This is a genomic window from Glycomyces sp. MUSA5-2, from assembly GCF_037034145.1.
Taxonomy (GTDB): Bacteria; Actinomycetota; Actinomycetes; order Mycobacteriales; family Micromonosporaceae; genus Glycomyces; species Glycomyces artemisiae.
The window spans coordinates 798,482-856,152 of the sequence record NZ_JBAGKG010000001.1 but is presented as its reverse complement, the minus strand read 5'-3'; the positions used below and the strand labels follow the sequence as shown (position 1 = coordinate 856,152).

Sequence of the window (57,671 nt, the reverse complement as noted above, 5' to 3'; positions counted from 1 at the left end):
TCAAGCCCGACCTGGCCGCCCCCGGCGTCGCGGTCCGCTCCGCGATCCCCGGGACCGGCTACGGCCTCAAGAGCGGCACCTCCATGGCCGCACCGCACGTCGTCGGCGCCGTGGCCCTGATCCTCTCGGCCGCACCGGCACTCGACGGCGACTACGAGGGCGTCTACGAGGCCCTCACCGGCACCGCCGTCCCGGTGGACGACGACCAGTGCGGCGGCACCGCCGAGCTGAACAACGTGTGGGGCAACGGGAAGCTCGACGCGCTCGCGGCGGTCCTCGCGTCCCCGATCGGCGACACCGGCTCGGTCTCGGGCACCGTCACCGACCAGGACGGCGCGCCCGTCGCCGACGCCGACCTGGTGTTCACCGGCGACTTCACCCGCCGCGCCACCTCCGGCGAGGACGGGGCGTTCGCGCTCCCCGTCGTCCCCACCGGCACGTACGCGGTCACGGTGAACAAGTTCGGGTACGCCGAGACCACCGGCACCGTCACCGTCGAAGCGGACCAGGCCGCGGTCTTCGACCCCGTCCTCACCGCCGTCGACTCGGCCACCGTGAGCGGCACCGTCGTCGACGGCTCCGGCCACGGCTGGCCCCTCGCGGCCACCGTCTCCACCGAAGGCGGCGAGGTCTCGACCGCGACCGACCCGCTGACCGGCGAGTTCTCGCTGACCCTCCCGGTCGGCGAGTGGGACCTGGTGGTCGAGGCCGACTACCCCGGCTACCAGACCGTCACCACCAGCGTCGTCTCCGCGAACGACCTCGTCATCGAAGTGCCGATCACCGAGGACTGCACCGCGCCCGGCTACGGGTACGAGCCCCTCGGCAACGGCTTCGAGGGCGGCACGGCCCCCGCGGGCTGGACCGTCGTCAACCGCGCCCAGAACCCGTGGACGTTCGACGACCCCGGCGGGCGCGGCAACCGCACCCCCGGCTCCGGCGGGTTCGCCATCGCCGACTCCGACGAGCAGGGCTCGGGCGGGAAGCTCCTCGACTCCGACCTCGTCTCCCCGGTGTTCGACCTGTCCGCCGCCGACGAGCCGGTCCTGTCCTTCGCGACCGACTACTACAAGGGCTCCTACAACACCGTCGCCGAGGTCCTCTTCAGCCCCGACGCCGGCGCCACGTGGGAGACCGTGTGGGCCCCGACCGCGAACGCCCGCAACCAGACCGTGGAGATCGACCTGTCCGAGTGGGCCGACTCCACCGCCGCGCAGGTGAAGTTCCACTACAACGACAACACCACGTGGGCGTGGTGGTGGGAGATCGACGACGTGTTCGTCGGCACCTCCCGCGACTGCACCGCCATCGAGGGCGGCCTGGTGCGCGGCACCGTCACCGACCTGGAGTCCGGCGAACCGTTCGCTGGCGCCACCGTCACCCACACCGCGTCCGGCTACTCGGCCGTCACGGACGAGGACGGCTCCTACTGGACGTTCGCGCCCGGCACGGGCCCGAGCGAGTTCAAGGCCGTCGTCGCCGAGTACGGCTCCTCCACCGAAGACGTCGCGATCGTCCCCGACGCCGTGACGACCGCGGACTTCGCGATCGGCGTGGCGGACATCAGCATCTCGGCGACCTCGGTCAGCACCTACGTCCAGCAGGGCGCGACCTGGTCGACCCGCCTGCGGCTCACCAACACCGGGACCGCCGACGGCGACGTCACGTTCTCGGTCTCGGACGGCGGCTTCGCGATCCTCGGCTACGGCTACCCCGGCGACACCTCGTGGCTCACCACGAGCGTCGACGCGGTCACCGTCCCCGCCGGGGCCACGGTCACCGTCACGGTGAAGACCAGCGCCACCGCGGCGGCGGGCGTCGACCAGCCGGGCACCTACACGGCGACGCTGACGGCGAACTACGTCAGCCCCAACGAGTCGCCCTCAGTGGACGTGTCCATGCTCGTCGTCCCCACGGCCGAGCAGGGCAAGGTCACCGGGACGGTCCTGGCCGCCACCTGCGAGGGCGACACCGTCCCGCTCGGCGACGTCCAGGTCCAGGTCCGCGGCGCCGACGGCGACCGGTTCCACTTCTGGACCGACGACAACGGCGACTACTCCTACTGGTTCCCCGAGGGCGACTTCACCGTGATCGCCTCCAAGGACGGCTACGCCGCCGACTTCGGGAGCCTCGCGCTCCCGGCCGGCGACACCGCCGACCTGAGCTTCACCCTGGAGGAGCTGAACTGCTGAGACCTGAGTGAACACCCGCCCCCTGCCGCACCGCGGCAGGGGGCTTTTCCATGTGCCTAAAACTGATCGAATGCAACCGCAACCGGCCTTCGGGGCGTACGTCCGTTGGGGACCCCAAAGTGGAGCTACCCCTGCCAACATGTCAATAGTCACCAAACCCACTACTCCGGACAGCACACCCAAACGGCCCCGGCGCCGCCGGGCCATCCCCCCAAGGAGAGTTCGTGACAGTTGCACCGCGGCGCACGCGCCGCATCCTCGCCGCCGCCCTCGCGGGCGCGCTGGTCCCCGCCGGTCTCGCGACCGGCGCGGCCGCCCAGGACACCGAAGCGGCCCTGGTCGCCGAGAAGACCGCCCCCGAGATCCTCGCCGAGATCGGCGCCGAAGGGGACGCCGAAGCGTGGCTCCTCTTCACCGGGTCCCCCGACTACGGCGCCGCGTTCGACGCCGCCGCGAAGGAGCAGAAGGGCGCCGCGGCGGTCGCCGCCGCCAAGGCCTACGCCGAGACCAGCCAGCGCGACGCCGTCGACGTGCTCGACGCCGCGGGCGCCGACTACGAGTCCTACTGGGGCGCATCGACGATCAAGGTCCAGGCCGACGAGGACCTCCTCGCCGACCTCGCCGCGCTCGACACCGTCGAAGCGGTCGTCGCCGCACCCGAGTACGACATGATCGAGCCCGTCGCCCCCGACGGCAAGGACGAAGCGGGCGGCGGCTTCCAGACCTGGGACGCCGTGCAGAGCGCGGCCGTGGAATGGGGCGTCGCCGACGTCGGCGCCCCCGAGGTCTGGGACGAGGGCTTCACCGGTGAGGGCATCACCGTCGCCTCCATCGACACCGGCGTCCAGTACGACCACCCCGCGCTCGCCGACTCCTACCGCGGCAACAACGGCGACGGCACTTACACGCACGACTACAACTTCTACGACATCCAGGACGTGTGCGCAGGCGACGCTCCCTGCGACGACGACGGCCACGGCACCCACACCATGGGCACCATGGTCGGCAACGGCGGCATCGGCGTCGCACCCGACGCCGAGTGGATCGCCGTCAACGGCTGCTGCCCGAGCATCGAGACGCTCATCCTCGCCGGGCAGTGGATCGCCGCGCCCACCGATGCGGAGGGCCGCAACCCCGACCCGTTGAAGGCGCCGCACGTCGTCAACAACTCGTGGGGGACCACGATCCCGGGCTACGACCCGATCTACGCCGAGGTCGTGGACCTGTGGCACGCCTCGGGGATCATCCCGGTGTTCGCCGCGGGCAACAACGGGCCCGCGTGCCTGACCATGAGCACCCCCGGCGTGTACGAGAACGTCATCGCCGTCGGCGCCTACGACGAGGACCACGTGGTCGCCGAGTTCTCCTCCCGCGGCCACGGCCTCGGCGGGACGCTCAAGCCCGACGTGTCCGCTCCCGGCGTCGCCGTCCGCTCCTCGCTCCCCGGCGACGAGTACGGGCTCGGCGACGGGACCTCGATGGCCGCACCGCATGTCGCGGGCGCGATCGCGCTCCTCATGTCCGCTTCACCCACATTGGAGGGCGATTACGAGGCGGTCTACGAGACGATCACCGGCACCGCCGTCGACACCCCCGACGACCAGTGCACCGGCGACGACGAGGCCAACAACGTGTACGGGCACGGCCGCATCGACGTCGAGGACGCCGTGGACGAGGCCCCCGCGGGCAAGTTCGGGTCCCTCTCGGGCACGGTGACCGACCAGCACGGCGACCCCGTCGCCGGGGCGCGGCTCGTCTTCGAAGGCGGCGTCGTCCGCGAGGCCACCACGAACGCCGACGGCGAGTACGCGTTCGAGCGCATCCCCGCCGGGCGCTACCGCGTGAGCGCCACGAAGTTCCTGTACGGCGACGCCACCGGCACCGTCCGCGTCAACCGCAACGCGGCCGCCGTGTTCGACACCGAGATGGAGCTCCTGGAGACCCGCACGGTCGCAGGCCAAGTCGTGGACGGCGGCGGCCAGGGCTGGCCGCTCGACGCCACCGTCTCCACCGCCGCAGGGGAGGCCGTCGCCGACACCGACCCGCTGACCGGCGAGTACAGCCTCGTCATCCCCGCCGAAGGGGACTGGCCGCTCACCGTCGAGACCGCCTATCCCGGATACGAAGTGGTGACCGTCGACCCGGACGACGCGGCCCTCATCGAGGTGCCGACTGCCGACGGGTGCCTCGCGCCCGGCTTCGGGTCCACCACCCTGGACGAGCGCTTCGAGACCCTCGCGGCGCCCACCGGCTGGGAGGTCGTCAACAACGGCGACGACGACTTCCCGTGGGTCTTCGACGACCCGTGGGGCTACGGCAACATGACGCCCGGCTCCGGCGGGTACGCCGAGGCCAACTCCGACGCCTCCGACATCGAGGCCCTCACCGACACCGACCTCATCACGGCGCCGTTCGACCTCAGCGCCGCGAGCGAGCCGACGCTGTCGTGGGCGAACTTCTTCGTCGACGGCGGCATCGGCTCCGAGGCCGAAGTGCTCCTCAGCACCGACGGCGGCGCCACCTGGGAGCAGGTCTGGTACACCAACGAGGACCTCGAAGCCACGGTCGAGACCGTCGACCTCACCGAATGGGCCGACCAGACCGCTGTCCAGCTCAAGTTCCACTTCACCGACAACGCGACCTGGGCGTACTGGTGGATGGTCGACAACGTGCGCGTCGGCGGCTGCGAGGCCCTCGACGGTGGGCTCGTCCGCGGCCACGTCACCGACGCCGCCACCGGCGCCCCCATCGAGGGCGCACGCGTCGTCGACCCGGCCTCCGGGTCCGGCGCCGTCACCGACGCCTCGGGCATGTACGTCCTGTTCACCGACCCCGGCGACCGCACCCTGGAGGTGAGCGCCCCCGGCTACGCGGCCGGGACCGCCGCCGCCACCGTGGCCGACGGCGCCGTGACGGGCGCCGACGCCGAACTGGAGGCCGAATCCTGAACTAGCGCATAAGGAAGGGGCTCCCACTGCGACGGGAGCCCCTTCCCCTATGCCAGGAACGGGTAGTCCGTGAGCGCTTCCGGGCCCCGCCCGTACATCGACACGTCCTCGCGCACCGGGTTCAGCGCCGCGCCGACGCGATACCGCTCCACCAGGTCCGGGTTCGCCAGGAACGCCCGCCCGAACGCGATCAGGTCCGCGCCCGCCTCCAGGAGCTCCACGCCCTTCGACAGGCCGCCGTCCGCCGGGATCGGCAGCTCCTCGCCCAGTTCAGGGTTCGCCACCAGCAGGCCCGTCCACTGCTCGCGCAGCCGGCCGAACAGTGCCTCGCCCGGCAGCGCCCGCGCGATGTGGAGGTACGCGAGACCCAAGTGCGACACCGCGTCCAGCAGCGCCGGGAACACCTCGTCGCTGTCCGACACGTCGATCCCGTTCCCCGTGTTCCACGGCGAGATCCGCAGCCCGGTCCGCTCCGCGCCGACCTCCGCGACCACCGCCTCCACGACCTCGACGACGAACCGGATCTTGCCCGCCGCCGAACCGCCGTACCCGTCGGTCCGCAGGTTCGTGCTTGAAGAAAGGAACTGATTGAGCAGGTACCCGTTCGCCGCATGGACCTCCACGCCGTCCGCGCCCGCCCGCAGCGCGTTCCGCGCCGCCGCCACGAACTCGCCGCGCGTCCGCTCCAGGTCCGCCGCCGTCATCTCCACGGGGACCGGCGCCTCCTGATGCCCTGTGGGCGTGTGGATCCCGCCCGGCAGCCGCACCGCCGACGGCGCCTGCGGCAGGTGGCCCCCGGGGTTGTTGTCAGGGTGGCCGATCCGGCCGCCGTGCTCGATCTGGAGGAACAGCCGCCCGCCGCCCGCGTGCACCGCGTCGGCGACGGCCCGCCAGCCCTCGACCTGGTCGTCGCCGTACAGCCCGGCGATCTCGGGGTAGGTGAACCCGAACGGGCTCGGCGTCGACGCCTCGCCGACGATGAGGCCCGCGGTGGCGCGCTGGCCGTAGTACTCGGCCATGAGCGGCAGGGGGACGCCCTCGAAGGTGGCGCGGTTGCGCGTCATCGGGGCCATGACCATGCGGTTGGGGAGCTCCAGCGCCCCGAGCTTCACGGGCTCGAAGAGGCGCCGGGCGGTCGTTTCGTTCGTCATGAGGGTACGGTAGAACCTGACACTGATGTGAGGTTCAAGGGATTGTGAGGCACGCCATGCGAATCGGTGAGCTGGCGAAGCGGACCGGCGTGAGCGTCAGATCCCTGCGCTACTACGAGGAGCGCGAACTGCTCGCCTCCGAGCGCACCCCGGGAGGCCACCGCGAGTACGCGGAGAAGGCCGTCGACCGGGTCATCCGCATCCAGGTGCTGTTCGCGGCCGGGCTCGACTCGGCCACCGTCGCGTCCGTGCTGCCCTGCATCCACGACGAGGACGGAGGCCCGAACGAGATGACCACCGAGAGCCTCGCCCGCGAGCTCATGGCCGAGCGCGACCGCATCGACCGCACGATCGCCGACCTCCACCGCACCCGCGCGATCCTCGACGAGGTGATCGCGACCGCGGCGCTCCCGACGACCGCATAGGGAAGGGCCCCAACGCGATGCGCCGGGGCCCTGCTCCTTCGGACCGCTACCACTCGGCGAACGTGCCGTCCTTCAGGCGCCACACCTGGTTGCGCCAGCGGTGCCCCTGCTCGGCCGCCTTGCGGACCGCCGCCTCGTCGACCTCGATGCCGAGGCCCGGCGTTGTCGGACGTGCGACGTAGCCTTCGTCGAATGCGAACACCGAGGGGTCCACCAGGTAGTCCATGAGGTCGTTGCCCTGGTTGTAGTGGATGCCGAGGCTCTGCTCCTGGATGAGGAAGTTCGGGGTCGCGAAGTCCACCTGGAGGCTCGACGCGAGCGCGATCGGCCCCAGCGGGCAGTGCGGGGCCAGCGCCACCCCGTGCGCCTCCGCCATCGCGGCGATCCGCCGGACCTCCGAGATCCCGCCCGCGTGGGACAGGTCGGGCTGCGCGACCGCGATGCCGGTCGGCAGCACGTCCCTGAAGTCCCAGCGCGAGAACAGCCGCTCGCCCGTCGCGATCGGGATCGACGTCCCCGCGGTGACCATCGCCAGGTCCCGCGAGAACTCCGGGGTGACCGGCTCCTCCACGAACAGCGGCATGACCGGCTCCAGGAGGGGGAGCACCCGCCGGGTCATGGCCGTCGAGAAGCGGCCGTGGAAGTCGATCGCGATGTCGAGGTCGTCGCCGACCGCCGATCGCAGTTCCGTGAACTGCTCCGCGATCCGCTTCACGGCGGCGGGCGACTCGATCGGGCCGAGCTGGGCCGCGGCGTTGCACTTGACCGCGTCGAAGCCGTTCTCCTTGGCGCGCAGGGCGTCCTCGGCGAGCGCCTGGGCGCTGTCGCCGCCGATCCAGGTGTAGACGCGCACCTTGTCGCGGACCGCGCCGCCGAGCAGGTCGTACACGGGCACGCCGAGTGCCTTGCCCTTGACGTCCCACAGGGCCTGGTCGATCCCGGCGACGGCGCTGGAGAGGACCGGCCCGCCGCGGTAGAAGCCGCCCTTGGTCATGACCTGCCAGTGGTCCTCGATGCGCGAGGCGTCGGTGCCGACGAGGCGCTCGGCGAGGGCCTCGACGACGGCGGCGACGGCCTCGGCGCGGCCTTCGACGACGGGCTCGCCCCAGCCGACGACCCCGTCGTCGGTCTCGATGCGCACGAACAGCCACCGGGGCGGCACGAGGAAGGTCTCGATCTTGGCGATGTTCAAGGGAACCTCAATCTCTGGTGGAGAACTCGGGGTGTGCACTGGGGTTCAGCGGTGCCTGACCTGCCAGCCGCCGTCGACGGCCAGTTCCGCGCCGGTGATGTACGCGGCGTCCGCGGAGGCGAGGAACGCGATGGCGGCGGCGACCTCTTCGGGCCGGCCCATGCGGTTCGCGAGGGTGCGGCCCGCCTCGTCGGCGATCGATTCGGGGGACATGCCCGCGAACTGGCGGGTCATGATGGGACCGGGGACGACGGCGTTGACGCGCACCGCGGGCGCGTATTCGACGGCGAGCTGCCGCACCAGCGCCCCGAGCCCGCCCTTCGCGGCCGCGTAGGCGGCGAACCCGGGGTAGGAGGCGTGCGCGTGGACGCTGGAGACGGCCACGACGGAGCCGTCGACGGCCGCAAGGGAGGGCGCGAGCGCCCGCATGCCCAGGTACGCGGCTTTCAAGGTGACGGCCTGGACCAGGTCCCAGTCGTCCTCGGGCAGTTCATGGGGGGCGCCGAAGCGCAGCGCGTACGCGTTCGAGACGAGCACGTCGACGCGTCCCTGCTCGCGCAGGGCGGTCTCGGCGAGGCCCTCCCAGTCCTCGGCCTTTGACACATCGCAGTGGACGAACCGGGCGCCGTCGACTTCCGCGGCGACGTCGGCGGCGGCCGCGTCGTCCACGTCGGCGATGTAGACGACGGCGCCTTCGGAGGCGAAGCGCCGCACGCAGGCCGCGCCGATGCCCATCGCCCCGCCCGTCACGACCACGGTCTTGCCTGCGAACCTGCTCATGCGCTCGCTCCGTCCGTCATCTCCACCAGGGCCGCGGCGAGGCCGGGGCGCTCGCGCAGGATCAGCGCCGCGCCGCCGACGGCTCCGGCCCGCGCGCCCAGGTCGAGGGCCGCGGGCACCACGTCCACGTCGCGCACGAGCGTCAGCGCGTAGCGCCGGATCGCGGTCCGCAGCGGGTCCAGCAGCACTTCACCGGCCCGGGCGAGCTCGCCGCCGACGACGATCCGCTCCGGGTTCAGGAGGTTGCACAGGCTCGCGAGCACGCGCCCGGTCATCTGGCCGACGTCGGCGAGCACGCCCTCGCAGGCACGGTCCCCGGCCGCCGCCGCGGCGAGCACGTCCTCCACGGACGCCTTGGCGCCCAAGTGGGGTCGCAGGGCCGCGAGCACCGCCGGGATGCCCGCGTGGAGCACCAGGCACCCGCGGTTCCCGCACGCGCACGCCGGTCCGTCCACATTGACCGACGTGTGCCCGAGCTCCCCGGCCGCTCCCACGGCGCCGCGGTACAGCCGCCCGTCCAGGATGAGCCCTGCGGCGATGCCGCTGGAGAGGCCCACGTACATGAGGTCGCGCACGCCTTTGCCCGCGCCGCTGTAGGACTCGGCGACGGCTTCGAGCCGCGTGTTGTTCTCGATCGCGACCGGCAGGCCCAGGCGCTGCGCGAACTCGTCCGCGGCGTGCACGTGGGACCACGGCTGGTCGGGCAGCGACGTGGACACGATCCCGGTGGACCGCTCGATGGGGCCCGGAAGCCCGATCCCGGCGCCGACGATGCGGGCCCGGTCGAGCCCGTGCTGCGCGATGAGGCCGTCGAGGAGGTCGGCGGCGACGTCGATGCGCTCGGCCCAGCCGAGGTCGGTGTCCACGGCCTGCCCGGCGCCCGCGATCTCGCGGTGGCCGAGGTCGGAGAGGTGGACCCAGACGTGGTCGAAGGTGAAGTCCATGCCGAGCGCGACGGCGGCGGCGGGGTTGACGACCAGGGCCTCCTTGGCGCGGCCGTCCGTCCCGGGCCCTGCCGCGGCGGACTCGGCGACGAGGCCGCGGGCCATGAGGTCGGCGACGATCGTCGAGACGGTGGTGCGGGAGAGGTCGGCGCGGCGGGCGAGTTCGGCGCGGTGCACGGGCCCCTTGCGGAGCAAGAGGGTCAGCAGGCGCTCCTGGTTCGCCCGGCGCAGTGACTGGAGGGATCCGCTGCTTGTCCGGGGCATGCGGCGATCATACCCGTCGCGCATAAATGTGTGTCAAGAGTCTTGACGAACTTACGTCCGCCCCGTTAAATTTCGTCCACAGACTTTCGCAACCCCTTTCTGAAAGGCGAACCGATGCTCGAATCCCTCGGGACAATGCCGTCTCAAAGCGCGCCGTCGCAAAGCGCGCCGTCCGCGGGCACGCTCTCCCGCCGCGGCCTCATGCGCGGCGCGGCCCTCGGCGCGGCCGCGGCCGCCGGCGCGGGCGCCCTGTCCGCCTGCGCCCCTTCGGCGGGCGGCGGCTCCGGCGGCACGACGCTCACGATCATGGCCCCGGAGAACGAGTTCAGCCCGGAGTTCCTCAAGTCCGCCGAGGCCGAGCTGGGCGTCACGATCAAGCGCGTCGAGGTCGACCCGACGAAGCTCACCGCGATGCTCGCCAGCGGCACCGCCCCCGACCTGGTGCGCGGCCTCGGCGCCGTCGAGACGCCGTACATCGTCGCCCGCGACCTCGCCCTGCCCCTCGACGACTACTTCGCGTCCAGCGAACTGCTCAAAGCGGACGACATCGACCCCGTCAACGACGTGTGGCGCTACGACGGCAGCGTCCAGGGCCAGGGCCCGCGCTACGGCATGGCGAAGGACTACTCCCAGGACGCCATGTTCTGGTACAACACGGCGCTGTTCGACGCCGCGGGCGTGGCCTACCCCTCCGAGACTGAGCCGGTCACCTACGACGAGTGGCTCGACATGGGCAGGGAGCTGACGCAGAAGGACGGCGACACGACCACCGTGTACGGACTCTCGGCGGGCGGGCTCGGCCTGTTCATCAGCCTCGCGAACATGACCGCCTCCGCGGGCGGGAGCCTCCTGTCGGAGGACCTCGGCGCCGTCGACTTCTCGTCCCCCGAAGGGCGGCAGGCCCTCCAGTGGTACCTCGACTACGCCCGCGCGAGGGTCGGCTTCAGCCCCGTCGAGCCGAACCCCGACGGCTGGGACTGGCCCCCGTACCAGACCTCGCGCCTCGCGGTCTCCTGGTCCGGCTACTGGTTCGGCGGCGCGATCGCCGCCGAGGCCGAGCTCGCGGCCACCTCCCGCCTCGCCCCCGCCCCGACCATGGGCGGCGAGCGCCTCAGCCCCTGCTACGGCGCCACCGGGTACTGGATCCCCAAGGCCTCCAAGCACCAGGACGAGGCGTGGCAGCTGTTCGAGTGGTTCATGGGCGGCGACCCCGCGAAGGAGCGCGCCGCCGGGGGCTGGGGCCTCCCGAGCCTCCTGTCGCTGCGCGCCGACCTGCCCACGGGCACGCCCGCGCAGGAGCAGGCCCTCGCCGCGGTCGAGGCCGAGACCGACTACTTCAAGGTCCTGTCGTTCTCCCCGTACGTGAAGGTGGAGGCCCTCGACGCGGTGCTCAACCAGTACCTGCCCGATGCGATCGGCGGCGACGCGACCGCCGCGTCGCTCGCCGACACCCTGAACACCGACATGAACGCGCTCCTCGACGAGGGCAAGGAGCTCGTCAAGTGACCGCGGTCCTCGAAGCCGCACCGCCCCCCGAGGCGCCCGCCCGGCCCCGCTTGCGGCGGGGCCGGGCGGGCCAGCGGCCCCGCACGTTCTACCTGTTCGTCGGCCCGTGGATCGCCGGGTTCGTGCTCCTGACGGTCTTCCCGCTCGGCTACGCGTTCTGGATGAGCCTCACCAACACCGACGGCCTCTCCCCGAACTGGTCCTATGTGGGCCTCGACAACTACGTGCGGGTGTTCCAGGACGGGCAGACCATCGCCTCCCTGGGCCGCACCGGGATCTTCATGCTCGCCACGGTGCCGACGGGGGTCGCGGCGGGGCTGCTCATGGCGGTGCTCCTCAACCGCGACTTCCGCGGCCGGGCGCTGTTCCGGGCCCTGTTCTACCTGCCCGCGGTCGTCCCCGGCGTCGCCGCGGCCCTGACGTTCAAGATCATCTTCGACAAGAACGCGGGCGCCGCGAACGCCGTCATCGGCGCCGCGGGCGGCGAACCCGTCTCGTGGCTCGCCGACCCATACGTGCGGTTCGTGCTCATCCTCATGATCCTGTGGGGCGTGGGCGGATCCATGATCGTCTCGCTCGCCGCGCTCCAGGACGTGCCGCGCGAACTCCTCGAAGCGGCCAAAGTGGACGGCGCGGGCCCGGTCTACTCGTTCTTCAGGATCACCCTGCCGCTGCTGAGCCCGATCATCTTCTTCCAGGTGGTCACCGGCGTCATCGGCTCGCTCCAGGTGTTCGTGCCCTCGCTGCTCCTCGCGCCGGTCAACGGCCCGGCCGCCGTGACCGCGGTCCCCGAGGGCAACTACTTCTTCATGGTCCACGTCTACGCCGAGTACTTCGCGAAGAGCCACTTCGGGTACGCCTCGGCGCTCCTGTGGGTCCTGTTCCTGTTCGTGCTGCTCATCACCGGCCTGGTCTTCAAGCTGGGGAACCGGGCGGTCTTCTACGGCGGGGTCGACCCGTCCGACCCGAAGGAGGGCCGGTGACCGAGCGCATCGCCCGCCGGGCCCGCGTCACGGCCCTGTACATCTCGCTCATCACGCTCGCCGTGGTCTTCTCCGGGCCGCTCGGCTGGCTCATCCTCACCTCGCTGAAGGCCCCGAGCGAGCTCTCGGTGTTCCCCGTCCAGTGGTTTCCCGCCGAACCCCAGTGGCACAACTACATCGACGCCCTCACCCACATCGACTTCCTCGGCTACGCCCGCAACTCGCTCATCCTGGCGACGATCACGTCGGTCCTCACCACCGTCTCCTCGGCGTGGATGGCGTACGGCTTCGCCCGGCTTTCGGCCCCGGGCAAGAAGTTCTGGTTCGGGCTCCTCATCTCCACGATGATGATGCCGGGGATCATCACGCTCATCCCGACCTACCTCATGTTCGCGAAGCTCGGCCTCGTCGACACGTACGTGCCGTGGATCCTCTGGGGACTCTCGGGCGCCGCGTACATGGTCTTCCTGTTCCGGCAGTTCTTCTCCGGCATGCCGAAGGAGCTCGAAGAGGCCGCGATCCTCGACGGCTGCGGCCACGTGCGCATCTTCTGGCGCATCTTCATCCCGCAGTCCTGGCCGGTCCTCGCCGCCTGCATGGTCCTGACGTTCACCGCGAGCTGGGGCGACTTCATCGCCCCGAGCCTCCTCCTGAGCGCCGACCGCACCACCCTCGCCGTCGCCATGACCGCGGGCTACGTCAACGAGAAGGGCTTCCCCGTCCAGAACCTCCTGGCCGCCGGCAGCACCATGTTCATCCTCCCGGTCCTGCTGATGTTCCTGTTCTTCCAGCGCTTCTTCGTCCAGGGCTTCTCGACGTCCGGACTCAAATAGCCGTCCGGCGCCTGGAGTCTCGGCCAGGCGCCGGCCACCGCCGGGGGCGGCGGACCGAACGGGTCAAGACACCGGTCCGCCGCCCCGCCGCGAGCACCACCACTTCGACCGCGACGCCTCCAGGAACGCGATGATGAGGATCGGCGCGATTACCCCTGTGCAGTCGAGCGAGACGTGCATCGACTCGCCCGAGGCGTCGAACTGCGACTGCATGGACAAGAACACCATCACGGCGCTCACCCCGAAGTACACGTACTCCGCGATCACCGCGGCCTTCCTCGCCGACGCGCTGCGGCGCCAGATCATGACCGCGAACACGGGCCGCAGCACCAGGAACGCCATGTTCATCGCGATCGCGACGCCCGCGGCGGCGAGGGCGAGCGCCCCCATCCCGCCGAGGTCCGAGCCGAGCGCGAACCGGAGGAACCCGAACGCCGCCAGCGTCGCGGTCGCATTGCAGATCCCCATGGCGAACCCGATCCACAGCATGATCACGGCCGTCAGCGTCACCCCCGGCATCCGCGGCGGCCCCGGCGGCAGCCCGTAGCCGTAGCCGGGAGGCGGCGGGTACTGCCGAGGCGGTTGCGGATGCCATTGCGGCCCAGGCGGTTCCGGCTGCGGCTGGGAAGGGTCGGTCACCGGTATCGTCCTCGAATCATCCGTGCTGGTCGCCGTGCGGCGCCGGCTTCCTGAACATCGCCTCCTCCGCTCCGCCCCGAGAGGCTTCGGATCGAGACTGATCCGCCCACCGTGCGCCCCCCTTGCACCCGAACGGCATCCGATCCGCATCCAGGGGCACGCGAAACGGGACGCGGCTGCCTATGCTGGAGGACGTTCGCTTCCGCCGACGGCGCACCACGGAGATGACGGGATGCTCCAGTACCGGATCCTCGGGCCGCCCGAGGTCCTGCGGGACGGCCGCGCCGTCCCGCTGCCGGGCCTCGTCCCGATCCGGCTCCTCGCGATCCTCCTCCTCGAACCCGACCGGGCCGTCCCCATGCACCGCCTCATCGCGGGCCTGTGGGCCGACGACCCGCCCGCGACCGCCCGCCGCCAAGTGCAGAACAAGGCCGCGCTCCTGCGCCGCGCCCTCGGCGCCGACGCGATCACCCCCGCCGGGGACGGCTACCGCGCCACCCTCCGCGACGCCGCCCTCGACGCCGACGACTTCCACCGCGCCCTCCGCGACGCCAAGGCCCGCAACAACACCGGCGACCACGCCGCCGCCCTCCAGCACCTGCGCGACGGCCTCGACCTCTGGCGCGGACCCGCCCTCGCGGGCCTCACCGGACCCCTCCTCGAATCCGGCGCGCGGCGCCTCGAAGCCGCCCGGCTCGACGCCGTCGAACAGCGCATCGACCTCGAACTCGCACTCGGCGACCCGCCCCCCGTCGCGGAACTGCGCGAACTCCTCGACGCCGACCCCCTCCGCCAGCGCACCGCCGCACAGCTCATGCGCGCACTCCACGCCACCGGCCGCACCCCCGAAGCGCTCCAGGTCTACCGGCAGATCCGCACCGCACTCGCCGACGACCTCGGCCTCGACCCCGCCGCCCGCCTCCAGGCCGTCCACACCGCGATCCTCCGCGCCGACGACACCCCGACGCCGCCCGACCCGATCCCGACCGCGCCCGAACTCCTCCCCGCACCGCCCGCCGCACTCGCCGGACGCGACGACGCCCTCGCCGACCTCGACAAAGCCCTCCAACTCGGCAACCTCGCGACCCTCTCCGGACCCGGCGGCGTCGGCAAGACCGCACTCGCCCTCACCTGGGCCGACAGGCACCGCGACCGGTACCCCGACGGGCAGCTCTACCTCGACCTCCACGGCTTCGACGCGGGCGAACCGCTCCCGCCCCGGCAGGCCCTCGCCCAGTTCCTCAAGGCCCTCGGCCAGACCGACGCCGCCGACCCCGACGACCTCGACGAAGCCGTCAGCACCTACCGCCGCCTCCTCTCCGGCAGGCAGGTCATCGTCGTCCTGGACAACGCCCGCGACGCCGCACAGATCCGGCCTCTCCTCCCGCGCACCCCCGGCAGCCTCACCGTCGTCACCAGCCGCAACCGGCTCACCGGCCTCGAAGCCCTCGACGACGCCCGGCCCGTCCCCCTCGAACGGCTCGACACGGGCGCGAGCCTGGACCTCCTCGCCGCGATCCTCGGCCCCGAAACCCTCACCGCCGCACCGGAAGCCGCCCGCCGCCTCGCCGACCTGTGCGGCGGCCTCCCGCTGGCACTGCGCATCGCCGCCGCCAACTTCACCGCCCAGACCCGGCACGACCTCGCCGGGTTCGCCGCCGAACTCGCGGGCGCGGACCGCCTCGACGCGCTGGCGATCGACGGCGACCCGGATGCGGCGGTCACGGCCGTGTTCGACAACTCGCTGCGCGCGCTCGACGCCTCGGCACGGGATGCGCTGCTGCGCTTGGGTTTCGTGCCCGGCGGCGAGGTCCGCTCCGGCATCGCGGCGGCGGTGACGGGCCTGCCGCCCGCTGAGGTCGAGCGGACGCTCCGCCGATTGGAGACGGTCCACCTCCTCGAATCCCCGCGCCCCGGCCGCCTCCGGTTCCACGACCTCGTCGCCGAGTACCTGCGGCGGCGCTCCACTGCGGAACTGACTGCGGCGCAGCAGGACGCGATCATGGACGGCGCCTGCGACTGGTACGCCGCGCACCAGTACGACCTCGCGTCCGAGGACTACCCGGAGGTCGCCCGCGTCTTCCGGGCGTGGCGGGCGCACCGTCCCGCCCTGCGGCTCGCGCCGGTCCTCGCCCGGTTCACGACGCTCGGACAGGACGTCGCCGACATCCTCGCCCTCGTCGAGTCAGCGGACCGGGAGGCCGCCCGGCACGGCGACGCCGACGACCGGTACCGGATCGCCGTCGCGCTCTCGCACCTCCACTGCATGGCAGGGAATCCGCACTCCGGCGCCGACTTCGCCCGCCGCGCGGCCGCCGAAGTCGCCTCGCTCCGCGACGGCGACGCGGAGGGCCGCGCCCGCGGCAGCCTCGGCGCGACCCTGGGCATCCTCGGCCGGCTCGACGAGGCGGAACCGCTCCTGCGCGAGGCCCTGGACGCCGCCGAAGCGGCCGGGCAACCGCAGCAGGCGCTCGGCCATCTCGCGAACCTCGGTGTGACGCACTGGTACCGGGCCCGGTTCACCGAGTCCGAACACGCCTTCGAACGCGCCGTCGCCCTGGCGGACGAGCTCGGCGACGCCGCCGCCGCGATGGAATCGCGCACCGGCCTGGCGATCCTCTGCCTCGACACCGGCCGCCTCGACGCCGCAGCCGCCCGCATCGCCGAGGTCGCCGCGGCGGCCGACGCGGCCGACTCCGAGCGGTTCCGCATCATGGCGCTGCTGTGGGGCGGCGAGCTGCACCGGCTCCGCGGCCGATACGAGGACGGCATCCGCGAGGCGACCCTGGCGCTCGACATGGCGCGCGAGTCCGGTCGGCACCCGACCGCCTGGTCCGCGCAGAACGTCCTCGCCGACCTCCTCGGCGACGCCGGACGCCCGCACGCCGCCCTCGAACTCCTCCGCCCCGGGCGGACCGAGCGCAGGCAGCTCGCCTACGTGCGCAGCGCCCGGCGCGACCACCTGATCTGCAAGCTCCGCAACGGCATCGGCGATTTCGGCACGGCCGCCGACCACGGCCGCCGCGCCCGCACCGAATTCGCCGAGATGCCCGCCCCGCTCTGGCACGCCCGCACCCTCGCCGCACTCGCCGAATCGCACCGCGGCCTGGGCGAGGAGGAGACTGCAGCGGACCTCGACCGTCGAGCGGAGCAGACCTTCACCGAACTGGGCTGCCGCTGAAGGGCTCAGGCGCGCTACCCGGGACGACGCACTGACCCGCCCGCAAGGACATCGGTCCGGTCGCCGTTGTCGATCGCCAAGGCGCCGTTGACGAAGACGTACGGGATGCCCGCGGCCTGGCGGCGGGGCTCGGCGAACGTCGACCGCGCGTCCACAGTGGCGGGATCGAACAGCACGAGGTCCGCCGCGAAGCCCTCCTTGACGAGGCCGCGGTCGGGGAGCCCGAGGACCGCGGCGGGGCGGCCGGTCAGGTGGGCCACGCATTCCTCGACGGTGAACAGGCCGAGCTCGCGCGTGTAGTGGCCGAGGTAGCGGGCGAAGGAGCCCCAGGCGCGGGGATGGATCTTGTCCCCGGCGAGCACGCCGTCGGACGATCCCGTATGGACCCCGTGTCGCATGATCGCGCGCACGTTCTCCTCGTTGCCGACGTGCATGAGGCACCCGGTCCCGAAGTCGTCGCGCACCAGCAGGTCCAGGAAGAACTCGGCGGGCCGCTGCGCGCCCGCGGCCTCGGCGACGGATCGGCCGACGTAGCCGCGCAGCTCGGGGTTGGCGACGCCCGCGATCTCGTACCGGTCCCAGTGGCCGGGCACGCCGTTGGCGCCGTCGGTGCCCGTGACGTCGAGCTCGTGGACGATCCGGGCCCGCGTCTCGGGGCTGTCGAGCCGTTCCCGAAGCGCCCCATAGCCTCCGGCGAGCGACCAGCTCGGCAGGAGGGCCGCGAGCATCGTCATGCCCGGCAGGTACGGGTAGGTGTCGAGGCTGACGGGCACGCCCTCGTCGAGCGCCTCGTCGACGAGCTTCAGGAGTTCGGCGGCGCGGCCCGCGTTGACCTCGTAGTTCAAGGTGGCGTGCGCGAGGTGCAGGGCGCAGCCGGCCTCGCGCGCGATCTGGATCATCTCCGCGTAGCCCTCCATCGCGCCCGCGCCGTAGCTGCGCTGGTGGGGGCCGAAGTAGCCGCCGTACCGGGCGACCACTGTGCACAGTTCGACGAGCTCCGCCGTGGCGGCGTACATCCCCGGCGTGTAGCTGAGCCCTGCGGAGAGCCCGAACGCGCCTTCTTCCATGCCTTGGGCCACTTGGGCTTTCATGGCGGCGAGCTCGGCGCCCGTGGGCGGGCGGTCGTCCCAGCCCATTGCGAGCATCCGGACCGTGCCGTGGGGGACCAGGTAGGCGGCGTTGACGGGGATGCCGCGGCCGTCGATGCCCCGGTCGAGGCGGTCGAGGTACTCGCCGACGGTGCGCCAGTCGTACTCGACGTCGAGGGGGCCGTTCCATGCGGCGATGGCCTCGCGCATCTGCGGCGCGGTGGCCTCGTCGACGGGGGCGTAGGAGAGGCCGTCCTGGCCGAGCACTTCGAGGGTGACGCCCTGGCCGAGCTTGGCGAGGTGGTCGTGGTCGGAGAGGACCGCGAGCTCGGAGTGGGCGTGCATGTCGATGAACCCGGGCGCGAGCACGAGCCCGCCCGCGTCGATCGCCTTCGCCCCGTCGAGCCGCTCGCCGATCCCGGCGATCCGGCCCTCTCGGACGGCCACGTCGGCCCGGAACAGGGGCGCGCCGGTCCCGTCCGCGACGGCGGCGCCGCGGATCACGAAGTCTCCTGTGGTCACTGCGCGCCCTCCCCGTCGGCGAAAAGTCGGCCTAGTCTACGCAGGCCAGCGCGTCGACCTCCACCAGCATCTCGGCCCTCGGGAGCGTGCAGATGACCGTCGTGCGGCACGGGAACGGCGCGGCGCCGCCGATCTTCTCGTCGAGGAACGCCTCGTAGACCTCGTTCATCGCGGTGAAGTCGGCGCGGTCGGCGAGGTACACCCGAAGCATCATCACATCGCCCATCGACGCGCCGCCCGCCTCGACGATCGCCGCCACATTCTCCAGCGTCCGCCGGGTCTGCGCCTTCACGTCACCGGGGAAGAGGTACTCGCCGGTGGCCGGATCGACCGGCCCCTGCCCGGAGACGGTGAGCAGCGGGCCCTTGCGCACCCCCTGCGGGAAGGCATGCGCGGGGGCGGGAGCGGCATCGGTGTGGATCGCGATCTTCTCGGTCATATAGTGAAGATACCTTCCAGTAAGCAACGGCCCAGCCGACGGCGCCACAATCGCCCCCCGGCCGGGCCGAAGGCCCGGTCGGCCACGCGAGGCTCAGCCGTCGGCGCAGCCAACGGCGGGCGACCGCCGACCGGCCGGGTCCGGGCGTTGGCTCAGCCTACGGCGGGTGCCCGCCGACCAGGCGGGGTCCGGCCATTGGCCCGGCCAACGGCCGTCGCTCGCCGACCGCATCGGCGTGGCCGAATGCGGAGCCTGCCGGTCAGGCGGGCTCCCGCGATCGGCCCGGCCAACGACGGCGACGCCAACCGAGCCGGGCCCGGCTCGCCAGCTCAGCCGAGCGCGGTTCGACCGCACTCGGCCCGGTTCCGACCCGAGGAGACCCGCGCATGATGGACACGGCCCGCCTCGACGCCCTCCGCGACGAGGTGCTCGATTGGCGGTACAAGGGCATTCCGGCTGCGGCTCACGGGCTCACGGTCGCGGAGTGGCTCGCTTCGGGGGCCCCCTCCCCCTCCCTCCCCACCCCCCTCGTATCGATATCGGACCAGGCTCTGGAGCACAATCTGCGGGCCATGGCCGCGTGGTGTGCCGACCGGGGGCTTGCGCTCGCCCCTCATGGGAAGGCCACCATGGCCCCGCAGTTGTGGCGCCGCCAGCTGGATGCCGGGGCTGCCGCGATTACGGTCGCTACCTCCTTTCAGGCCGGGGTTGCCCGCCACTTCGGCGTGCCCCGCATTGTCATCGCCAACCAGATCGCCGATCCGGCCGAGCTTGTACGACTAAGCGTATGGGCAGGTGAAGGCACTGCCATCGGACTTTTTTCCGATTCGGCCCTGACCTTCGTCAGGGGTGCCGGGGACTGGGCCGCGCCGTTGGACGTGTACGTCGAACTCGGGAACCCCGGCGGCCGGGCCGGGGCGCGGAGCGTCAAGGAGGCGCTTGAAGTCGCCGCGCAGATCGAGGCCGCGCCGCATCTGCGGCTCGCCGGGGTGGCCGGATACGAGGGGTCGGTGACCGGCGGGACCGACGCAGCGTCGATCGCCGCCGTCGACGACTACCTCGGCGACCTCGCGACCCTCTTCGAGGCGTTGGACTTCGAGACCGACCGGCCCGTCGTCAGCGCGGGCGGCAGCGCCTACTTCGACCGCGTCGCCGCGATCCTCGGGCCGCTCGCCGACCGGGCCGAGGTGCTCCTGCGCTCGGGCTCCTACCTCGTCCACGACCACGGCTTCTACGCGCGCATGACCCCGACCGCGCGCGGCGGCGACGGCCCGGAGCTGCGCCCGGCGCTCGAAGGGCGCTCCCGCGTGATCGCAAGGCCCGAACCGGGACTGGCGATCCTCGACGGCGGCCGCCGCGACTTCCCCTACGACCAGGACCTGCCGATCCCCCTGGGGCTCAAGGGCACCGAGTGTCCGCAGATCAGCGACCAGCACCTGTTCCTCACCGGCGCGGTCGACCGCCTCGCCGTCGGCGACACCGTGCGCCTCGGGTTCTCCCACCCGTGCACCAGCTTCGACAAGTGGCGTCTCATCCCTGTCGTGGATGAGGAGACCGGCACCGTGGTCGACGCCGTCCGGACCTTCTTCTGAGGTGGACCGCTAAGGGCGCGGCCCGGAATCCTCGGCGCCCAAGGCCTCCCGGATCGCGTCCACCGCGGGGCGGTTGCCCGGCAGCCACGGGACCGAGTCGAGTTCCTCGGGCTGGAGCCAGCGCAGTTCGGCGTGCTCCTTCGCGTGCGGCTCGCCGCCCGCGAGCGCGGCGTAGTAGACGCGCAGCAGGTACCGGCCGTCGCCGGTGGAGAGGTCGCCGGTGACGCGCTCGCCGACGGTGATGTCGACGCCGAGCTCCTCGCGGCATTCGCGGCGCAGCGCCTCGGCCTCGGTCTCGCCGGGTTCGAGCTTGCCGCCGGGGAACTCCCAGAGCCCGGCCAGCGCGGGCGGATAGGCGCGGGCGGCCGCGAGGACCGCGCGGCCGTCGCGGATCGCGGCGCCGACGACGATGCGGGGGACGCTGCCGGGTGTGCTTGCTTCGCTCACCGGCAGGAGTCTAGGCCGGTGGGGCAGAAGGCGGCCGATGGGTCCGTTGCCGGGCTGAAGGCGTTTCGTTATCTTTCGTGCGAACGATGACGATGCGTGATGACCAGTGAGCATCCTGTTGCTCATACGTTCGGTTGATATCGCATGGGCCGGGTGGTCAGGAATCGTGTCCGTCGGCACAGAACCAGACAAGAACTGTCCCTGAATTTCCGCAATGACCGTTTAATCCCGTTTGCCGGTCTGGACAGAAGCTGAACAACGCGGAAGACTCGGTTTTGAAATGATAAAGATCCGGCGACAATTCAGACACGAACGCCCCTCGTGACTGTCGGATCCCTGTCAGACCAACCTTACTGATCGGTCGCGGCCCTGCAATGGCAGGGCACAGCTCTGCTGGACGCGGCACTTCGGAACGGCGACGACGGATGGCGACGGTGCCATGGGGAGAACGGAGCAAGACGACAACGTGCTGCTGGATGCACTGAGGGAGCTCAACGGTTGGGTAGCGGACGACGGCCGCCTCTCGCGGTCGCTGCCGCTCGACGACTCCCAGCACGCCGAGCTCGCGGAGCAGATCAAGATCTTCGCCGACACGCTCGGCGTCCGCCCGGACGTGCGGCGGACCGACGAGGCCACGCTCATCGTGCTCGCCCGCGAGGGCGGGTTCAGCCTCACCGACGTGACCTTCGCCGGACGCGTCGAGACCGCCTACATCACCATCGCCGGGGACCTCGCGGCCGAGGAGACCCACCTCTCCAAGGGCCGCTTCCGCTGGCTCAGGCGCGGCGAATAGCCCGTCCGCGGACGGATCTGCTCACGGGCGGCGATGACAAGGCGAACCGCCGGGAACCCCACCTCCCGGCGATCCGCCGAACACCGCGAAGGCCCGCATCCTGTGCGGGCTTTTCGCTTGCGCCGCTTACAGCGCGGCCGGACCCGAGACGGTCCCCGGCGCCTCGATGAGCGCCCGCGCCTCCGGCTCCTTCACGACCTGCGCCGGGGACGGCGCCAGGCCGGCGGCCGCTCCGGCCCGGTTCGCACTGCCGCGCATCGCGCCCGGCACGATCACCAGGGCCAGGACCCCGACCGCCAGGAGCGGGACCGACACGAAGAACACCGTGCCCGCCGCGTCGTCGGCGCCGAGCAGCGGGAGCACGATCCACCCGGCCAGCACCCCGGCGATCCCGAGCACCCCGACGACGAGCGTCGCCATGGTGAGCCGCCCGAAGGCGGCCATGGACCGCGCGACGCGCTCGTCCATCGCCTGGAGGTCCGCGAGGGCCACCGGCCGCGCGGTGGCGTAGCGGAGGTACTGCAGGCCCTGCGGCGCCTCGCGCCGCGGATCGGAGTGGTCCCGGGCCTTCGGGTAGGACTTGACGACCGTGCCGTCAGCGGTGACGTGCCACCGGCTCCCGGGGGTCGGATCGCTCATGCCGCCTGCCTTTCCGCGCCGGGTCCTGCCCCGGCGGCGCTCGACGCGGGGCCGGCGGCCCCGCCCGGTCCCCGAGTATCCCCGCCCGCCGCAAATCCGGGCGGGGCCCCGGCAGTGCGCGGTGTCGATAGGCTGGCGCCATGATCACGAGGATGGACAACGTCGGCATCGTCGTCGAGGACCTCGCCGCGGCGGTCGCGTTCTTCCAGGAGCTCGGGCTCGAACCCGAAGGCACGGGCATGGTCGAGGGCGAGTGGGCCGGGCGCGTCACCGGCCTGCCGGGCCAGCGCGTCGAGATCGCGATGATGCGCACCCCGGACGGCCACGGCCGCCTCGAACTCTCGCGCTTCCTCGAACCCGCCGTCGCCGCGGACCACCGCCGCGCGCCCGTGAACGCCCTCGGCTACCTGCGGGTCATGTTCGCCGTGGACGACCTGGAGGCGACGATCGAGCGCGTGCGCCCGCTCGGCGGGGCCGTGGTCGGCGAGGTGGTCAACTACGAGGACGTCTACCTGCTGTGCTACCTGCGCGGACCCGAGGGCGTCCTCATCGGGCTCGCGCAGGAGCTCGGCTGAACCGGGCGAGGCGCTAGACGTTGAAGCGGAACTCCACGACGTCGCCGTCGGCCATGACGTAGTCCTTGCCCTCCATGCGGACCTTCCCGGCGGACTTGGCGGCCTGCATGGTGCCCGCCTCGACCAGGTCGTCGAAGGACACGATCTCGGCCTTGATGAAGCCGCGCTGGAAGTCGGTGTGGATCTCGCCCGCGGCCTCGGGGGCGGTCGCGCCCTGCTTGATCGTCCAGGCGCGCGTCTCCTTCGGCCCGGCCGTGAGGTACGTCTGGAGGCCGAGGGTCGCGAAGCCGACGCTCGCGAGGCGGTCGAGGCCCGGCTCGGTCTGGCCGGTGGACTCCAGGAGCTCCAGGGCCTCGGCCTCGTCGAGGTCGATGAGCTCGGACTCGAACTTCGCGTCGAGGATGACCGCCTGCGCGGGGGCGACGAGCGCGCGGAGCTTCGCGGCCAGCTCCTCGTCGGCGACCTGGTCCTCGTCGACGTTGAACACGTAGATGAACGGCTTCGCGGTGAGCAGGTGCAGGTCGTAGAGCAGTTCGGTGTCGAGGCCCGCGGCGAAGACGGTGCGACCGGAGTCGAGGACGGCCTGCGCGGCCTGGACGGCCTCCAGCTTCGGCTTGGCGTCCTTGTTCATGCGCGCCTCGCGCTCCAGGCGCTTGAGGGCGTTCTCGATGGTCTGGAGGTCGGCGAGGATCAGCTCGGTGTTGATCGTCTCGATGTCGTCGACGGGGGAGACCTTGCCGTCGACGTGGGTGACGTTCCCGTCCTCGAAGACGCGCACGACCTGCGCGATGGCGGAGGTCTCGCGGATGTTCGACAGGAACTGGTTGCCCTTGCCCGCGCCCTCCGAGGCGCCCTTGACCAGGCCTGCGATGTCGACGAACGTGACGGTGGCCGGGAGGATCTTCTCCGAGGAGTAGATCTCGGCCAGCTTCGGCAGCCGGTCGTCGGGGACGGCGACGACGCCGACGTTCGGCTCGATCGTCGCGAACGGGTAGTTCGCCGCGAGGATGTCCGAGCGGGTCAGCGCGTTGAACAGCGTGCTCTTGCCGACGTTGGGCAGGCCGACGATACCGATGCTGAGTTTCACGAGAACCGATTCTAGGCGGGGCCGCGCCGCGCGGCTGCGGCGCGACCTCGCGATGTGCACTGGGACGGCCCGGGGGCGGCGCCGGGCCGGGTCCTACGCGGTCAGGAGCCCGATCCCGAGGGTCAGGGTCCCGGCGGCGAGGCTCGCCGCGCCCGCGTAGAGGAGGGCGATCGCCCTGTTGGGCTCGGTGCGGCCCTTCCCGGCCATCGCGGCGAAGAACCCGCCGGACATGAGGATCGCGGCGGCGGGGATCCCGGCGCGGGCGATCCAGCCCCACGCGCCGTCGAGGCCGGTGGCGTCGGCGAGGACGAGCCCGATGAGGCTGAAGATGACGAGGACGCCCGCGTGGGCGTGCCCGGCGCGGGAGAAGGACTTCTGGAACTCGGTGAAGGGCACCTTGCCGCTGGCGATCCGGACCAGGAAGGTGCCGCCGAACTCGATGGTGACGACGGTGAGGAGGACGATCCCGGCGAGGAGCCGGGAGGCGTCGCTGAGGGCGAAGGCGGAGTCGAACATCAGGGGCTTCCAATCTCGTGGCGGTGCTGCATTTGAAGGTACCCAGCTGTCTTGACAGTGTCAAGTTCGAATCTTGACAATGACCAGTGTCGTTTGACACTGTCAAGATCCGCGGTACAGTGGTCCCCGTGACCGACCGCTACCACCACGGGGACCTCCGCCGCGCCCTCATCGACGCCGCCGTCGAGGCCGTCGCCGAGGCCGGGCCGAGCGCCCTGAGCCTGCGCGCCGTCGCCAAGCGCGCCGGCGTCTCCCACGCCGCACCCGCCCACCACTTCGGCGACAAGGCCGGGCTCCTCACTGCCGTCGCCGCCGAGGGCTTCGACCGCTTCGCCGACGCGCTCGAACGCACCTGGGACGCCACCGGCGACTTCGCCGCCGTCGGCGCCGCCTACGTCCGCTTCGCCATCGACCACAAGGCCCACTTCGAAGTCATGTTCCGGCCCGAGCTGCTCCACACCGACGACCCCGACCTCAACCGCGCCGAAGCCCGCTCGCGCGCCGCCCTCCACCGCGGCACCGGCGCCGACCCCGAAGCCGTCTTCAATGTCCGCGCACTGGGCGCCTGGTCCCTCGCGCACGGCTTCGCCGAGCTGCTCATCGCCGGGAACTTCCCGCAGGGCGTGGCCGACAACCCGGAGGCCGCCTTCAAGGCCGTCGCCGCCGCAACGCTGCTGGGCGAATAGCGGCTCCGGTTCCGTCTGACTGACAGATCACAAGCAACTAAGTTGTGCACAACTTAGTTGCGCGCTATCTTTCTTCTCATGGACGCGACACCGAGACTCAGCGAGCAGGCGTGCTTCGCCATGTACGCCGCCTCCCGGGCCGTCATCGGGCTCTACCGGCCCATGCTGGACCGGCTCGGGCTCACCTACCCGCAGTTCCTGGTCCTCATGCTGCTGTGGGAGACCGACGGCCGCTCCGTCAGCGACATCGGCAAAGAGCTCCAGCTCGACTCCGGCACCGTCTCGCCGCTGCTCAAGCGCCTGGAGGCCGCCGGGTTCGTCGAGCGCCGCCGCGAATCCGACGACGAGCGCCGCGTCACCGTCCACCTCACCGACTCCGGCGCGGCCCTCGAAACCCGGGGCTGCGAGATCACCCAGGTCGTCGGCACCGCCTCCGGCATGTCCTACGACGAGCTGATCGCCCTGCGCGACCGGCTCAACGAGTTCACCGCATCCGTCGGCAACCGCGAATCCACCTCCGAGAACAACACCTCCGAGTAAAGGGGAAACCACATGGAACCGCTCTACGTTGCGCACGCCGTCTCCTCCGGCGAGGGCCGCAACGGCCACGTCGCCACCGACGACGGCCTCATCGACCTCGACCTCGCCATCCAGAAGGAGCTTGGCGGCCCCGGCGGGCTGACGAACCCCGAGCAGCTGTTCGCCGCCGGGTACGCGGCCTGCTTCCACTCCGCGCTCCAGGCGGTCGCCCGCGCCGCCAAGGTCGACCTCGGCGCGTCCTCAGTGGAGGCCAGCGTCGGCATCGGCAAGGAGGGCGAGGGCTTCGGCCTCAATGCCATCCTGGAGGTCTCCACCCCCGGCGCCCCCCGTAAGACCGCGCGGGCCCTGGTCGAGAAGGCCCACCAGGTCTGCCCGTACTCCAACGCCACCCGCGGCAACATCGTCGTGGAGATCGACCTCGTCCAGGCCGCCGGAGAGTAAGGCGCGCAGGCAAAAGGGCGGCCTCCGGTGAGGGGCCGCCCTTTCACGCGTCCTCAAGCCGAGGTCTTCCCCTTGCGGAAGATCTTGCGGCCCAGCCACACCAGCGGGTCGTACCGGTCCCCGGCCACGCGCTCCTTCATCGGGATGATCGCGTTGTCGGTGATCTTGATGTGCTCCGGGCACACCTCCGTGCAGCACTTCGTGATGTTGCAGTACCCGAGCCCCTGTTCGTCCTGCGCCGCCTCGCGCCGGTCGTCGCGCGCATCCAGCGGGTGCATGTCGAGCTCGGCCGCGCGGATGAACAGGCGCGGGCCCGAGAACGGCGGCTTGTTCTCCTCGTGGTCGCGCACCACGTGGCAGGTGTTCTGGCACAGGAAGCACTCGATGCACTTGCGGAACTCCTGGCTCCGCTCCACGTCGACCTGCTGCATCCGGTACTCGCCGGGCTTCAGGTCCGCGGGCGGCGCGAACTGCGGCATCTGCCGCGCCTTCTCGTAGTTGAACGACACGTCCGTCACCAGGTCGCGCACCACCGGGAACGTCCGCAGCGGCGTGATCGTCACCGGCTCGCCCTCCTCGAAGACGTTCATGCGCGTCATGCACATCAGCCGCGGCATGCCGTTCACCTCGGCCGAGCACGAGCCGCACTTGCCCGCCTTGCAGTTCCACCGCACCGCCAGGTCCGGGGCCTGCTCCGCCTGGATGCGGTGGACCACGTCGAGGACGACCTCGCCCTCGTTCACGGCGACGTCGAACTCGGCGAAGTCGCCGCCGTCCGCGTCGCCCCGCCACACCCGGAAGGTCCTCGTGCTCATCAGGCGTCCTCCGCTTCCGTCGGCCCGTATTCCTCGGGGGTCATGTACTTGGCCAGTTCACTGGTGTCGAAGAGCCCCAGCAGCTCCGGGGTCATGGCCGGGACGTCCTGCCGCGCCAGCGACACCTCGCCGCCGTCGAGCGTCGCCACCAGGTTGACGCGGCGCCACTCGGGGTCCATGCCCGGCGCGTCCTCGCGGGTGTGCCCGCCGCGCGACTCGTCGCGCTCCAGCGCGGCCTTCGCCGTCGCCACCGAGCAGACGAACATGTTCCGCAGGTCCAGCGCCAGGTGCCAGCCGGGGTTGTAGGCGCGCCCGCCCACGGCCGTGACGTTGTCGATCCGCGGCTTCAGCGCCTCCAGCTCCCGCAGCGCCTCCTCCAGCTCCGGGGCCTTGCGGATGATCCCGACCAGGCGCCCGTTGATCGCCTGGAGCGCCGCCTGGAGCTCGTACGGGTTCTCCCCGTCGTTCCCGAACGGCCGCAAGGCCTCCGCCTGGGCCGCCGCGATCTCCTCGTCGCTCAGCTTCGGCGGCTCCGAGGCCGTCGCGTGCTGCGCCGCGAACTCCCCGGCCCGCTTGCCGAACACCAGCAGGTCCGACAGCGAGTTGCCGCCCAGCCGGTTCGAGCCGTGCATGCCGCCCGAGACCTCCCCGGCCGCGTACAGCCCCGTCACCTTCGACGACGCCGTCTCGGGGTCGACCTCGATGCCGCCCATGATGTAGTGGCAGGTCGGGCCCACCTCCATCGGCTCCGACGTGATGTCCACATCGGCCAGCTCCTTGAACTGGTGGTACATGGACGGCAGCCGCTCGGTGATGTACTCGGCGCTGCGCCGCGACGCGATGTCCAGGAACACCCCGCCGTGCTCGGTGCCCCTGCCCGCCTTCACCTCCGAGTTGATCGCCCGCGCCACCTCGTCGCGCGGCAGCAGCTCCGGCGGGCGCCGGTTGTGGTCCGGGTCGGTGTACCAGCGGTCGCCCTCCTCGGGGTTGTCGGCGTACTGCGCCTTGAACACCTCGGGGATGTAGTCGAACATGAACCGCTTGCCCTCGGAGTTCTTCAGCACGCCGCCGTCGCCGCGCACCGACTCCGTCACGAGGATGCCGCGCACCGAAGGCGGCCACACCATCCCCGTCGGGTGGAACTGGATGAACTCCATGTTGATCAGGCTCGCCCCGGCGCGCAGCGCCAGCGCGTGCCCGTCGCCGGTGTACTCCCACGAGTTCGACGTGACCTTGAACGACCGCCCGATCCCGCCCGTCGCGAGCACCACCGCCGGGGCCGCGATTGCCATGAACCGGCCGGTGCCGCGCCGGTACCCGAACGCGCCCTTCACCCTCCCCTGCTCGATGAACAGCTCGGTGATGGTGGTCTCGTCGATGACCTGGAGCTTCGCGTCCCCTTCGCCGGCCGCCTCGTCGTCCTGCTGGAGCGAGACGAGCTTCTGCTGGAGGGTCCGGATGAGTTCGAGGCCGGTGCGGTCGCCGACGTGGGCGAGGCGCGGGTACTCGTGGCCGCCGAAGTTGCGCTGGCTGATCCTCCCGTCGGCGGTCCGGTCGAACAGGGCCCCGTAGGTCTCCAGCTCCCAGATTCGGTCGGGCGCCTCCTGGGCGTGGAGCTCGGCCATGCGGTAGTTGTTCAGGAACTTCCCGCCGCGCATGGTGTCGCGGAAGTGGACCTGCCAGTTGTCGTTCGCGTTGACGTTGCCCATCGCGGCCGCGGCGCCGCCCTCGGCCATGACGGTGTGCGCCTTGCCGAACAGGGACTTCGAGATGACGATGACGGTCTTCCCGGCCAGGCGCGCCTCGACGGCCGCGCGGAGCCCGGCGCCGCCCGCGCCGATGACGAGGACGTCGCAGGCGAGGTGCTCGACGTCGTTGAGGTCGTTGTCGCTCATACCCACTCCTGCTTATCCGATGAACCGGAGGTCGGTGATCCACCCGGCGGCCACGGCCATGACGTAGAAGTCCGTGAGCGCCAGCGACGCCAGCGTGATCCACGCCCACATCATGTGGCGGGCGTTGAGGGCGCTGGAGACCGTCCAGAACCGGTACCGCACCGGGTGCTTCGAGAAGTGCTTGAGGCGCCCGCCCATGACGTGGCGGCACGAGTGGCAGCCGAGCGTGTAGCACCACAGCAGGACCACGTTGGCCCACAGCACGAGGTTCCCCAGGCCGAGGCCGAACCCGTCGGGGGAGTGGAGCGCGAGGATCGCGTCCCACGTGTTGATGACGGAGATGAGGAACGCGGCGTAGAAGAAGTACCGGTGGAAGTTCTGGAGGATCAGCGGGAAGCGCGTCTCGCCGGTGTAGGAGGTGTGCCCGTCGGGGACGGCGCACGCGGGCGGCGACAGCCAGAACGACCGGTAGTACGCCTTCCGGTAGTAGTAGCAGGTCAGCCGGAACGCCAGCAGGAACGGCAGGCTCAGCGCGGCGTAGGGGATCAGCGGGTGGTCCGGGAGGAACCGTCCGAAGTGGGCGGCCTCGGGGACGCACCCGGTGGAGACGCACGGGGAGTAGAACGGCGTCAGGTAGTGGTAGTCGGCGACCCAGTAGTCGCCTTGGTAGAAGACGCGGAACGTCGCGTAGGCGACCCAGGCGGTGATGCCGAGCACCGTCAGGATCGGGCCCCGCCGCCAGTTGTCGGTCCGCAGGTTCCGCGCCTTGATGGCGGCCCGCGGCGACGAGACGGCACTGTCTTCGGTCGTGGTCATCAGCGCAGGATATCCCTGAACCTGTGACGTAAGTCCATGGGGTACATCACAATTACGAGCTTTTCTCTCACTGGGACTGTAGATTGCGAAGTTTCATGTGAGCCCTCATTGCGTCTCCTGGGGCGCAAGGGGAACCGGTTCCCGCGGTCCGCCGATTAGGCTTGGGCCCATGAGCGCACGCGGGATCCTGTTCGTCCACGCCCACCCCGACGACGAGACCGTCTCCACCGGATCGACCCTCGCCCACTACGCCGCCCGCCCCGACGTGCACCTCACCGTCGTCACCTGCACCCTCGGCGAAGAGGGCGAGATCCGCGTCCCCCACCTGGCGCAGCTCGCCGCCGACCAGGCCGACCAGCTCGGCGGCTACCGCTACTGGGAGTACCGGCAGGCCACCGGCATCCTCGGCGTCGAGGACACGCACTTCCTCGGCGGCGTCGGGCGCTGGCGCGACTCGGGGATGATGGGCCTGCCCTCCAACGACCACCCGCGCGCGTTCTGGGGCGCCGACGTCGACGACGCGGCCGCCGACCTCGTCGCCGTCCTCCGCGACCGGCGCCCCGAAGTGCTCGTCACCTACGACCCCGTCGGCTTCTACGGCCACCCCGACCACATCCAGGCCCACCGCGTCGCCATGCGCGCCGCCGACCTCGCCGCCGACCCCGCGTGGCGCCCCGACCTCGGCGGAGCCCACGAGGTCCGCAAGATCTACTGGACCACCGTCCCCCGCGACGTCGTCGAAGCCCAGTTCGCGGCCTTCGCGGGCGCCAGCGACAACCCCTTCGCGGGCGCGGCGTCCGTCGACGACCTCCCGTTCGGGTCCCGCGACGACGAGATCCACGCGTGCGTCACCGCCGGTCCCGCCGCCGCCGACAAGAAGCGCGAGGCCATGGCCGCGTACGCGACCCAGATCGCCCCCGGCGACTGGCTCGACCTCCTCGGCGACAAGCTCGGCGACGGCGCGGTCGCCGCCGAGCACTACATCCTCGTCAAAGGCGAGAAAGGCCCCGGCGAGGGCCCCGACGACTGGGAGTCCGACCTGCTCGGGTGATTCGCCGCGGCCCCGGCGGGGTACCCGAGCACGTCATGGACGACTTCCTCACCCAGCTCGGACCCGTGGCCCTCGCCCTCCTCCTCGGCGTCCTCGTCGGCGCCGAACGCGAATGGCAGGGCAAGCCCGCCGGAATGCGCACCCACGCCCTCATCGCCGTCGGCGCGGCCCTGTTCGTCCTCGCCGGCCGCTACGGCTTCGGCCACATCGAGCCCGGCACCCCCGGCGTCGACCCCGCCCGCATCGCCGCGCAGGTCGTCACCGGCGTCGGCTTCCTCGGCGCGGGCGTCATCTTCTTCCACCGCAACCTCGTGTACGGCATGACCACCGCCGCCTCGATCTGGTCGGTCACCGCCATCGCGGTCGCCTGCGCCGCCGGGCTGTACTGGATCGCGGTCGCCGTCGCCGCCATGCACCTGATCGTCGTCGCGGGACTCGCGCCGGTCGAGAACTGGATCGCCAAGCACGCGGAGCGCAGGAAAGAGAAGCATCCGGGCGATGTGGGGGAGTGAGCGCCCCAGGCAGGATTCGAACCTGCGACCATCGGATTAGAAGTCCGGTGCTCTATCCAGCTGAGCTACTGAGGCACGGCGGGGAGCACACGGCGCCGCGCCAGCGGTAAGGATACCCGGCGCCGGGCCCTCCCGGGGGGACGGGGCGGGAAGGCGGGCACGGATACGGGGCGTCGCAAGAACACCCCAAACGATTCTCCACGACGCCCCGGAATTGCTGACCCACATCAATGAGTAGTCCTTGAGCGCTCAAGTGTCAAGCTGCGCGCGGCGTGTTGACGCTGATTCGTTATCTTGCCCTAAGTGGGCGGCAATGCCCGCTATGCGTCCTGACTGCGTGCGGCCCTATTGGACACGCAGGGTGAAATCCGGCACGCACCGAACGAGCACGGAGCGTGCGCGATCCGGCCGCCGCAGCCCGCCCCGCACTCGCCGGAGCCCGCCCCTGGCGCCGCCGTGCCACACTTGCGGGAGAGCCGACTGTGAGGAGCGGGCATGAGCGACGAGCGTCAACCGGCCGAGGACGCCCCGATCGAACCGCGCGAGAACGGGCGCGAACCGGTCATCTTGCGCGGCATATCGACCCGGGCCTGGGAGCACCCCGCCGACCGCGGCGCCCTCGTCGCGCTGCGCGAGCTCCGCGGCTTCGACATCGTCCTGCGCAAGCTCTCCGGCATGATCTCCGAGCGCGCGCTCCGCTTGAGCCTCATGGGCTCCGCGATCAAGGTCGACCGCCACCAGTACTCCCGCGTCCACGACGCGTACCTCTCCGTCGGCGCCGTCCTCGACGCCGCCGACCTCCCCGACCTCTACATCACCCGCAACCCCGACCTCGGCGGCATGTGCATCGGCATCGACAAGCCGGTCGTCGTGATCAACTCCGGGTCCCTCGACCTCCTCGACGAGGCCGAGCTCCGGTTCCTCCTCGCCCACGAGCTCGGCCACGCCCTCTCCGGGCACGGTCTCTACCGCACCCTGCTCATGGTCCTGCTGCGCCTGACGACCTCCGTCGCGTGGATCCCCGTCGGCGTCGTCGGCCTGCGGGTCATCACCGCCGCGCTCTACGAGTGGAGCCGCAAGTCCGAGCTGTCCGCCGACCGGGCCGGGGCCCTCGCCGTCCAGGACCCGGCCGCGGCCATCCGCGTCATGGCGAAGCTCGCCGGCGGCGGCGACCTCCACGACGTCGACACCGCGGCGTTCCTGGAGCAGGCCAAGGAGTTCGAGACCGGCGGCGACCTGCGCGACAGCTTCCTCAAGCTCATCCTGCTGGAGCAGCGCAGCCACGACTTCGCCGTCGCCCGCGCCGCCGCCGTCAAGACCTGGATCGACGAGGGCGAGTACCGCGACTACCTCGCCGGGTCCTACCCGCGCCGCGACGAGGACGCCGACGCGTCGATCTCCGCCGAGGCCAAGGCCGCCGCGAAGTCCTACAAGGACCTCTTCGAGACCTCCGGCGACCCGCTCGCGAAGCTCCTGCGGAAGTTCCGCGACGGACTCTAGGACGAGCAGCGAACGGGCCCGATCGGATGACCGGGCCCGTTCTCTGTATCGCTCAGCGCTTGAGCTTCTCCAGCAGGAGCGCCTCCGCAGTGCAGACCCGCTCGAACATCCGGATGTCGAGGGACTCGTTGGGGCCGTGCGGGTTCGAGTACTGGTCCTCGACGCCCGTCACGAGGATCGCGGCCTCGGGGTACAGCTCCTGGAACGTGGCGATCATCGGGATCGAACCGCCGACGCCGATCTCCACCGGCTCGGTGCCGTCCCACGCCTCCGTGAACGCGGCGCGCGCCGCGTCGAACGCCGGGCCGGTCGCGTCGATCGCGCACGGGTCGCCCACGCCGCCCTCCGGCGTCACCGTCACCTCGGCGCCCCACGGCGCGTTCGCCTCCAGGTGCGCGGTGACCGCCTTGAGCGCGTTCGCGCCCGAGTCGCCGGGCGCGAGGCGGAACGAGACCTTCGCGCGGGCGCTCGGCTGCAACGCGTTCGCCGACTCCGCCGCCCCCGGCGCGTCGATCCCGAGCACCGTCGCGGTCGGCTTCGTCCACAGCCGCTCGGTGAGCCGCCCGGTCCCGATGAACTCGGTGCCCGGCAGCATCCCGGCCTCGTGGCGCAGCGCCGCCTCGTCGAAGTCCAGATCCGAGGCGCGGCCCGAGACCAGGCCCTCGACCGCCACGTCCCCGTGCTCGTCGTGGAGGGTCGCCACGAGCCGCGCGAGCGCGGTCAGCGCGTCGGGCACCGGCCCGCCGTACATGCCCGAGTGCACCGCGACCTTGAGCACCGAGACCTCGACGTACACGTTGACGACCCCGCGCAGGCTGGTGGTCAGCGCCGGGACCTCGGTGCGCCAGTTGTTCGAGTCGGCGATGACGACCACGTCCGCGGTCAGCAGGTCCTTGTACTCCTTGAGGAGCCCTTCGAGCGTGGGGGAGCCGAACTCCTCCTCGCCCTCGATGAGGAGCTTCACGCCCACCGGCGGCTTCCCGCCGTGCGCGCGCAGCGCCGCGACGTGCGCCATCACCCCGGCCTTGTCGTCGGCGACGCCGCGCCCGTACAGGCGCCCGTCCTTCTCGACCACCGTGAACGGGTCGTCCTGCTCCCACTTCGCGAGGTCGCCCACCGGCTGCACGTCCTGGTGCGCGTACAGCAGCACCGTCGGCTGCCCCTCGGGCGCCGGGAAGTGCGCGTACACGCTCGGCTGCCCGCCGCCGTGCGACAGCTGCCGCGCCTCGGCGGCGCCGGCCTCTTCAAGCAGGCGCTGGACGGTGTCCGCGCCGCGCCGGACCGGCTCGTGGTCGAGTCCGTCGAAGGCGATCGCCGGGATCTTGACGAGGGCCTCCAGATCGGCGCGGACCCCCGGGAGGGCGGCGCGCACCGCATTCACTACATCGCTCATGGGGCGCAATTCTAGGTCGGGTCTAGAGTAAGCGGCGTGTTGCAGCGATACCGGTTCGTGTTCACGCTCCGCTGGCTCCTCCTGACGCTCGCGGGCGTGGTCGTGATGGTCGTCTGCGCCCTGCTCTCCCAGTGGCAGTGGGGCCGGGCCGTGGAGCGCGCCGCCGCGAACGAGGTCATCGAGACCAGCACCGAGTCCGCCCCGATCGACGACACGCTCCCCGCCGCCGAGGGCCTCGACCCCGACCGGCGCTGGACCCTCGTCGAGGCCACCGGCGTGTACGACGCCGACCAGGAGGTCGTGCTCCGCGCCCAGACGAACGACTCCCTCAACGGCTTCGAGATCGTCACCCCGCTCGTCCTCGAAGACGGCACCGCCGTCCTCGTCGACCGCGGCTTCGTGCCCTCCGAGAACACCGGCGCCGTCCCCGACTACCCCGCCCCGCCGGCCGGCGAGGTCACCGTGACCGGCCGCGTCTACGAGTACGAGGAGGCCTCCGGCGGCGTCACCGAGGTCGACGGGCACCTGGAGTCGCGCCGCCTGAGCATCGACATGCTCGGCTCCTACTTCGACTACGAGTTCCGCTCGGCGTGGATCGCCGACGTCGAGCCCGCCGAGGGCCTCACCGAACTGGAGACGCCCTCGTTCAAGGACTGGCAGAACTACTCGTACGCCGTCCAGTGGGCCCTGTTCGCCGCGCTCGTCCCGTTCGGCTGGACCACCCTCGTGCGCCGCGAGCGCAAGGACCTCGACGAGGCCGCCGCCGAAGACAGCGGAACGGCCGCCCCCGAAGCGGAAGCGGCCGATTCGCGCTGACGGCTAATCCTTGCCGTCGTACTGTATCTCCCTCGACGGCGCCTTGAAGTCGATCACCGGCTCCCCTTCCAGGGCCTCCTTGAAGATCGTCCCCACCGTCTCCTTCGACTTCGTCGCGTTCGCCGTCCCCACGGCGTTGAATATGTAGTCCGGATCGGCCATGAACGCCCCCACCGTCAGCTGCGGCGTGTACCCCAGGAACCACGAGGTGCGGTTGTTGTCGGTCGTGCCCGACTTGCCCGCGACCGGGCGGCCCGCCAGGTCCCCGACGACCGGCGAGGTGCCCCACGACCCGCACTGCGCGCCGCGCCGCGCGGTCTCGGTGACGCACCGGCCCGCGTCGGTCGCCGCCCGCGCCACGTCCTTGTCGAGCTCCTGGTGGCAGCGCGGCGCCGCCGTGTCCAGCTCCTGGCCGTTCGGATCGATGATCCGCAGCGCCGGTATCGGCTCGCAGTAGTTCCCCTCGGCCGCAAGCGTGTTGAACACGTTCGTCATCTCGATCGGCTGCACGTCGGAGACGCCCAGCGTGAACGGCCCCCAGCCGGATCGCCGCTCTTCGGACGCGTAGTACGCGTCGCCCTCGCTGCGCCAGTGCAGGCCCATCCGCTCGGCCATCTCCACGGCCTTGTCCGCGCCCACTCTGTCGATGAGCTGCGCGAAGTACGTGTTCACCGACATCCCGAAGCCCGACCACATGTCCCGGTTGCCCGCCATCGCGGCCGAGCTGTTCTTCGGGCACCAGTTCCCGCCGCACGCGGTCGTCGCCGACACGAAGCTGGTCCGGACCTGGTTGGGCGAGTAGATGTTGTAGTCCAATGGGTAGCCCGCGTCGAGCGCCGCGAGCATCGTGAACACCTTGAACGTCGACCCGGCCTGGTACCCGCCGGTGTCGCCCCCGCCCAGGACGGGGTTCACCGTGTTCGGGTAGTTGCCCTTGCGGTCGAAGGACGGGTTCGAGTGCGGCCCGTTCTTGCTCTGGTCGTAGGAGAACGTGCGGTTCAGGCCCAGGGCCTTGATGCGCCCCGTCCCCGGCTCCATGAGGACCGCGCCGTGCGCGAGCTTCGAGTCCTCGCTCTTCTGGTGCGTCACGGTGTCGTTCGCGAGCTTCTGGAGGTCCGGGTCGAGCGTCGTGATGATCGTGTACCCGCCGCGGCGCAGCTCCTGCTCGCGCTCGGCAGGGGTCGCCCCGAACGCGTCCTGCGCGCGCCACCAGCGCCGGAAGTAGTCGCAGAAGAACCCGTACTCCGAAGTGGTGCCCTCCACGCCGATGCACGAGTTCGGCGGGTCCGAGACGTTCAGCTCGATCGGCAGGCCCCGCACCTCGGAGGCGTCGCCGCGGGACAGGTAGTCGATGTCGGTCATCCGGTCGAGCACCCAGTTGCGGCGCGCGAGCGCGTCGGTCTGGTCGGAGACGATCGGGTCGTACGCCGACGGCGCCTGCACGAGCCCGGCGAGCGTGGCCGCCTCCTGGAGGTTCAGCTCCGACGGGTGCTTCGAGAAGTACACCTGCGAGGCCGCGAAGATCCCGTACGCGTTGTGCCCGAAGTATGCCTGGTTGAGGTACCGCTCCAGGATCTCGTCCTTCGACAGCTGCTCCTCGACGGCCATCGCCAGGCGGGCCTCGGTGAGTTTGCGGGTCGCGGTCTGCTCGGTGGCGGCGATGACCTCGTCGATCGAGTCGGCGTTGAGCTGGAGCGCGCCGCGCACGTACTGCATGGTGATCGTCGAGGCGCCCTGCTCGACGCCGCCGGAGGAGTTGTTCGCGACGAACGCGCGCACGATGCCGCGGTAGTCGACCCCGTTGTGCTGGTAGAACCGGGCGTCCTCGGCGGCGACCATGGCCTGCTGCATGACGGGCGCGACCTCGTCGAGCGTGACGTGGCGGCGGAACTCGTCGTAGAACAGGGAGATGAGCGTCTCGCCGTCCGCGGCGTACACGTACGAGGTGAGCGGCGGGTCGGTCTCGGTCACCTCGACCGACAGGGTGTCGATCGCGTTGAACCCGGCCTTCGCGCTGAGCCCGGCCATCGCGGCCAGCGGGAACAGCAGGGCCGCTATGGCGAGCCCGGCGAGGACGCTGGTGCGCAGCAGGGCGTACACCCCTTCGGCGGGCGGTCCGGGTCGGTCGCTCCCGAGTGCGGACAGTCCGGGCACACGGTGCTGGCGGGGTCGATCGCGCATATATCCAGCCTAGGGCACACGGATGACCTCAAGGTGAAAATCCTCACGAGCGTCGGTATCGCTTTCGTCAAGGGGTGAAACGCAAACCGGACTCGCATCACTCCAGGCCGACGCGCCACGGGAGTCGTGCGTAACAGGCTCGCAATCCGCCGGTTAGATGTCCGCGACGAAACCTGCCTACGCTTGTCGGAGTCCATTCACTTTGTGCAATCGCATCACCGGAGGAGGCACGCGTGTCGGTCTACGAAATCGGCCTGCGGCTCGCGGGGAAGACCGTGCTCGTCGTCGGCGGCGGCACCATCGCGGGCCGCCGCGTGCCCCGGCTGCTCGACGCGGGCGCCCGCGTGCGCCTCGTCTCGCCCGAGGCCACCACGACCCTCTCGGACCTGGCCGCCTCCGGCGAGCTCCAGTGGGAGCGGCGCGAATGGCGCGCGGGCGACGGCGACGACGCCTGGTTCGTGCTCGCCGCGACCGACGACCCCGCCGTGAACGCCGCCGTCGCGGCCGAGGCCGAGGCCCTGCGCACCTGGTGCGTCCGCAGCGACGACGCCGAGGCCTCCGACGCGTGGACGCTCGCGCACGCCGCCTTCGACGGCGTCAGCGTCGCCGTCTCCGCCTCCGGCGACCCCCGCCGCGCCGCCGCCGTCCGCGACGCCGTCAGTGCGGCCCTGCACTCGGGCGACATCGACGCCCCGCGTGCGCGCCGCACCCGCCCCGCGGGCGTCGCGCTCGTCGGCGCGGGCCCCGGCGACGCCGACCTCATCACCCTCCGCGGCCTCGAACTGCTCCGCCAGGCCGAAGTGGTCGTCTCCGACCGCCTCGCCCCGCAGGAGCTGCTCGACATGCTCGGCGACGACGTCGAGATCGTCGACGCCGCGAAGCTCCCCTACGGGCGCCACACCACCCAGGAGCAGATCAACGCCGTCATGGTCGAGCGCGCGCGCGAGGGGAAGTTCGTGGTCCGCCTCAAGGGCGGCGACGGCTTCGTGTTCGGCCGCGGCGCAGAGGAACTCGACGCGTGCCTCGAAGCGGGCGTCCCCGTCGAGGTCGTCCCCGGCCTGTCCTCCTCGATCGCCGGGCCCGCCGCCGCGGGCATCCCCGTGACCGAGCGCGGCGTCGTCCACGACTTCACCGTCGCCACCGGCCACGTCCCGCCCGGGCCGCAGAGCCTCGTCGACTGGCACGCCCTCGGCGCCGGGAACGGCACCGTCGTCCTCCTCATGGCCGTCAAGAACCGCGCCGCCATCGCCGCCGCGCTCATGGAGGGCGGGCGGCCCGGCGACACCCCGGTCCGGATCGTCGAGAACGCGACGACGAAGAACCAGGCGGTCCGCGAATGCGAATTGTCCGACCTCGGCGTCACCGAAGCGCACCACCCGTCCGTCATCGTCATCGGGGCCGTCGCCGCGCGAGGCCGCGAACTGTGAGTTTTCCCAGGTAGAACCCGGTTTCCCGGCGGCGTCGAGGTGTCACCTCGGCGCCGCCGCAGTTTTACCTAATCCACTCTTTACAAGCCCGAACACAGGCCGTAATATTCGTCCATCAACAGCGCGGCGATCGCCGTGTCTGCCACCGTGGCCAGGTCTCGGACCACTGGTGTACTTCCAAATGAGCGGGTCCTCTCGCTCACCCTTTTTGTCCTCTTTGGAGTGTGCATGCGCATTCGTGAGTTCCCTGCTGAGCTCGCTTCGCGGCTCAAAGTCGCGTACGCGGTCCGCAACGTCGACCTGACGCTGCCCGGACTGACCCTGGTGGACGAATGCGCCCCCCGCGCCGGCCATATCCTGGCCGCCCGGGTCGACGCCATCGGGCACCACAACTGGCTCGAACTCTCCACCGGCCGCAAGGCCGCGATCTACCCCGGGGACGAGATCCTCCTGGCCTTCGGCGAGCGCTACGCCCCCGACCAGTACGAGTCCCGCATCCCCGACGTCCTCGGCACGTCCGTGGACCTCGTCGCCGCGGGCGGCGTCGCCGGGGAGGTCCTCTCCCGGCACGGCGACATGCGCCCGCCGACCCGCCTGGAGCCCATCGGCATCCTCGCCGACCGCGAGGGCACGCCCGTAGACCTGCGCCGCTTCAGCGTGCTCGCCCCGTTCGGCCTGGGCGACCACCCGCCGGTGGTGTGCGTCGTCGGGACCTCGATGAACGCCGGGAAGTCCACGACCGCCGCGTCCGTGATCCGGGGCCTGTCCCGCTCGGGCCGCCGCGTCGCGGGCATCAAGATCACCGGGACCGGCGCGGGCGGCGACCCGTGGATGTTCCGCGACTCCGGCGCCGTGGTCGCCGCCGACTTCACCGACGGCGGGTACCCGACGACCGCGGGCGTCCCCGTCCCCGAGCTCGCCGAACTGGCGCAGACGCTCTACCACCACGCCGCCGCGCACGACGTCGACGCCGTGGTCATGGAGATCGCCGACGGCATCCTCCAGTCCGAGACCTCGGCGCTCCTGGAGTTCCCGCTCGTGCGCGAACTCGTCGACGGCGTCGTCCTCGCCGCCGCCGACGCGGCCGGGGCCCGCTACGGCGCCCAGCACCTGCGCTCGCTCGGCCTCCCGGTGATCGCCGCCTCCGGGCGCCTCACCCAGTCCCAGCTCGCCATCCGCGAAGCCGTCGCGGGCATGGACGCGCCGGTGTACACGCCGAACGAGCTCGCCGCGCCCGAGGTGGCCGCGGAGATCCTCGCGATGGCCGGCGTCTCGCGCTCGCGCCGCGCCGGGGTCCTCGAACTCGGCGAGGCCGCCTGACCTACTTCTTGTCCCTACTATCCATTCGGCAGGACCGCGGCGGCGCAGCAGCAGATGCGCCGCCTCGGCGAGAAAGAAATGAATATCTGAGAACCTGACGGGCGGTGCGCGAGGCGCACCGCCACATCTGTGCCTGCTGGGATCCGGGCGTCCCGCTACGTGGCGGTAACCTGACCGGCTTGTGTCACTTAGGGATACCCGAGACCGATACCGTCTTGTGACAATGGCAGCCTAGTCCTAGTTGCACCCGCGAATTAGGCTCGGGTTCGTGCGCCTCCCTGACCGCACCCCGCCCGCGCGAGACCCGCGCAGGCCCGCGAGCCGCCGACTTGCACCAGAAGCGCAGAGGAACTCACCCCTATGACCACTCGGAACGTCGACGCCCGAAGACTCAACGTCAAGGGGCTGCTCATCGCCGTAGGCCTCCCGGTGGTCCTCGTGGGCGCGCTCGTCGCGACCCTCCTCGGCACCGGCGCGTTCAGCCGCGAGAACGAGGGCGAGGACGCCAGCCTCTGGCTCTGGACCACCCCCCTCGGCGAGATCGCCCGCGTCAACGGGCTCACCGCCGCCACCGACGTGCGCCTCGACATCACCGACGCCGCGGGCAACGCCGTCCAGATCGAGCAGACCGACTCCCACCTGCTGCTGCGCGAGATCGCCACCGGCAAGGTCTCCGCGATCGACCTCTCCACCCTCGAAGTCACCGGCAACGCCGAGACCGCCCCCGGCGAAGGCGTGCGCGTGGCCCTCTCCGACGACGGCGCGTTCATCATCGACCAGACGCAGGGCCTGGTCAACCAGGTCGACCCGTCCACGCTCTCCGCGATCGGCGACCCCCTCCAGTTCCCGGCCGGGCTCACCGGCGGCGCGTTCGACGCCGACGGGATGCTCTGGGTCGGCGTCCCCCGCGAAGGCACCATCGTCCAGATCGAGCCGCGCGACTCCGGCGCCAAGACCGCCGCGACCGAGGTCGTCGCGCAGCCGCGCCAGGAGCTCGCGCTCACCGTCCTCGGCGACGGCGTCGCGGTCCTCAACTCCACCGCCAAGGAGATGACGACCATCCGCACCGACGGCCGCCGCGCCGTCACCCCCGTCGAACTCGCTGGACCCGCCGAGACGGCCGTGACCAGCCCCGGCACCATCGCCTCGGTCACCGTCACCGACCCGCCCTCGATCGTCACGGTCGACGACGAGCAGACCCGCAGCTTCGCCATCGGCGCCGGGTCCTCCGAACTCCTCGGCGCCTCAGTCGAGTTCCACGAGCGCATCTACGTGCCCGACGGCGCCTCCGGCCTCGTCTGGGTCTACGACCTCGACGGCAACGAGCTCCAGCGCATCGAGATCGACTCCGGCGGCGGGCCCGTCGAGCTGTACCACACCGGCGACACGCTGTTCGCCAACGCGGTCAACACGAACGCCGCCGTCGTCGTCTCCGCCGACGGCGTGGCCGCCCTCGCCCCGAAGAACCGCGACGACATCCTCGGCGGCGACGCCCCGCCCACCGAGGACGACGGCGGCGACGAAGGCGACGAGGAGGGCGACGACGAGTCCGCCCCGGAGGTCGGCCCGCCCGGCGCGGTCACCAACCTCGACGGCACCGTCGGCGACGGCACCATCAACCTCTCCTGGGACGCCGCGCCGAACAACGGCTCCGCGCTCACCAAGTACGTCGTCGAAGGCGCGGGCCAGAGCTGGGAGATTGCACCCAGCCAGCGCGTCCTCGAAATCGGCGACCTGGAGAACGGCCAGGGCTACACCTTCACCGTGACCGCCCACAACGCCGAAGGCGCGGGCGACACGGCCACCTCCCCGACCATCGCCCCCTCCGCCGAGGTCCCGGGCGCCCCCAGCGGCGTCGAGGCCACCGCCAACCCCGACGGCACGGTCACCGTGAAGTGGGACGAGGCCGACGGCCAGGGCAACGACATCTCGGGTTACCAGGTCGAGGCCATCGCCTCCGGCACCCAGCAGGTCGTGGGCCAGGCCAACGGCACGAGCTTCACGGTTCCTGTGGACACGCTGACCTACGGCACCGGATACACGTTCCAGGTCACGACCCTGTCCGGCTCGGCCGCCTCGGCGCCCTCCGACATCTCGAACTCGGTCACGCCGTTCAAGGCCCCGGATGCTCCCGGCGAGCTGCTGGCCCAGAGCTCCGGCTCGGCCGCGGGCACGATCGACGTGTCCTGGAGCCAGCCCGCGAACAACGGCCGCGACATCCAGAAGTACATCGTCACCGCCGGCAGCCAGACCAAGGAAGTCACCAGCGGGACCACCACGAGCGTTTCCGGTTTCGGCGCCAACGAGCAGGTCAGCGTCTCGGTGGTCGCGGTGAACGAGGCCGGGCAGTCCGAGCCTGCCACCACCACCTCGAACACGATGTCCGCGCCGACAGTGCAGATCTCCAGCCACGAGTCCCTCGCCAACCAGATCAACCTGACCCTGGCGATCGACGACGGCGGCAGCAGCGATCCGCAGTGCAGCGTCATCAGCGACGGCGTCACCCAGTCGACCCAGTCCTGCCCGGATGTCTATGCCGTGACCGGCCTGTACGCCTCGACCAGCTACAGCTTCCAGGTCAAGATCTCCAACCCGGCCGGCAGCATGACCTCCCAGACCTACAACGCGTCGACCTCGACGATCAACGGCCAGATCTACTTCGGCTGCGAAGAGGGCATCGAGAACACCTACTGCAACACCCCGAACGCCGACGGCGGCGGCGCCAACGGCGTGGCGGTCTACAACGCCCCCAGCGGCGGAAGCTCGCTCGGCTACACGCACTCAGGGGACCGCCACAAGGCGTACTGCTGGACCACCGGCACCAAGATCACTCCTCGCGGTACTGAGAACGGCCAGCAGGTCGACTATCACCCCGGCAAAGACGGCACCGACAAATGGATCAAGATCGACTACGCTTCGAACGCGTATGTGCCGTTCGCATGGCTGAACATCGACGGCGTCGGTAAGAACTCCACCGGAGACCTCCCGGCGTGCTAGCAGGAGAAACAGGAAATGCACGACACCGAGCAGACCCACCCGCTGCGGGTGCCTAAGCGCATGCAGCAGCAGGTCCAGCTGGGCGCCGCGCAGGCCGAGCAGTTCGCCGCCGCGTTCGAGCGGCTCGCCGCGGCGGTGGACACCGTCGTGCTCGGCAAGCAGGAGGTGGTCAGGCTCGCCCTGACCGCGATGTTCGCCGAGGGCCACATCCTCCTCGAAGACGTGCCCGGGACCGGCAAGACCACTATGGCCCGCGCCATCGCGGCGGCCGTCTCCGGGCAGTGGCGTCGCATCCAGTTCACGCCCGACCTGCTGCCCTCCGACGTCTCCGGCGTGACGATCTTCAACCAGGCCAGCGGCGCGTTCGAGTTCCACCCCGGCCCGGTGTTCGCGAACATCGTGATCGCCGACGAGATCAACCGCGCGAGCCCCAAGACCCAGTCGGCGCTCCTGGAGGTCATGGAGGAAGGCCGCGTCACCGTCGACGGCCGCCCGCACCAGGTGCCGCAGCCGTTCCTAGTGGTCGCGACCCAGAACCCCGTCGAGATGGACGGCACCTACCGCCTCCCCGAGGCCCAGCTCGACCGCTTCCTCGTGAAGCTCTCCGTCGGCTACCCCGTCGAGGCCGCCGAGATCGAGGTCCTGCGCGGCACCCACCAGCGCAGCCCTGAGCACCTCGCCGCCGTCGTCGACACCGACACGGTCGCGCAGATGGCCGAGATGGCCAAGCACGTCTACATCGCCGAGCCGCTGTACGCCTACCTTGTGCAGCTCGCGAACGCCACCCGCAACCACCCGCAGGTCGCCGTCGGCGTCAGCCCCCGCGGCCTCATCGCGCTCACCAGGGCCGCCAGCGTGTTCGCGCTCTCGCAGGGCCGCAGCTACATCATCCCCGAGGACGTGAAGGCCCTCGCCGGACCGGTGTTCGCGCACCGCATCCAGCTCGCCCCCGACGCGGCGATGCGCGGCGCCACCGGCGCCCAGGTCGTCGCCGACGCCTTCAACCAGGTCTCGGTCCCGCTGCCCGCCTCGGCGGCATGAGCGGGGCCGGTGCGGCCCCGGCACCGGAGGCGCCCGCCGCGTCTCGGTCCACTCTGGCCGAACGGCTGCTCGCGGTCCCGATCACGGCCCGCGGCGCGGGCCTCGCGGCCGCTGCGCTCGCGCTCCTCGCCGCCGGATGGGTCTGGGGCTACCCCGAGCTCGCCGCGATCGGCGCCGCCGCCGCTCTCGCGTGCGTGGCCGCCGGTTCGGTGATCGCCGCGCGGCCCCGGCTCAGCGTCGAGCGCACCGTCCACCCCGACCGGGTCTCGGTGGGCCACACCGCGACCGTGCAGCTCAACGTCACGAACGCCGGGCGCTGGCGGGCCGTCAACGCCCGCGCCGTCGACGCCTACGGCGGCACGGGCGTCGAGACGCGCCGCGTCGCCGTCCCGCTCGCGCGCCTGCGCCCGGGCAAGAGCGCGGGCGCGAGCTACACGATCACCGCCGAGCGCCGCGGCGTCGTCGACGCCGGGCCGCTCGGCATCGGCAAGCGCGACCTCCTCGGCCTCGCCGCGACCGCCGGGAACTTCGGCCCCAGCGGGCGCCTGTGGATCCACCCGCGCCTGCACCAGCTCGCCCGCACCCCCGACGGCCTCGCCCGGTCCCTCGAAGGCACGGCCGACAAGATCGAGCAGGGCTCGCAGACCTTCCACGCCCTGCGCGAGTACGTCATCGGCGACGAGCTGCGGCACGTCCACTGGCGCACCTCCGCGCGCATCGGAAAGCTCATGGTCAAGGAGCACCTCGACACCTCGCTGCCCACGGTCGCCATCGCGATCGACGACCGGCCCGGGTCCTGGCCCGCCGAGCCCGTCCCGAACCCGCTCAAGGACCCCTTCGAAGCCGCCTGCGAGGCCGCGTACTCGGTCCTCACCGCGTGCTTCCGCGCCGAGTACCACGCCGCGCTCGTGCCCGCCTCCGGCGCGACCGTGTCCGGTGCGGGCCGCGACTCCTACGGCGACCTGCTCGCCGAGCTCACCCCGAACGCGACCGACACGCTCGACGCGTACGTCGCGCGCCTCACCGCCGCCCGCTACGGCGACACGCTCGTGTGGATCACCGGGACCGAGCCGCCCACCGACCGCCTCGCGCTCCTCAAGCGCGCCTACCCCACGGTGATCGCCGTGCACCTCGCGACCGGGCTGCCCGCCTCCGCGTCCCTCGTCGGCGGCCTGCCGACCGTCCGCGCCGCCGACGGCGACCAGTTCGCCGCGGCCTGGAACAGCGGCGGGACCCGCCTGTGACCGCCATCCAGCGCGACCGCCCCAAGCGCAGCGGCCGCCGCGTCCGCTACCGCCTCCGCGTCGCCGCCGTCGCGGCCTCACTGACGCTCATGTGCGCCCTCGCGGGCGCCGTCGCCGCCCGCGTCTACCACGGGCAGCTCCTCTACCTCCTCGTCGCCGGGGCGGCCTTCGGCGCCTTCGCGATCGGCTTCGCGCTGCGCAACCGGCCCGCGTTCCTCGCACCCAGCGCGTCCCTCGTCGGCCTCGCCGCGTACCTCCTCGCCGCCATCGCGATCACCGACGACGGCGCCGACCCGCTCCCCGCGACCATCGTCGACGCGCTCGTCAACGCCGTGCCCCGCACGCTCACCGCGCTCATCCCCGTCGAGCCCGCCCCCGACACGGTCGTCGTGCCCGTCTTCCTCACCTGGCTCGCCGCGACCCTCGCGTGCGAGTTCGCGATCCGCTACGGCCGCACGCTCCTCGGCTGCCTCCCGCCCGCGCTCCTGTACGGCGCCGGGCTGTACCTCGTCGGCCCCAACGCCGAGGTCGGCGCGGTCTGGGCCGTCGCGTTCTGCGTCCTCGCCGCCGCCGCGCTCGCCGTCACCGCCGCCCCGCCCGAGCGCCGCCCCGACACCGACGCCGTGGTCGACGGCCCGGCGCCCTCGCGCGCGCCCGCGCTCATGGGGATGGTCGCCACCGCGGCGGTCCTCCTGGCGGTCATGGCGCTCCTCGTCCCGGTCGCGGCCCGCCTCGTCACCGCCAGTCCCGGCGACCCGCGCGAGTACGTCGAGCCGCCGCAGCTCACCGACATCGACCTCAACCCGCTCGTGCGCATCGCCGAGTGGTCGAAATATCCCGACCAGGACCTCTTCAAGGCCGACACCAGCGCCGACGCGTGGATGCGCCTCGCCGTCCTCACCGAGTACGACGGCACCACCTGGCAGGCCGCGGGCGACTTCCGCACCGCCGGCACGGTCATCCCCGGCAGCGGCGACGCGAGCTACTCCGCGGACGTCGAGATCATCGGCCTCGGCGGGAAGCTCGTCCCGGCCGCCGCCGACCCCGCGACCGTGACCGGCCTGCCGATCGCCGTCAACCTCACCACCAGGTGCCTCCTCACCCCCGACGGCCTCGCCACCGGCACCGCGTACCACGTCGACTCCGCGCTGGTCGCCGCCGATCCGGCCGCCGCCGAGAACGCCCGCGCGAACCTCGCCGACGCCGCCACGGTCGCCGTACCGCCCGGCACGCCCGAGATCATGGCGACGATCGCCGACTACATCCGCACCACCTACGACACGCCGTATGCACGCGCCCAAGGGCTCGCGGACTTCCTCGGCCAGCACTACGCGTACAACCCGGAGGCGCCCTCGGGCCACGACCTGCCCTCGCTCGGGTTCTTCCTCGGCAGCCCCGTCGACGCGGGCGGGCAGCGCGGCACCAGCGAGCACTTCGCGGCCGCGTACGCGGTCATCGCGCGCCTCATCGGCCTGCCCAGCCGCGTCGTCGTCGGCTTCGAGGTCCCCGGCGGCTCCAGCACCGTCACCGCCGGGCAGGGCTCGGCGTGGCCGGAGGTCGACTTCGACGGCGTCGGCTGGGTGCGCTTCGACCCGATGCCGCCGCCCGACGCGGTGCCCGTGCCGCCCGAGGACACCCTGGAGCAGATGGAGGAGGAGACCCCCAGCCCCGAGGAGGACTCCGGCGGCGGGGGCGAGGCCGAGGACTTCAACGACGAGTCCCTGGAGCAGGACGGCGACTTCGACGACGCGCTGACCGAGGACGCCGGGGGCCTGCCGGTGTGGGTCTGGTACGCGATCGGGGCCCTGCTGCTCGCGTGCGTGCCGCTGGTGCTCAAGGCCCGCCGGGCGCTCCGGAAGCGCCGCAGGCTCACGCGCGGGACGCCCGCCGAGCGCGTCGCGGGCGCGTGGGCCGAGGTCCTGGCGTCCGCCGCCCGCGCGGGGGTGAAGGTCCCCGGCCACGCCAACGCGGAAGAGGCGGCGGCGCGCTTGGCGACCCTTGAAGCCGATATCGGGCCTTTGCCGCGTCTGGTCAACGCCGTGGCGTTCGCCCCCCATGCGGTCTCGGAATCGGACGCCGATGCGGCCGCGGCCGTCGCGTCCGACTACTCCGGCAGGATCGGACACCAGGTGAAAAGGTGGAAACGCTTCCTCACTTAGATTGTGCCCGTAAGAAGTTGATATTTCCCCACAAATTCATCCCCCGGTGGCCCGATCCCAAAGCGTGGCGCTGACCTGGCAGACTGTGACGCATGGAGAACCCCTTCTTCTCTGTCCGTTTCCGCGGATACGACCGCGCCCAAGTCGACCGCGCCGTCGCCCGCATCAGAACCGCGACGGACGCCGGTGCCCCGCCCCACCCCGACTCGCTCACGAACATGGGCTTCCAGCTCACCCTGCGCGGCTACGACACCGCGGAGGTCGACGAGTACTTCGCCGAGGTCGCGAGGACGCTCCGCGGCGGTTAGTCTGGGGACGTGACCGCGCAGGATCCGTACCATCCTCATCTCCAGCCGCCCCCGGCTCCCGTGAACCATCCCCAGATGCAGCCCGCCCATCCGGGCCCGCCGGTCCACGGCTACCCGCAGCCGTACCAGCAGGTCCCGCAGTTCCAGCCCGCCGCGTACTACTGGCCGCCCGTCCCGGCGCCGGTGGTCATCGACGGCTTCCAGATCGTGCAGCCGCGCCTGCGGCCCATCCCGTCCGGCCCGGCGATCGGCTCCCTGGTCGCCGGCATCGGCGCCGTCCTCGGTGCGCTCCCGGGCATGCTCTTCGCGATCGTGACCCCCTGGGCGGGCGTCACGTTCTTCATGAGCTCGGCCCTGTTCGGGATCGGCGCGCTGTTCCTGGCCCTCCACGCGCGCAAGCAGATCCGAGGCGCGAACGGCGGCATCTCCGGCAAGGGCGTGGCCCTCACCGGCCTCATCGTCGCCATCGTCGCGCTCTCGTTCGCCGCGATCACGGCCCTCATCACCACCGCGAACTTCCTGTGAACGGCGGCGGCGCCCCCGGAATCCGAGGGCGCCGCCGACTCAGGTCTGAACAGGCCGTGCTTCAGCAGTACGTGTCGAAGTGCGACTGGATCGCCGACTTCTCCGCCGAGTCGATCGTGAGGTCGTACAGGTACTTCACGTGCGTCCACGCCTTGACGTAGTCGCAGCGGACCGAGGAGTTCGAGGGCATCCACTCGGCCGGGTCGTAGTCGCTCTTCGAGGAGTTCGCCGAGGTCGTCGCGATCCACAGCTGCGGCGAGCTGATGTCGTTCGCGAAGTCCTCGCGCTCGGCCGTGGTCCACGCCCAGGCACCCGACGCCCACGCCTCGGAGAGGGCCACGACGTGGTCGACCGTCGCGTTCGAGACCGTCGAGGTCCACTGGTTGTCGAAGTCCGACTGCCAGGAGCCCGAGTCGGGCTGGCAGTCCGAGCCGGTCTCGACGTTGCTGCCGTCCCGCTTGAGGACGTACTGGCGCGCGGTGCAGCCGTCGCCCACGCTCGACCAGTGCGGGAACAGGTCCCGGTCGTACGAGTCGCCGTGGGACTCCGAGGCCACGGTCAGCGCGTTCAGCTCCGACTGCGCGGTGGACAGGGACGGGATGCCCGGCGGCCGCACCGCCTGCGCCGGGGCGGTGTCGAGGACGAGGACCGTGAGCACGGCGAGGGCCGCGGCCGAGACGAGCGCGGCCGCGCGCTTGAGTGTCTTCATTGAGGCTCCTGCGGGGGAAGTGGGGGAGTACTGGGGGACCGGGATTCATCGAATCATGGGATGACGAAGCGACGCAAGGGGTGAATCCCATCTTTTACCCACAAGACATGCTGAACTTACGCAACAGTTGATTCACGGACAAGCCGGATTTTGAGGCAATAGCACACTCCACACGCAAATACCTACAATGGAGACATGACTGTGAGCAGCCAGGAAACGCACATCGGCGGCCTCGCGGTCGGGTACCTGCCCGACCGGCTCGGCTCCGCCTCCGACTTCGAGTTCGAGTGGGGCGGCGTCGCGTTCGTCCAGCGCGTCTGGGAGACGCGGCTCGACTCCGGTGCTTGGCGCGTCGACCTCCAGGTGCAGGCCATGCGCGGCGAGGGCCTCGCCGACATGGACGCCCTGCGCGCCTTCCTCGTCGAGTACCACGAGCGCGGCGACGACTGGAAGCCCGAGCCCTTCGGCGACGACGGCCTCCTGAGCGAGCACGAGGTCGCCCGCCTCCTCGCCCCCGGCCTCGCCGTCGAGGTCCGCGACCCCTTCGGCCGCCAGGGCATCGACGAGGTCAAGCAGGTCGCCGCCGCGATCGCCAACGCGCAGTAGCGGAAGCAAGAGCAGGGAGGGCCCGGCCGCACGGCCGGGCCCTCCCTCGCCGTCCGATTCCAGGTGGTTAACCACTCCCACCACGGGTACCCCTCCCCTCACAGGCCCCGGCCGGGGGCCGCGACCGAAGGGGGACGCCGCCATGGGGAAGCCGGCGCAGCAGCAGGAACCGCCCGGACGCACCGACGCGATGCGGCCGCAGCCGCGCGACGCGATGGAGGGCTACACCGGCAGCGGACTCCTCAAGGGACGCAAGGCGCTCATCACCGGCGGCGACTCCGGGATCGGGCGCGCCGTCGCCGTCGCGTTCGCGAAGGAGGGCGCCGACGTCGCCATCGCCTACCTGGAGGAGCACGACGACGCCACCCGCACCGCGCAGCTCGTCGAGGCCGAAGGCCGCGTCTGCGCGCTCCTGCCCGGCGACCTCGCCTCGCCCGAGCAGTGCCAGCGGGCCGTCGACGGCACCGTCGAGGCCCTCTCCGGACTCGACCTCCTCGTCAACAACATCGCCACCCAGACCCCGGTGGACCGGCCCGAGGAGATCACCGACGAGCAGTGGACGCACACGTTCGACGTGAACATGCACTCCTACTTCCGCGTCACCACCGCCGCCCTCGCCCACCTCGGCGACGGCGACTCGATCATCAACACCGCGTCGGTGAACGGCCTGCGCGGCAACAAGACCCTCATCGACTACTCCGCGACCAAGGGCGCGATCCTCGCCTGGACCTACTCGATGGCCCAGGCGCTCGCCGACCGGAAGATCCGCGTCAACTGCGTCGCGCCCGGCCCGGTGTGGACGCCGCTCATCCCCTCCACGCTCTCGGAGGACCACGTGGAGGGCTTCGGCGAGCGCACCCCGATGGGCCGCGCCGCCGAACCCGACGAGATCGCGCCGTCCTACGTGTTCTTCGCGTCGAACCGGCTCTCCTCGTTCTACACCGGCGAAGTCCTCGCCCCGCTCGGCGGCGAGACCATGCCGGGCTGACGCCCGCGCCGCGGGCTCAGCCCGAGTCCTGCGTCGTGTCGTGCGGGTCGCCCACGGGCTTCGACTCGGGGGAGCCGCGCTGGCGCAGGTAGATGCTGACCACCACGATCGAGCCGATCGCGAGGAACTCCGACTGCCAGTTCTGGAGCGTCCGGTTCCAGAAGTCGGCGCTGCCGACGTACCCGAGCCAGCTCAGCGGGTCCTGGAGCTGCGCGAGCCGCTCGGCGTTGTACGCCGAGCGACCGGCGATCGACTGCGCGAGCCACGACAGGACGAACAGCGCGCCCATGACCGCCCCGAGCGACCTGGAGAACACCGCGGTCCGCCAGCCCCCGGCGCGCGCCCACGCGGGGGAGTCCTCGGTCGCGTACTCGCCGAGCTTCTGCTCCTCGTCGGACTCGGTCCCGGTCTTGCCCACGAGCTTCGACTCGGGGGATCCGCGCTGCACCAGCCACACGGTCGCGAACACGTACAGGAAGAACTGGAGGTACTCCGACTGCCAGTTCTCGGCCACGTCCACGGCGAAGTCGCTCGACGTCACGTACTCCACGAGCGTGACCTGCCGGCCCGCCTCGGCGAGCTGCCGGTCGTTGAAGTCCGCCTGCCCGGCGAACGCCTGGCCCACCAGCGCAGCCAGGAACAGCAGCCCGAAGCCGATGCTCAACCCGTTGTCGCGCAACGCTTTCCGCATCGTCCCCTCCTCAGAGCCGCAGCAGGCCGACGGCGATCATGTACGCGAGCCCGACCGCGGTGAACGCCAGGTACACGGTGAACATCACGCGCTTCATCAGCCCTCCACCTCGCACTCGTACGGCCGCTCCCCTTGCGGCGCGCAGCCCGCGGCGACGACCTTCCACCCGCCGTCCAGCTCCGCGAGGAACAGCACATCGTCCCCGGTCTTCACCTGGGCCCGGTCGCCCCACACCTCCGCCGTGCCGGACGCCTCGGCAGGCAGGCCCAGTGCGAGCACCGCGGCCTCGCAGTCCTTCCCCTCCTGCGAGACCACCTGCTCGACGGCCTCCGGGGAGAGCAGCCCGCACGCCGCCGCCCCGTCGCCCTCCGCAAGCGCAGCCACGAACGCCTCAGCGGCCGCCCCGGCCTCCTCGCCCCGCTGCCCGGCCCCGCACCCGGCGACCGCCCATGCACAGGCCGCGAGCCCGCACGCTGCACCGACACCCCTCAGCAACACGCCGGGATAGTTCCCCCGGCCTACCGGACCCAAACAACGCGCCCGCCAGGCTCCGCGTCCCCATCGGCGGCCACGACCTCCGTGCCGACGGCAGTCCGGTATCGCGACTGGAACGGCCCTCATGCGTGTTCTGTGGGAGCATGTCCGGAGCACCCTTACCTCGCCGGGAGTCCAAATGTCCGAGGAGTCGGCCTTCCACAACACGTTCGACGGCGGCGTCGAACGTCTCATTCAAGGCCAGACGATCCATGTGCACTACGGACCGAACCGGATCCCGCCTCGGGAAGGACCTCCGGTGGACGGCGCTTGGATCGGCCGCGAACGCGAGGTCGAACGGATCGCCGCCGACATCGCCGCCCGGCGTCCGGTGGCGATCCACGGCGAGGGCGGGATCGGCAAGACCGCACTCGCCGCGCAGGTCATCGACCACCTCCGCGACCGCTACCCGGACGGCCAGCTCTATGTCGACCTCGGCACGGACACCGACGACCCGGCAGAGGTCCTCTACGACATGCTCCTGAGCCTCAACGTCGACTCCAGTCAGATCCCGAAGGGCCTCAACCGCCGCCTGGGCATGTACCAATCGGTGACCAGGGGGCTGGCGCTCCTCGTCGTCGTAGACGGCGTCGTGAGCGAGGGTCAGGCCTCCCGGTTCCGTCCCGCGTCCCCCGCGAGCGGATACCTCGTGGTCGGACAGCCCCTCCAGGACGCCTCATTCGCCCGGCACGAGGTCGGGCCGCTCGAACCAGGGCATGCCGCCGAGTTCCTGCGCCGCGCCTGCCCCAATCTCGTGGAAGGCGCGCCGGAACGACTGGTCGCCGAGCTCGGGTCGAAACCGGCCGACCTGTCAGCGCTGGCGAAGCTCGTCCGGCACCGCTCCCTGACGGGCCTGTTCGAAGTCCGTGAGGCCCTGGGCGGCTCCAGTCTCTTCACCGGAATCTACGACAGCCTCAGCGAGAGCGCGAAGTGGCTGCACCGCATGCTCGAATCGCTGCCGAACCGGGAGTTCGAGGGCGACCTGACGCAGATCTTCGAAGGCTCCGTCGACTGGACGAAGGGCACCCTCGACCCGTTCGCCGAACTCGAAGCCCTCGGCCTCGTCAAGTCCCACCGGCCCGGCTGGTACCGGCTCGAATACCAGATCACCGGCGCCGGGGGACGCCACGCCCGCATCGGCGCCGTCCGCTCCGACGTGCACGGCTCGGTCCGCGACGCCCTCATCTGGCACATCCGGCGAGCCCAGCTCGCCGACCACGCGATCATGAAGGCCCGCATGCGTTTCGCCCCGCCCCTGCCCCGCCACATCGCGGCGAAGCCGTTCACGAGCGAAGCAACCGCCATCGAGTGGTTCCGCACGCTCTATCCCGTCCTCCACCGCTCGCTGCTCGTCACCGCGAAGCAGCGGTTGCACACCGATCTGACCTGGGCTCTCGCCGAAGCACTGTGGGCGTACTACGCCAACGCCTCCCGCTATGAGGACGCCGCCGAGGCCTACCGCGCAGCCCGCGCCGTCGCGGACGGCCCGCATGCCGAGGCCCACCTGTCCTCGTTGCTCGCCATGTGCCTCATCAGGATCGGCGGGTTCGACGAGGCCGAGCAGGTCCTCGACAACGCGATGGAAGCACTGGAGTCGGCCCCGCCCGCGGCCGAGCGTGCCGAGGCCGTCGACCGGACCCGGCTCAAAGGCATCGTCACCGAAGCGTTCGGACGCCTGCGCCAGGGTCAAGGGCGATTCGACGAGGCCCGCGACGTGCTGCTCCGCTCCTGCGAGTACATGGCGGAGGCAGGCGAATCACGAGCGGTCGGCATCCGCCTCCGGGTGATCGCCGAGACGTACCAGGCCGAAGGAAGATTCGAGGACGCCGTCGCGACCTGGACGCAAGCGGCCGAGCAGTTCGATCCGGGAACCGATTGGCGCAACCGCAACGGCGCACTGCTCGACATCGCCATGCTCCGCCTCCGCCGAGGCGACACCGGTGTCGTCCCGGAGATCGAAGACCTGCTGAAGCCGTTCGAGCAGGGCGGCTACTGGCAGACCGTCGCCGAGACGCACGAGCGGGTCGCGGAGGCGACCGGCGAGGACGGGAACCCTGATCGGGACCGGTTGGAGCGGGCGCTGCGGCTGTTCGACGCGCACGGCGCGGTCCTCGACGCCGCACGGGTCCGGCAGCGGCTGGGGCTCAACGGATCCGACGAACGCTGACGGTCCCGCCGTTCACGCGCCACTCGCCTGAGTCGGGCCTTCCCGCCGCGAACCAGACCGAGACCGCCGCATCGGCCAGCTCGGGGTCGCAGACCGTGCGGAACCTGCGCCCGTCGGCGCAGGCCCAGGCCAGCGCGTCCGGGCCCGTGCGCACACTCGCCACCTGAGCGAGCGGGTGCTCGTCGAGGAGCATCAGGCCTTCCTGCTGCGCCTCGCTGTCCGAGAGCGCGTCGTGGTGCCGGACGATGGCGTCGGCGCGGTCGCGGGCGCCGACATCGAGGCAGCGGACGTCGGCGACCAGATGGCCCGGGCCGCGGCGGCCGTCGTCCGAGGGGAAGCGGCGGCACACTGCGGCGCCGCCGTCGATCTCCACTTCCGCGCGCCAAGCCGATGTCGGGCGCCAGTGGGGCACCGGAGTCGGCGGAGGGAACATCCGAGGGTCCGGTCCGGCGGGCTCGTCCAGGGAGAGCGTGCGGTACAGCCCGGTGCGGAGTCGGTGGGACGGACCCGGATCGGGTTCGGCCAGCGCCTGGGAGAAGCACTCGTCCCGAATCGGGTCCGCGTCGCACAGGCGCTCGATCTGGCCGAACAGGTCGCCGGCCGCGTGGAACGCGGGCGCCAGTGTGCCGAAGGCCGCCAGCGGCGACTCAGGCGGCATCTCCTCGAACCCGAAGGCCGCCACAGCGGTCGGAATGCCCAGCGCCGCACCGTAGAAGCCGATGGAGCCGTGGTCGCCGACGATGCAGTCGGCCGCGAGCAGCGCGGCTCGCCAACCCTCGCCGGGGTCGACCATGATCAGCCCGTTCTCCAGTTGGCGGCGGAACAGGCTCTCCATGCCGCCGTGGACGGCGAGGATGTTCGGGTGGGGGACGAACGCGACCGCGTAGTCGTCCATCGGAAGGGCGGCGAGCAGGCGCTCCGGCAGGGACGGATGGTGCGCGAAGAGCGAATGGCCGAGCCAGGTCGATGCCACCAGCACGAGGCGCCGGTCCGGATCGAGCCCTAGGGCGCGGCGGTATTCGCGGCGCATGCGGGTGCTGAGCCGGAGGCGCTCGAAGCACAGGTCGCCGGTGATCTCTGCGAACGGGAGCGCCTCGGGGCAGTCGATGCGGAGCCGCTCGGCGGAGGCCGGCCCGGGGAGAGCCAGGAAGGCGGGAAGGCGTCCGTCGTCACTCTGGAGCTGGCCGCGGGCGAGACCCGCGACGCCTTCGAAGTAGGGGGTGAAACGGTTGTGGCCCGCGCCGTGCGGCACGAGGGCGATATCGCAGCCGGCCTCGTACAGGGTGTTCGTCGCACCAGAGGAGACGAGCAGATCGGGCGGGTCGGCGGTGACCGTATCCCAGTCGAGCCAGTCGATGTCCCTCTGCCGGCTGAACCGGCGCCCGCTCGCCTGACGCTCAGTGTGGAACAGCGCGTATCGGATGAGCAGCCGCCGATCGCCCGCAAAGAGCGGCTCGACGTCGTAATACAGCCGGTTCAGCGCCTGCAGGCTCCCACCCGCGAACACGACTCGACGCTCAAACGCAGAACTCGCCCCGTCAACCGGCCATCCCGGTCTCCGGTCTCCGGTCTCCGGTCTCCGGTCTCCGGTCTCCGGTCTCCGGTCTCCGGTCTCTATGTGCATTCTATTCCTGTTGCGAGACATAGCGTATGAGGCTGGTGGCGTGTCAAGCATCGATTCTAGCGCTTTCGACTCCCGGCGGCATGGGGATGAACCGCGCGTCCTCGATCCTGGAGTCATCGGCCCCGATGGCGACCCGGATGCCCGGAGACAAGCGCGGAGTGACTGTCGACTTCTAGACAGAACCCGTTCTGCAGGTTTCGGCGGCCGTGAAGTGTCAGCGATTCTGTCTACCCTGGATCTTTCCGCCGAGCGGCCGCCCATCTTCTGAAGTCCGCTCGCCACTCCTCTCGATCGGTGCGTTCCGCCGCGCCAGAAAGCCGTCTACCTCGATGCAGCACAGCACGGACTGGGAACTCGCCGAGGAGTTCGCCCTCGACCATATGCGCCACTTGGGATTCAAGGACGCCAAGATGAACAGCGGTGGTGCCGACGGCGGCATCGACATCGAGTCGGCCGCCGCGGCGGCCCAGGTGAAGCACTTGCAGAGCAAGGTCTCGCGTCCCGACGTGCAGCGATTCCACGGCGCGGCCCCGGCCAACAAGTTCCGGCTGTTCTACAGCCTCGCAGGCTACTCCAGGGAGGCGAGACTATGGGCCGACGAGCACAACATCGCGCTCTTCACCTTCGACCTGGAGACTCGCGTTGCCAAGCCGGTCACCTCGGTCGCGATCCAATTGGACAAGGGCCTCTCGGACCCCCGGCCCCCGCAGACGATGCCGCATGTCCACCGCCCTCCCGAGCAAACGGCTCCGTACACTGCCGGCCCGTATTCGTCGGCGCCGTATGGTCGGATGCCGCCTCCGGTGCAACCCTCGCCTCCGGCCTCGCTCGCTGATGCGATCCGAGCTTCCAAGGAGCCCCAGCCGTTCCGCTGGTACTTCGCGGTCGCGTTGTTCACCGCGAGCACCTTCGCTTGGATTCCTTTCCTCCACGCATACAGCGCCACGAACAACCCGAGGTGGAGGAACTGGGGCATCGGATTCATCGCATGGTGCATCCTGCTGCTTTCGTTGAGCACCGCCGCGTCGGCGGCCAGCGACGAGTCGCAGGGGCTGAGCACTGCGCAGTACCTCGTGTCGTTCGCCGCCGTCGGCGGCATCGCCGTCGCCTTCCTCCGGCTGACATCGGCGCGCGAAGAAGTCCTGAACCCCGCACCCGCACAACAGGTCCCTCCGCCCCCGTCCTACTTCGACCCGCCTTCACCAACTGAGTCGAAGCCCGCGGTTTCCTCCCCGCAGCAGGGCGTGTCCCCCGCGGCGTTCGCGGCGACGACTGGCAACTTCGCCCCGCCTTCACCAGCTGAGTCGAAGTCTGCGGTTCCCTCGCCGCAGCAGGGCGTGTCCGCCACGGCGTTTGCGGCGACGACTGGCAACTTCGCGCCGCCTCCGCCCAGACCTGACCATCCGCGCTGGTACAAGCCCAGTCCGGGCCGGATTATCGGTTCGATCGCTTGGTGCCTGAGCCCGGCTCTGACCCTGGGCTTCGGAACGCCGATCACATTCACGATCGCCGCCGTCCGACGCAGAAGCCTCGAAATGATCGCGTACGCGGCCGCCTACCTGGGTCTGTCGGTGTGGATGTACGCGGCTGGCGGTCCGGAAGCCACGGGAACGCTGGCCTTCGAATTCTGGCTGATGTTCTCCTGGGTCCTGGCGAACATCCACACATTCCTCATCAGGAGGCGGGTCTGGTACTTGCCGTACCAGCCTGACCGGCACGAGCCGGACCCTCTCCCGCACTGATCGCCAGGAGACCACGGACTACTGGCCTTGGGCCAGTGCCGACGGGAGATGGCGGATGGGCCTGGCTACCCCCGTGCCACCTCAGGGGGAAATGACAAGCTCAGGGGCCAACCGGAGTTGGCCCCTGAGCTGTGTATCTATATGTACTCCCGAGCGGATTCGAACCGCCGTTTCCGCCTTGAGAGGGCGGCGTCCTAGGCCCCTGGA

Annotated in this window: 48 protein-coding genes, 2 tRNA genes and 1 pseudogene (2 of these 51 running past the window's edge); 29 read left to right on the top strand and 22 right to left on the bottom strand. The window is 71.2% G+C overall.

The genetic code is table 11. The annotated features are described in order from the left end of the window. Positions 1–2,192: the 3' portion of a S8 family serine peptidase gene (locus WA640_RS04050; protein WP_335986199.1), read on the top strand. It extends 1,147 nt beyond the left edge of the window; the window shows 2,192 of its 3,339 coding nt (coding positions 1,148–3,339); its start codon lies off the left edge, out of view; its stop codon occupies positions 2,190–2,192. A 224-nt stretch (positions 2,193–2,416) separates the two neighbouring features. Beyond that, positions 2,417–5,140: a S8 family serine peptidase gene (locus WA640_RS04045; protein WP_335986198.1), complete on the top strand. Its 2,724-nt coding sequence runs from the start codon at positions 2,417–2,419 to the stop codon at positions 5,138–5,140. A gap of 47 nt (positions 5,141–5,187) precedes the next feature. Here the strand turns inward: WA640_RS04045 and WA640_RS04040 are convergent, their stop codons facing one another. Beyond that, positions 5,188–6,291 (bottom strand): alkene reductase, encoded by a 1,104-nt coding sequence (locus WA640_RS04040; RefSeq protein WP_335986197.1) that lies wholly within the window; start codon positions 6,289–6,291, stop codon positions 5,188–5,190. A gap of 56 nt (positions 6,292–6,347) precedes the next feature. Here WA640_RS04040 and WA640_RS04035 point away from each other — a divergent pair, with 56 nt between their 5' ends. Further along, entirely contained in the window at positions 6,348–6,716 is a 369-nt protein-coding gene (locus WA640_RS04035; RefSeq protein ID WP_335986196.1) for a MerR family transcriptional regulator, read from the top strand. A gap of 46 nt (positions 6,717–6,762) precedes the next feature. On the opposite strand, the gene dgoD is transcribed toward WA640_RS04035, so the two are convergent. Genes dgoD through WA640_RS04020 form a run of 3 tightly spaced genes read right to left on the bottom strand, consistent with a single transcriptional unit; the run spans position 6,763 to position 9,896 of the window. Next, on the bottom strand, positions 6,763–7,908 hold the full coding sequence (gene dgoD / locus WA640_RS04030; protein WP_335986195.1) for a galactonate dehydratase: 1,146 nt from the start codon (positions 7,906–7,908) through the stop codon (positions 6,763–6,765). 45 nt (positions 7,909–7,953) lie between these two features. Further along, the gene (locus tag WA640_RS04025) at positions 7,954–8,688 is read right to left on the bottom strand and encodes an SDR family NAD(P)-dependent oxidoreductase (protein ID WP_335986194.1); all 735 of its coding nucleotides are present in this window, start codon (positions 8,686–8,688) and stop codon (positions 7,954–7,956) included. Next, positions 8,685–9,896, bottom strand: coding sequence for an ROK family transcriptional regulator (locus tag WA640_RS04020; protein ID WP_335986193.1), 1,212 nt, complete (start codon positions 9,894–9,896; stop codon positions 8,685–8,687). The genes WA640_RS04025 and WA640_RS04020 overlap by 4 nt, the downstream gene beginning before the upstream one ends. A 135-nt stretch (positions 9,897–10,031) precedes the next feature. Here WA640_RS04020 and WA640_RS04015 point away from each other — a divergent pair, with 135 nt between their 5' ends. Genes WA640_RS04015 through WA640_RS04005 form a run of 3 tightly spaced genes read left to right on the top strand, consistent with a single transcriptional unit; the run spans position 10,032 to position 13,218 of the window. After that, on the top strand, positions 10,032–11,402 hold the full coding sequence (locus tag WA640_RS04015) for an extracellular solute-binding protein (protein ID WP_335986191.1): 1,371 nt from the start codon (positions 10,032–10,034) through the stop codon (positions 11,400–11,402). Next, on the top strand, positions 11,399–12,385 hold the full coding sequence (locus WA640_RS04010) for a carbohydrate ABC transporter permease (protein ID WP_335986189.1): 987 nt from the start codon (positions 11,399–11,401) through the stop codon (positions 12,383–12,385). The genes WA640_RS04015 and WA640_RS04010 overlap by 4 nt, the downstream gene beginning before the upstream one ends. Then, positions 12,382–13,218 carry a carbohydrate ABC transporter permease gene (locus WA640_RS04005; protein WP_335986188.1) on the top strand — a complete coding sequence of 279 codons (837 nt, stop codon included), beginning with the start codon at positions 12,382–12,384 and terminating at the stop codon, positions 13,216–13,218. Before WA640_RS04010 ends, WA640_RS04005 begins: the two co-directional genes overlap by 4 nt. A gap of 63 nt (positions 13,219–13,281) precedes the next feature. Here WA640_RS04005 and WA640_RS04000 read toward each other — a convergent pair whose 3' ends face one another. Then, positions 13,282–13,857, bottom strand: coding sequence for a hypothetical protein (locus WA640_RS04000; protein WP_335986186.1), 576 nt, complete (start codon positions 13,855–13,857; stop codon positions 13,282–13,284). A 232-nt stretch (positions 13,858–14,089) separates the two neighbouring features. On the opposite strand from WA640_RS04000, the gene WA640_RS03995 reads away from it, so the two are divergent. Next, a complete protein-coding gene (locus tag WA640_RS03995) occupies positions 14,090–17,038 on the top strand; it encodes an AfsR/SARP family transcriptional regulator (protein ID WP_335986185.1) in 2,949 nt (982 codons plus the stop codon). A gap of 14 nt (positions 17,039–17,052) precedes the next feature. On the opposite strand, the gene WA640_RS03990 is transcribed toward WA640_RS03995, so the two are convergent. After that, a complete protein-coding gene (locus WA640_RS03990) occupies positions 17,053–18,648 on the bottom strand; it encodes an N-acyl-D-amino-acid deacylase family protein (RefSeq protein WP_335986184.1) in 1,596 nt (531 codons plus the stop codon). Between the two features lie 31 nt (positions 18,649–18,679). Further along, positions 18,680–19,087 (bottom strand): RidA family protein, encoded by a 408-nt coding sequence (locus WA640_RS03985; RefSeq protein ID WP_335986183.1) that lies wholly within the window; start codon positions 19,085–19,087, stop codon positions 18,680–18,682. 386 nt (positions 19,088–19,473) lie between these two features. Between WA640_RS03985 and WA640_RS03980 the strand changes: the two genes are divergently transcribed. Further along, positions 19,474–20,679 carry an alanine racemase gene (locus WA640_RS03980; RefSeq protein ID WP_335986181.1) on the top strand — a complete coding sequence of 402 codons (1,206 nt, stop codon included), beginning with the start codon at positions 19,474–19,476 and terminating at the stop codon, positions 20,677–20,679. Between the two features lie 9 nt (positions 20,680–20,688). On the opposite strand, the gene WA640_RS03975 is transcribed toward WA640_RS03980, so the two are convergent. Continuing rightward, entirely contained in the window at positions 20,689–21,132 is a 444-nt protein-coding gene (locus tag WA640_RS03975) for a (deoxy)nucleoside triphosphate pyrophosphohydrolase (protein WP_442904682.1), read from the bottom strand. 433 nt (positions 21,133–21,565) lie between these two features. Between WA640_RS03975 and WA640_RS03970 the strand changes: the two genes are divergently transcribed. Then, positions 21,566–21,919, top strand: coding sequence for a pterin dehydratase (locus WA640_RS03970; RefSeq protein WP_181245913.1), 354 nt, complete (start codon positions 21,566–21,568; stop codon positions 21,917–21,919). A 126-nt stretch (positions 21,920–22,045) separates the two neighbouring features. On the opposite strand, the gene WA640_RS03965 is transcribed toward WA640_RS03970, so the two are convergent. After that, complete coding sequence (locus WA640_RS03965; protein WP_335986177.1) at positions 22,046–22,558, bottom strand: hypothetical protein; 513 nt, start codon at positions 22,556–22,558, stop codon at positions 22,046–22,048. Between the two features lie 140 nt (positions 22,559–22,698). Between WA640_RS03965 and WA640_RS03960 the strand changes: the two genes are divergently transcribed. Next, entirely contained in the window at positions 22,699–23,133 is a 435-nt protein-coding gene (locus WA640_RS03960; RefSeq protein WP_335986175.1) for a VOC family protein, read from the top strand. A gap of 13 nt (positions 23,134–23,146) precedes the next feature. Here WA640_RS03960 and ychF read toward each other — a convergent pair whose 3' ends face one another. Beyond that, positions 23,147–24,220 (bottom strand): redox-regulated ATPase YchF, encoded by a 1,074-nt coding sequence (gene ychF / locus WA640_RS03955; protein WP_106366138.1) that lies wholly within the window; start codon positions 24,218–24,220, stop codon positions 23,147–23,149. A gap of 93 nt (positions 24,221–24,313) precedes the next feature. Then, on the bottom strand, positions 24,314–24,736 hold the full coding sequence (locus WA640_RS03950; protein WP_335986172.1) for a hypothetical protein: 423 nt from the start codon (positions 24,734–24,736) through the stop codon (positions 24,314–24,316). 128 nt (positions 24,737–24,864) lie between these two features. Here WA640_RS03950 and WA640_RS03945 point away from each other — a divergent pair, with 128 nt between their 5' ends. The 3 genes from WA640_RS03945 (at position 24,865) to WA640_RS03935 (ending at position 26,403) form a co-directional block, all read left to right on the top strand. Further along, positions 24,865–25,422 (top strand): TetR/AcrR family transcriptional regulator, encoded by a 558-nt coding sequence (locus WA640_RS03945; RefSeq protein ID WP_106366140.1) that lies wholly within the window; start codon positions 24,865–24,867, stop codon positions 25,420–25,422. A 78-nt stretch (positions 25,423–25,500) separates the two neighbouring features. Further along, a complete protein-coding gene (locus tag WA640_RS03940; protein WP_335986170.1) occupies positions 25,501–25,962 on the top strand; it encodes a MarR family winged helix-turn-helix transcriptional regulator in 462 nt (153 codons plus the stop codon). Positions 25,963–25,974: 12 nt separating this feature from the next. Next, a complete protein-coding gene (locus tag WA640_RS03935) occupies positions 25,975–26,403 on the top strand; it encodes an organic hydroperoxide resistance protein (RefSeq protein WP_335986168.1) in 429 nt (142 codons plus the stop codon). A 65-nt stretch (positions 26,404–26,468) separates the two neighbouring features. On the opposite strand, the pseudogene WA640_RS03930 reads toward WA640_RS03935, so the two are convergent. From WA640_RS03930 to WA640_RS03920, 3 genes and pseudogenes are all read right to left on the bottom strand, one after another. Further along, a pseudogene (locus WA640_RS03930) lies at positions 26,469–27,218 on the bottom strand (succinate dehydrogenase/fumarate reductase iron-sulfur subunit); the annotation flags it as partial. Beyond that, the gene (locus WA640_RS03925; protein ID WP_335986167.1) at positions 27,218–29,113 is read right to left on the bottom strand and encodes a fumarate reductase/succinate dehydrogenase flavoprotein subunit; all 1,896 of its coding nucleotides are present in this window, start codon (positions 29,111–29,113) and stop codon (positions 27,218–27,220) included. The gene WA640_RS03925 and the pseudogene WA640_RS03930, both read right to left, overlap by 1 nt. 12 nt (positions 29,114–29,125) lie before the next feature. Beyond that, positions 29,126–29,929: a hypothetical protein gene (locus WA640_RS03920; RefSeq protein WP_335986166.1), complete on the bottom strand. Its 804-nt coding sequence runs from the start codon at positions 29,927–29,929 to the stop codon at positions 29,126–29,128. A gap of 169 nt (positions 29,930–30,098) precedes the next feature. On the opposite strand from WA640_RS03920, the gene mshB reads away from it, so the two are divergent. Beyond that, positions 30,099–30,980: an N-acetyl-1-D-myo-inositol-2-amino-2-deoxy-alpha-D-glucopyranoside deacetylase gene (gene mshB, locus WA640_RS03915; RefSeq protein WP_335986165.1), complete on the top strand. Its 882-nt coding sequence runs from the start codon at positions 30,099–30,101 to the stop codon at positions 30,978–30,980. 35 nt (positions 30,981–31,015) lie between these two features. Further along, the gene (locus WA640_RS03910; RefSeq protein WP_106366147.1) at positions 31,016–31,492 is read left to right on the top strand and encodes an MgtC/SapB family protein; all 477 of its coding nucleotides are present in this window, start codon (positions 31,016–31,018) and stop codon (positions 31,490–31,492) included. 1 nt (position 31,493) lies between these two features. Here the strand turns inward: WA640_RS03910 and WA640_RS03905 are convergent. Next, a tRNA-Arg gene (locus WA640_RS03905) sits at positions 31,494–31,567 on the bottom strand. Between the two features lie 420 nt (positions 31,568–31,987). Between WA640_RS03905 and WA640_RS03900 the strand changes: the two genes are divergently transcribed. Further along, the gene (locus WA640_RS03900) at positions 31,988–32,992 is read left to right on the top strand and encodes a M48 family metallopeptidase (protein ID WP_106366148.1); all 1,005 of its coding nucleotides are present in this window, start codon (positions 31,988–31,990) and stop codon (positions 32,990–32,992) included. Between the two features lie 52 nt (positions 32,993–33,044). Here the strand turns inward: WA640_RS03900 and WA640_RS03895 are convergent, their stop codons facing one another. Next, entirely contained in the window at positions 33,045–34,385 is a 1,341-nt protein-coding gene (locus WA640_RS03895; RefSeq protein WP_335986162.1) for a dipeptidase, read from the bottom strand. 36 nt (positions 34,386–34,421) lie between these two features. On the opposite strand from WA640_RS03895, the gene WA640_RS03890 reads away from it, so the two are divergent. Then, complete coding sequence (locus WA640_RS03890; RefSeq protein ID WP_335986161.1) at positions 34,422–35,201, top strand: SURF1 family cytochrome oxidase biogenesis protein; 780 nt, start codon at positions 34,422–34,424, stop codon at positions 35,199–35,201. Positions 35,202–35,204: 3 nt separating this feature from the next. Here WA640_RS03890 and WA640_RS03885 read toward each other — a convergent pair whose 3' ends face one another. Beyond that, positions 35,205–37,382, bottom strand: coding sequence for a transglycosylase domain-containing protein (locus tag WA640_RS03885; protein ID WP_106366151.1), 2,178 nt, complete (start codon positions 37,380–37,382; stop codon positions 35,205–35,207). A 233-nt stretch (positions 37,383–37,615) separates the two neighbouring features. Between WA640_RS03885 and cobA the strand changes: the two genes are divergently transcribed. The 8 genes from cobA (at position 37,616) to WA640_RS03845 (ending at position 48,403) form a co-directional block, all read left to right on the top strand. Then, on the top strand, positions 37,616–38,809 hold the full coding sequence (cobA, locus tag WA640_RS03880) for a uroporphyrinogen-III C-methyltransferase (RefSeq protein WP_335986160.1): 1,194 nt from the start codon (positions 37,616–37,618) through the stop codon (positions 38,807–38,809). 228 nt (positions 38,810–39,037) lie between these two features. Then, positions 39,038–40,129, top strand: a complete 1,092-nt coding sequence (locus WA640_RS03875) for a DUF1611 domain-containing protein (protein ID WP_106366153.1) — start codon at positions 39,038–39,040, stop codon at positions 40,127–40,129. Positions 40,130–40,489: 360 nt separating this feature from the next. Next, positions 40,490–43,126: a fibronectin type III domain-containing protein gene (locus WA640_RS03870; RefSeq protein WP_335986159.1), complete on the top strand. Its 2,637-nt coding sequence runs from the start codon at positions 40,490–40,492 to the stop codon at positions 43,124–43,126. A 60-nt stretch (positions 43,127–43,186) separates the two neighbouring features. Continuing rightward, on the top strand, positions 43,187–44,167 hold the full coding sequence (locus WA640_RS03865) for an AAA family ATPase (protein ID WP_442904681.1): 981 nt from the start codon (positions 43,187–43,189) through the stop codon (positions 44,165–44,167). Then, entirely contained in the window at positions 44,164–45,411 is a 1,248-nt protein-coding gene (locus tag WA640_RS03860) for a DUF58 domain-containing protein (RefSeq protein WP_335986157.1), read from the top strand. The genes WA640_RS03865 and WA640_RS03860 overlap by 4 nt, the downstream gene beginning before the upstream one ends. Then, positions 45,408–47,570, top strand: coding sequence for a DUF3488 and transglutaminase-like domain-containing protein (locus WA640_RS03855; protein WP_335986156.1), 2,163 nt, complete (start codon positions 45,408–45,410; stop codon positions 47,568–47,570). Before WA640_RS03860 ends, WA640_RS03855 begins: the two co-directional genes overlap by 4 nt. Before the next feature lie 92 nt (positions 47,571–47,662). Further along, positions 47,663–47,878 carry a DivIVA domain-containing protein gene (locus tag WA640_RS03850; RefSeq protein WP_106366157.1) on the top strand — a complete coding sequence of 72 codons (216 nt, stop codon included), beginning with the start codon at positions 47,663–47,665 and terminating at the stop codon, positions 47,876–47,878. A 75-nt stretch (positions 47,879–47,953) separates the two neighbouring features. Then, positions 47,954–48,403 (top strand): hypothetical protein, encoded by a 450-nt coding sequence (locus WA640_RS03845; RefSeq protein ID WP_335986154.1) that lies wholly within the window; start codon positions 47,954–47,956, stop codon positions 48,401–48,403. Positions 48,404–48,464: 61 nt separating this feature from the next. Here the strand turns inward: WA640_RS03845 and WA640_RS03840 are convergent, their stop codons facing one another. After that, a complete protein-coding gene (locus WA640_RS03840; RefSeq protein WP_106366159.1) occupies positions 48,465–49,112 on the bottom strand; it encodes an HNH endonuclease family protein in 648 nt (215 codons plus the stop codon). A gap of 195 nt (positions 49,113–49,307) precedes the next feature. Between WA640_RS03840 and WA640_RS03835 the strand changes: the two genes are divergently transcribed. Both WA640_RS03835 and WA640_RS03830 read left to right on the top strand, forming a co-directional pair. Further along, entirely contained in the window at positions 49,308–49,718 is a 411-nt protein-coding gene (locus WA640_RS03835) for a hypothetical protein (RefSeq protein WP_335986153.1), read from the top strand. A 142-nt stretch (positions 49,719–49,860) separates the two neighbouring features. After that, positions 49,861–50,706: an SDR family oxidoreductase gene (locus WA640_RS03830; protein ID WP_335986152.1), complete on the top strand. Its 846-nt coding sequence runs from the start codon at positions 49,861–49,863 to the stop codon at positions 50,704–50,706. A gap of 16 nt (positions 50,707–50,722) precedes the next feature. Here WA640_RS03830 and WA640_RS03825 read toward each other — a convergent pair whose 3' ends face one another. Next, a complete protein-coding gene (locus WA640_RS03825; RefSeq protein ID WP_335986151.1) occupies positions 50,723–51,397 on the bottom strand; it encodes a DUF6766 family protein in 675 nt (224 codons plus the stop codon). Between the two features lie 96 nt (positions 51,398–51,493). Beyond that, a complete protein-coding gene (locus WA640_RS03820) occupies positions 51,494–51,895 on the bottom strand; it encodes a hypothetical protein (protein ID WP_335986150.1) in 402 nt (133 codons plus the stop codon). 295 nt (positions 51,896–52,190) lie between these two features. Here WA640_RS03820 and WA640_RS03815 point away from each other — a divergent pair, with 295 nt between their 5' ends. Beyond that, complete coding sequence (locus WA640_RS03815) at positions 52,191–54,098, top strand: tetratricopeptide repeat protein (RefSeq protein WP_335986149.1); 1,908 nt, start codon at positions 52,191–52,193, stop codon at positions 54,096–54,098. Here the strand turns inward: WA640_RS03815 and WA640_RS03810 are convergent. Further along, positions 54,076–55,605 (bottom strand): hypothetical protein, encoded by a 1,530-nt coding sequence (locus WA640_RS03810; RefSeq protein ID WP_335986148.1) that lies wholly within the window; start codon positions 55,603–55,605, stop codon positions 54,076–54,078. The genes WA640_RS03815 and WA640_RS03810 overlap by 23 nt on opposite strands. Before the next feature lie 446 nt (positions 55,606–56,051). On the opposite strand from WA640_RS03810, the gene WA640_RS03805 reads away from it, so the two are divergent. Continuing rightward, positions 56,052–57,464 carry a restriction endonuclease gene (locus WA640_RS03805; RefSeq protein ID WP_335986147.1) on the top strand — a complete coding sequence of 471 codons (1,413 nt, stop codon included), beginning with the start codon at positions 56,052–56,054 and terminating at the stop codon, positions 57,462–57,464. A 144-nt stretch (positions 57,465–57,608) separates the two neighbouring features. Here WA640_RS03805 and WA640_RS03800 read toward each other — a convergent pair. Continuing rightward, positions 57,609–57,671 (bottom strand) — tRNA-Glu (locus WA640_RS03800) (it continues 10 nt past the right edge of the window).

Excerpts from the sequence above, each read along its gene's own strand:
- WA640_RS04040 (WP_335986197.1), bottom strand. The coding sequence starts at position 6,291 with ATGACGAACGAAACGACCGCCCGGCGCCTCTTCGAGCCCGTGAAGCTC.
- WA640_RS04035 (WP_335986196.1), top strand. The coding sequence starts at position 6,348 with ATGCGAATCGGTGAGCTGGCGAAGCGGACCGGCGTGAGCGTCAGATCC.
- WA640_RS04025 (WP_335986194.1), bottom strand. The coding sequence starts at position 8,688 with ATGAGCAGGTTCGCAGGCAAGACCGTGGTCGTGACGGGCGGGGCGATG.
- WA640_RS04020 (WP_335986193.1), bottom strand. The coding sequence starts at position 9,896 with ATGCCCCGGACAAGCAGCGGATCCCTCCAGTCACTGCGCCGGGCGAAC.
- WA640_RS04015 (WP_335986191.1), top strand. The coding sequence starts at position 10,032 with ATGCCGTCTCAAAGCGCGCCGTCGCAAAGCGCGCCGTCCGCGGGCACG.
- WA640_RS03995 (WP_335986185.1), top strand. The coding sequence starts at position 14,090 with ATGCTCCAGTACCGGATCCTCGGGCCGCCCGAGGTCCTGCGGGACGGC.
- WA640_RS03985 (WP_335986183.1), bottom strand. The coding sequence starts at position 19,087 with ATGACCGAGAAGATCGCGATCCACACCGATGCCGCTCCCGCCCCCGCG.
- WA640_RS03980 (WP_335986181.1), top strand. The coding sequence starts at position 19,474 with ATGATGGACACGGCCCGCCTCGACGCCCTCCGCGACGAGGTGCTCGAT.
- WA640_RS03970 (WP_181245913.1), top strand. The coding sequence starts at position 21,566 with ATGGGGAGAACGGAGCAAGACGACAACGTGCTGCTGGATGCACTGAGG.
- WA640_RS03965 (WP_335986177.1), bottom strand. The coding sequence starts at position 22,558 with ATGAGCGATCCGACCCCCGGGAGCCGGTGGCACGTCACCGCTGACGGC.
- WA640_RS03960 (WP_335986175.1), top strand. The coding sequence starts at position 22,699 with ATGATCACGAGGATGGACAACGTCGGCATCGTCGTCGAGGACCTCGCC.
- WA640_RS03950 (WP_335986172.1), bottom strand. The coding sequence starts at position 24,736 with ATGTTCGACTCCGCCTTCGCCCTCAGCGACGCCTCCCGGCTCCTCGCC.
- WA640_RS03940 (WP_335986170.1), top strand. The coding sequence starts at position 25,501 with ATGGACGCGACACCGAGACTCAGCGAGCAGGCGTGCTTCGCCATGTAC.
- WA640_RS03935 (WP_335986168.1), top strand. The coding sequence starts at position 25,975 with ATGGAACCGCTCTACGTTGCGCACGCCGTCTCCTCCGGCGAGGGCCGC.
- WA640_RS03925 (WP_335986167.1), bottom strand. The coding sequence starts at position 29,113 with ATGAGCGACAACGACCTCAACGACGTCGAGCACCTCGCCTGCGACGTC.
- WA640_RS03920 (WP_335986166.1), bottom strand. The coding sequence starts at position 29,929 with ATGACCACGACCGAAGACAGTGCCGTCTCGTCGCCGCGGGCCGCCATC.
- mshB (WP_335986165.1), top strand. The coding sequence starts at position 30,099 with ATGAGCGCACGCGGGATCCTGTTCGTCCACGCCCACCCCGACGACGAG.
- WA640_RS03910 (WP_106366147.1), top strand. The coding sequence starts at position 31,016 with ATGGACGACTTCCTCACCCAGCTCGGACCCGTGGCCCTCGCCCTCCTC.
- WA640_RS03900 (WP_106366148.1), top strand. The coding sequence starts at position 31,988 with ATGAGCGACGAGCGTCAACCGGCCGAGGACGCCCCGATCGAACCGCGC.
- WA640_RS03895 (WP_335986162.1), bottom strand. The coding sequence starts at position 34,385 with ATGAGCGATGTAGTGAATGCGGTGCGCGCCGCCCTCCCGGGGGTCCGC.
- WA640_RS03885 (WP_106366151.1), bottom strand. The coding sequence starts at position 37,382 with ATGCGCGATCGACCCCGCCAGCACCGTGTGCCCGGACTGTCCGCACTC.
- WA640_RS03875 (WP_106366153.1), top strand. The coding sequence starts at position 39,038 with ATGCGCATTCGTGAGTTCCCTGCTGAGCTCGCTTCGCGGCTCAAAGTC.
- WA640_RS03870 (WP_335986159.1), top strand. The coding sequence starts at position 40,490 with ATGACCACTCGGAACGTCGACGCCCGAAGACTCAACGTCAAGGGGCTG.
- WA640_RS03865 (WP_442904681.1), top strand. The coding sequence starts at position 43,187 with ATGCAGCAGCAGGTCCAGCTGGGCGCCGCGCAGGCCGAGCAGTTCGCC.
- WA640_RS03860 (WP_335986157.1), top strand. The coding sequence starts at position 44,164 with ATGAGCGGGGCCGGTGCGGCCCCGGCACCGGAGGCGCCCGCCGCGTCT.
- WA640_RS03850 (WP_106366157.1), top strand. The coding sequence starts at position 47,663 with ATGGAGAACCCCTTCTTCTCTGTCCGTTTCCGCGGATACGACCGCGCC.
- WA640_RS03845 (WP_335986154.1), top strand. The coding sequence starts at position 47,954 with ATGCAGCCCGCCCATCCGGGCCCGCCGGTCCACGGCTACCCGCAGCCG.
- WA640_RS03840 (WP_106366159.1), bottom strand. The coding sequence starts at position 49,112 with ATGAAGACACTCAAGCGCGCGGCCGCGCTCGTCTCGGCCGCGGCCCTC.
- WA640_RS03835 (WP_335986153.1), top strand. The coding sequence starts at position 49,308 with ATGACTGTGAGCAGCCAGGAAACGCACATCGGCGGCCTCGCGGTCGGG.
- WA640_RS03830 (WP_335986152.1), top strand. The coding sequence starts at position 49,861 with ATGGGGAAGCCGGCGCAGCAGCAGGAACCGCCCGGACGCACCGACGCG.
- WA640_RS03825 (WP_335986151.1), bottom strand. The coding sequence starts at position 51,397 with ATGCGGAAAGCGTTGCGCGACAACGGGTTGAGCATCGGCTTCGGGCTG.
- WA640_RS03805 (WP_335986147.1), top strand. The coding sequence starts at position 56,052 with ATGCAGCACAGCACGGACTGGGAACTCGCCGAGGAGTTCGCCCTCGAC.